The sequence below is a fragment of the Amycolatopsis dongchuanensis genome, assembly GCF_039542405.1.
GTDB classification, from domain to species: domain Bacteria; phylum Actinomycetota; class Actinomycetes; order Mycobacteriales; family Pseudonocardiaceae; genus Amycolatopsis_E; species Amycolatopsis_E sacchari.
Genome location: NZ_BAABIB010000045.1, coordinates 279,663 through 336,017, shown reverse-complemented (window position 1 = coordinate 336,017; position 56,355 = coordinate 279,663). Strand labels below are relative to the sequence as shown.

53 protein-coding genes and 1 tRNA gene (2 of these 54 running past the window's edge) are annotated in these 56,355 nt (G+C 71.4%); 23 read left to right on the top strand and 31 right to left on the bottom strand.

The features are described from left to right. Window positions 1–1,282, top strand: partial view of a carboxylesterase/lipase family protein gene (locus tag ABFX51_RS09915; protein WP_346053549.1) — the 3' portion only. It extends 92 nt beyond the left edge of the window; the window shows 1,282 of its 1,374 coding nt (coding positions 93–1,374); its start codon lies beyond the left edge, outside the window; it ends in the stop codon at window positions 1,280–1,282. 63 nt (window positions 1,283–1,345) lie between these two features. After that, window positions 1,346–1,972, top strand: a complete 627-nt coding sequence (locus ABFX51_RS09910; protein ID WP_091506973.1) for a response regulator — start codon at window positions 1,346–1,348, stop codon at window positions 1,970–1,972. On the opposite strand, the gene ABFX51_RS09905 is transcribed toward ABFX51_RS09910, so the two are convergent. Beyond that, window positions 1,973–3,037: an FUSC family protein gene (locus ABFX51_RS09905; RefSeq protein ID WP_346053547.1), complete on the bottom strand. Its 1,065-nt coding sequence runs from the start codon at window positions 3,035–3,037 to the stop codon at window positions 1,973–1,975. Window positions 3,038–3,080: 43 nt separating this feature from the next. Between ABFX51_RS09905 and ABFX51_RS09900 the strand changes: the two genes are divergently transcribed. Beyond that, on the top strand, window positions 3,081–3,569 hold the full coding sequence (locus tag ABFX51_RS09900; RefSeq protein WP_245783037.1) for a MarR family winged helix-turn-helix transcriptional regulator: 489 nt from the start codon (window positions 3,081–3,083) through the stop codon (window positions 3,567–3,569). On the opposite strand, the gene ABFX51_RS09895 is transcribed toward ABFX51_RS09900, so the two are convergent. Beyond that, window positions 3,566–3,985: a MarR family winged helix-turn-helix transcriptional regulator gene (locus ABFX51_RS09895; protein ID WP_346053545.1), complete on the bottom strand. Its 420-nt coding sequence runs from the start codon at window positions 3,983–3,985 to the stop codon at window positions 3,566–3,568. The two genes, ABFX51_RS09900 and ABFX51_RS09895, sit on opposite strands and share 4 nt — an antisense overlap. A gap of 85 nt (window positions 3,986–4,070) precedes the next feature. Between ABFX51_RS09895 and ABFX51_RS09890 the strand changes: the two genes are divergently transcribed. Then, entirely contained in the window at window positions 4,071–4,856 is a 786-nt protein-coding gene (locus ABFX51_RS09890; RefSeq protein ID WP_346053543.1) for an SDR family NAD(P)-dependent oxidoreductase, read from the top strand. A gap of 2 nt (window positions 4,857–4,858) precedes the next feature. Here the strand turns inward: ABFX51_RS09890 and ABFX51_RS09885 are convergent, their stop codons facing one another. Next, window positions 4,859–5,503, bottom strand: coding sequence for a GntR family transcriptional regulator (locus tag ABFX51_RS09885; protein WP_091506964.1), 645 nt, complete (start codon window positions 5,501–5,503; stop codon window positions 4,859–4,861). 92 nt (window positions 5,504–5,595) lie between these two features. Here ABFX51_RS09885 and ABFX51_RS09880 point away from each other — a divergent pair, with 92 nt between their 5' ends. After that, window positions 5,596–6,411 carry an NAD(P)-dependent oxidoreductase gene (locus ABFX51_RS09880; RefSeq protein ID WP_346053541.1) on the top strand — a complete coding sequence of 272 codons (816 nt, stop codon included), beginning with the start codon at window positions 5,596–5,598 and terminating at the stop codon, window positions 6,409–6,411. Here the strand turns inward: ABFX51_RS09880 and ABFX51_RS09875 are convergent. From ABFX51_RS09875 to ABFX51_RS09860, 4 genes are all read right to left on the bottom strand, one after another. Beyond that, the gene (locus ABFX51_RS09875) at window positions 6,333–7,487 is read right to left on the bottom strand and encodes a GAF domain-containing sensor histidine kinase (RefSeq protein ID WP_346053539.1); all 1,155 of its coding nucleotides are present in this window, start codon (window positions 7,485–7,487) and stop codon (window positions 6,333–6,335) included. The genes ABFX51_RS09880 and ABFX51_RS09875 overlap by 79 nt on opposite strands. 8 nt (window positions 7,488–7,495) lie before the next feature. Then, window positions 7,496–10,984 (bottom strand): thiol reductant ABC exporter subunit CydD, encoded by a 3,489-nt coding sequence (gene cydD / locus ABFX51_RS09870; protein ID WP_346053537.1) that lies wholly within the window; start codon window positions 10,982–10,984, stop codon window positions 7,496–7,498. A 41-nt stretch (window positions 10,985–11,025) separates the two neighbouring features. Beyond that, window positions 11,026–12,033 (bottom strand): cytochrome d ubiquinol oxidase subunit II, encoded by a 1,008-nt coding sequence (gene cydB / locus ABFX51_RS09865; RefSeq protein ID WP_346053535.1) that lies wholly within the window; start codon window positions 12,031–12,033, stop codon window positions 11,026–11,028. Between the two features lie 62 nt (window positions 12,034–12,095). Further along, on the bottom strand, window positions 12,096–13,571 hold the full coding sequence (locus ABFX51_RS09860) for a cytochrome ubiquinol oxidase subunit I (protein ID WP_346053533.1): 1,476 nt from the start codon (window positions 13,569–13,571) through the stop codon (window positions 12,096–12,098). Between the two features lie 224 nt (window positions 13,572–13,795). Here ABFX51_RS09860 and ABFX51_RS09855 point away from each other — a divergent pair, with 224 nt between their 5' ends. Continuing rightward, window positions 13,796–14,395 carry a TMEM165/GDT1 family protein gene (locus ABFX51_RS09855; protein ID WP_346053531.1) on the top strand — a complete coding sequence of 200 codons (600 nt, stop codon included), beginning with the start codon at window positions 13,796–13,798 and terminating at the stop codon, window positions 14,393–14,395. Here ABFX51_RS09855 and ABFX51_RS09850 read toward each other — a convergent pair. Both ABFX51_RS09850 and ABFX51_RS09845 read right to left on the bottom strand, forming a co-directional pair. Beyond that, window positions 14,392–15,021 (bottom strand): IclR family transcriptional regulator, encoded by a 630-nt coding sequence (locus ABFX51_RS09850; RefSeq protein ID WP_091506950.1) that lies wholly within the window; start codon window positions 15,019–15,021, stop codon window positions 14,392–14,394. The genes ABFX51_RS09855 and ABFX51_RS09850 overlap by 4 nt on opposite strands. Beyond that, entirely contained in the window at window positions 15,018–15,872 is an 855-nt protein-coding gene (locus ABFX51_RS09845) for a hypothetical protein (RefSeq protein WP_281245170.1), read from the bottom strand. Before ABFX51_RS09845 ends, ABFX51_RS09850 begins: the two co-directional genes overlap by 4 nt. 184 nt (window positions 15,873–16,056) lie before the next feature. On the opposite strand from ABFX51_RS09845, the gene ABFX51_RS09840 reads away from it, so the two are divergent. Next, the gene (locus tag ABFX51_RS09840) at window positions 16,057–16,830 is read left to right on the top strand and encodes a DUF2470 domain-containing protein (protein WP_346053529.1); all 774 of its coding nucleotides are present in this window, start codon (window positions 16,057–16,059) and stop codon (window positions 16,828–16,830) included. 49 nt (window positions 16,831–16,879) lie between these two features. On the opposite strand, the gene ABFX51_RS09835 is transcribed toward ABFX51_RS09840, so the two are convergent. Further along, window positions 16,880–17,341, bottom strand: a complete 462-nt coding sequence (locus tag ABFX51_RS09835; RefSeq protein WP_346053527.1) for a PPOX class F420-dependent oxidoreductase — start codon at window positions 17,339–17,341, stop codon at window positions 16,880–16,882. Here ABFX51_RS09835 and ABFX51_RS09830 point away from each other — a divergent pair. From ABFX51_RS09830 to ABFX51_RS09820, 3 genes are all read left to right on the top strand, one after another. After that, complete coding sequence (locus ABFX51_RS09830; protein ID WP_346053525.1) at window positions 17,340–18,155, top strand: CPBP family intramembrane glutamic endopeptidase; 816 nt, start codon at window positions 17,340–17,342, stop codon at window positions 18,153–18,155. The two genes, ABFX51_RS09835 and ABFX51_RS09830, sit on opposite strands and share 2 nt — an antisense overlap. Before the next feature lie 10 nt (window positions 18,156–18,165). Then, window positions 18,166–19,368 (top strand): arginine deiminase, encoded by a 1,203-nt coding sequence (locus tag ABFX51_RS09825; protein WP_346053523.1) that lies wholly within the window; start codon window positions 18,166–18,168, stop codon window positions 19,366–19,368. 93 nt (window positions 19,369–19,461) lie between these two features. Continuing rightward, window positions 19,462–20,010 carry a ferritin gene (locus tag ABFX51_RS09820; RefSeq protein ID WP_091506937.1) on the top strand — a complete coding sequence of 183 codons (549 nt, stop codon included), beginning with the start codon at window positions 19,462–19,464 and terminating at the stop codon, window positions 20,008–20,010. Window positions 20,011–20,016: 6 nt separating this feature from the next. Here the strand turns inward: ABFX51_RS09820 and ABFX51_RS09815 are convergent, their stop codons facing one another. The 4 genes from ABFX51_RS09815 to ABFX51_RS09800 are packed head-to-tail and all read right to left on the bottom strand — an operon-like array spanning window position 20,017 to window position 22,585. After that, window positions 20,017–20,844, bottom strand: a complete 828-nt coding sequence (locus tag ABFX51_RS09815) for a hypothetical protein (RefSeq protein WP_346053521.1) — start codon at window positions 20,842–20,844, stop codon at window positions 20,017–20,019. Then, the gene (locus ABFX51_RS09810) at window positions 20,841–21,335 is read right to left on the bottom strand and encodes a SigE family RNA polymerase sigma factor (protein ID WP_091506931.1); all 495 of its coding nucleotides are present in this window, start codon (window positions 21,333–21,335) and stop codon (window positions 20,841–20,843) included. The genes ABFX51_RS09815 and ABFX51_RS09810 overlap by 4 nt, the downstream gene beginning before the upstream one ends. Window positions 21,336–21,386: 51 nt before the next feature. Next, window positions 21,387–21,728, bottom strand: coding sequence for a DUF952 domain-containing protein (locus ABFX51_RS09805; protein WP_091506929.1), 342 nt, complete (start codon window positions 21,726–21,728; stop codon window positions 21,387–21,389). Then, window positions 21,725–22,585, bottom strand: coding sequence for a DUF5926 family protein (locus ABFX51_RS09800; protein WP_091506927.1), 861 nt, complete (start codon window positions 22,583–22,585; stop codon window positions 21,725–21,727). The genes ABFX51_RS09805 and ABFX51_RS09800 overlap by 4 nt, the downstream gene beginning before the upstream one ends. A gap of 65 nt (window positions 22,586–22,650) precedes the next feature. On the opposite strand from ABFX51_RS09800, the gene ABFX51_RS09795 reads away from it, so the two are divergent. After that, entirely contained in the window at window positions 22,651–23,805 is a 1,155-nt protein-coding gene (locus ABFX51_RS09795; RefSeq protein ID WP_346053518.1) for a cytochrome P450, read from the top strand. On the opposite strand, the gene ABFX51_RS09790 is transcribed toward ABFX51_RS09795, so the two are convergent. From ABFX51_RS09790 to ABFX51_RS09735, 12 genes are all read right to left on the bottom strand, one after another. Further along, window positions 23,797–24,708, bottom strand: coding sequence for a DUF4328 domain-containing protein (locus tag ABFX51_RS09790; RefSeq protein ID WP_346053516.1), 912 nt, complete (start codon window positions 24,706–24,708; stop codon window positions 23,797–23,799). The genes ABFX51_RS09795 and ABFX51_RS09790 overlap by 9 nt on opposite strands. A gap of 7 nt (window positions 24,709–24,715) precedes the next feature. After that, a complete protein-coding gene (locus ABFX51_RS09785; protein ID WP_091506919.1) occupies window positions 24,716–25,063 on the bottom strand; it encodes a rhodanese-like domain-containing protein in 348 nt (115 codons plus the stop codon). 59 nt (window positions 25,064–25,122) lie between these two features. Next, complete coding sequence (locus tag ABFX51_RS09780; RefSeq protein ID WP_346053514.1) at window positions 25,123–26,739, bottom strand: solute symporter family protein; 1,617 nt, start codon at window positions 26,737–26,739, stop codon at window positions 25,123–25,125. Further along, window positions 26,736–27,110 (bottom strand): DUF485 domain-containing protein, encoded by a 375-nt coding sequence (locus ABFX51_RS09775; RefSeq protein WP_346053512.1) that lies wholly within the window; start codon window positions 27,108–27,110, stop codon window positions 26,736–26,738. Before ABFX51_RS09775 ends, ABFX51_RS09780 begins: the two co-directional genes overlap by 4 nt. A gap of 250 nt (window positions 27,111–27,360) precedes the next feature. Further along, window positions 27,361–29,142, bottom strand: coding sequence for a sodium/solute symporter (locus tag ABFX51_RS09770; RefSeq protein ID WP_091506912.1), 1,782 nt, complete (start codon window positions 29,140–29,142; stop codon window positions 27,361–27,363). A 19-nt stretch (window positions 29,143–29,161) separates the two neighbouring features. Further along, a complete protein-coding gene (locus ABFX51_RS09765) occupies window positions 29,162–29,668 on the bottom strand; it encodes a hypothetical protein (protein WP_091506910.1) in 507 nt (168 codons plus the stop codon). After that, entirely contained in the window at window positions 29,665–30,492 is an 828-nt protein-coding gene (locus ABFX51_RS09760; protein WP_091506907.1) for a LytR/AlgR family response regulator transcription factor, read from the bottom strand. Before ABFX51_RS09760 ends, ABFX51_RS09765 begins: the two co-directional genes overlap by 4 nt. Window positions 30,493–30,540: 48 nt before the next feature. After that, the gene (locus ABFX51_RS09755) at window positions 30,541–31,380 is read right to left on the bottom strand and encodes a S49 family peptidase (RefSeq protein WP_091507096.1); all 840 of its coding nucleotides are present in this window, start codon (window positions 31,378–31,380) and stop codon (window positions 30,541–30,543) included. A 66-nt stretch (window positions 31,381–31,446) separates the two neighbouring features. Further along, on the bottom strand, window positions 31,447–32,721 hold the full coding sequence (locus ABFX51_RS09750; protein WP_091506906.1) for a GAF domain-containing sensor histidine kinase: 1,275 nt from the start codon (window positions 32,719–32,721) through the stop codon (window positions 31,447–31,449). 165 nt (window positions 32,722–32,886) lie between these two features. Beyond that, the gene (locus ABFX51_RS09745; protein WP_346053509.1) at window positions 32,887–33,792 is read right to left on the bottom strand and encodes an Fpg/Nei family DNA glycosylase; all 906 of its coding nucleotides are present in this window, start codon (window positions 33,790–33,792) and stop codon (window positions 32,887–32,889) included. A 3-nt stretch (window positions 33,793–33,795) separates the two neighbouring features. Then, complete coding sequence (locus tag ABFX51_RS09740) at window positions 33,796–34,236, bottom strand: DUF983 domain-containing protein (RefSeq protein ID WP_091506900.1); 441 nt, start codon at window positions 34,234–34,236, stop codon at window positions 33,796–33,798. Window positions 34,237–34,320: 84 nt separating this feature from the next. Continuing rightward, complete coding sequence (locus tag ABFX51_RS09735; RefSeq protein WP_346053507.1) at window positions 34,321–35,826, bottom strand: sigma-70 family RNA polymerase sigma factor; 1,506 nt, start codon at window positions 35,824–35,826, stop codon at window positions 34,321–34,323. Between the two features lie 184 nt (window positions 35,827–36,010). Between ABFX51_RS09735 and ABFX51_RS09730 the strand changes: the two genes are divergently transcribed. Next, a tRNA-Gly gene (locus tag ABFX51_RS09730) sits at window positions 36,011–36,083 on the top strand. Window positions 36,084–36,258: 175 nt separating this feature from the next. Here ABFX51_RS09730 and ABFX51_RS09725 read toward each other — a convergent pair. Then, the gene (locus tag ABFX51_RS09725; RefSeq protein ID WP_346053505.1) at window positions 36,259–38,595 is read right to left on the bottom strand and encodes a translocation/assembly module TamB domain-containing protein; all 2,337 of its coding nucleotides are present in this window, start codon (window positions 38,593–38,595) and stop codon (window positions 36,259–36,261) included. A gap of 102 nt (window positions 38,596–38,697) precedes the next feature. Here ABFX51_RS09725 and ABFX51_RS09720 point away from each other — a divergent pair, with 102 nt between their 5' ends. Continuing rightward, on the top strand, window positions 38,698–39,705 hold the full coding sequence (locus ABFX51_RS09720; RefSeq protein WP_346053503.1) for a hypothetical protein: 1,008 nt from the start codon (window positions 38,698–38,700) through the stop codon (window positions 39,703–39,705). On the opposite strand, the gene ABFX51_RS09715 is transcribed toward ABFX51_RS09720, so the two are convergent. The 4 genes from ABFX51_RS09715 to ABFX51_RS09700 form a co-directional block, all read right to left on the bottom strand. Beyond that, window positions 39,689–40,462 carry an amino acid ABC transporter ATP-binding protein gene (locus ABFX51_RS09715; RefSeq protein ID WP_091506895.1) on the bottom strand — a complete coding sequence of 258 codons (774 nt, stop codon included), beginning with the start codon at window positions 40,460–40,462 and terminating at the stop codon, window positions 39,689–39,691. The two genes, ABFX51_RS09720 and ABFX51_RS09715, sit on opposite strands and share 17 nt — an antisense overlap. Then, window positions 40,459–41,391 carry an amino acid ABC transporter permease gene (locus ABFX51_RS09710; protein WP_091506892.1) on the bottom strand — a complete coding sequence of 311 codons (933 nt, stop codon included), beginning with the start codon at window positions 41,389–41,391 and terminating at the stop codon, window positions 40,459–40,461. Before ABFX51_RS09710 ends, ABFX51_RS09715 begins: the two co-directional genes overlap by 4 nt. A gap of 4 nt (window positions 41,392–41,395) precedes the next feature. Next, a complete protein-coding gene (locus ABFX51_RS09705) occupies window positions 41,396–42,325 on the bottom strand; it encodes an ABC transporter substrate-binding protein (RefSeq protein ID WP_245783036.1) in 930 nt (309 codons plus the stop codon). Window positions 42,326–42,467: 142 nt separating this feature from the next. Then, window positions 42,468–43,886 (bottom strand): M20/M25/M40 family metallo-hydrolase, encoded by a 1,419-nt coding sequence (locus ABFX51_RS09700; RefSeq protein ID WP_177228674.1) that lies wholly within the window; start codon window positions 43,884–43,886, stop codon window positions 42,468–42,470. A 367-nt stretch (window positions 43,887–44,253) separates the two neighbouring features. On the opposite strand from ABFX51_RS09700, the gene pdhA reads away from it, so the two are divergent. The 10 genes from pdhA to ABFX51_RS09650 all read left to right on the top strand — a co-directional run. Then, on the top strand, window positions 44,254–45,462 hold the full coding sequence (gene pdhA, locus ABFX51_RS09695) for a pyruvate dehydrogenase (acetyl-transferring) E1 component subunit alpha (protein WP_091506884.1): 1,209 nt from the start codon (window positions 44,254–44,256) through the stop codon (window positions 45,460–45,462). Next, entirely contained in the window at window positions 45,462–46,490 is a 1,029-nt protein-coding gene (locus ABFX51_RS09690) for an alpha-ketoacid dehydrogenase subunit beta (RefSeq protein ID WP_346053499.1), read from the top strand. The genes pdhA and ABFX51_RS09690 overlap by 1 nt, the downstream gene beginning before the upstream one ends. 3 nt (window positions 46,491–46,493) lie before the next feature. Beyond that, window positions 46,494–47,750 (top strand): dihydrolipoamide acetyltransferase family protein, encoded by a 1,257-nt coding sequence (locus tag ABFX51_RS09685; protein ID WP_091506879.1) that lies wholly within the window; start codon window positions 46,494–46,496, stop codon window positions 47,748–47,750. A 110-nt stretch (window positions 47,751–47,860) separates the two neighbouring features. Continuing rightward, window positions 47,861–48,409: a TetR/AcrR family transcriptional regulator gene (locus ABFX51_RS09680; RefSeq protein WP_091507092.1), complete on the top strand. Its 549-nt coding sequence runs from the start codon at window positions 47,861–47,863 to the stop codon at window positions 48,407–48,409. Next, window positions 48,409–50,367, top strand: coding sequence for an ABC transporter ATP-binding protein (locus ABFX51_RS09675; RefSeq protein WP_177228673.1), 1,959 nt, complete (start codon window positions 48,409–48,411; stop codon window positions 50,365–50,367). The genes ABFX51_RS09680 and ABFX51_RS09675 overlap by 1 nt, the downstream gene beginning before the upstream one ends. A gap of 34 nt (window positions 50,368–50,401) precedes the next feature. Beyond that, window positions 50,402–51,199, top strand: a complete 798-nt coding sequence (locus ABFX51_RS09670) for a DUF72 domain-containing protein (RefSeq protein WP_428832463.1) — start codon at window positions 50,402–50,404, stop codon at window positions 51,197–51,199. A gap of 66 nt (window positions 51,200–51,265) precedes the next feature. Then, window positions 51,266–52,303 carry a flagellar basal body-associated FliL family protein gene (locus ABFX51_RS09665; RefSeq protein ID WP_346053495.1) on the top strand — a complete coding sequence of 346 codons (1,038 nt, stop codon included), beginning with the start codon at window positions 51,266–51,268 and terminating at the stop codon, window positions 52,301–52,303. Window positions 52,304–52,410: 107 nt separating this feature from the next. Beyond that, a complete protein-coding gene (locus ABFX51_RS09660; RefSeq protein WP_346053493.1) occupies window positions 52,411–53,601 on the top strand; it encodes a flagellar basal body protein FliL in 1,191 nt (396 codons plus the stop codon). Further along, window positions 53,594–56,020, top strand: coding sequence for a glycosyltransferase family 4 protein (locus tag ABFX51_RS09655; RefSeq protein ID WP_346053491.1), 2,427 nt, complete (start codon window positions 53,594–53,596; stop codon window positions 56,018–56,020). Before ABFX51_RS09660 ends, ABFX51_RS09655 begins: the two co-directional genes overlap by 8 nt. After that, window positions 56,017–56,355 carry the beginning of an alginate O-acetyltransferase AlgX-related protein gene (locus tag ABFX51_RS09650; RefSeq protein ID WP_346053489.1) on the top strand. 930 nt of this gene lie beyond the right edge of the window, so only the first 339 of its 1,269 coding nucleotides appear in the window; the start codon lies at window positions 56,017–56,019; the stop codon falls past the right edge of the window. Before ABFX51_RS09655 ends, ABFX51_RS09650 begins: the two co-directional genes overlap by 4 nt.

Sequence of the window (56,355 nt, the reverse complement as noted above, 5' to 3'; positions counted from 1 at the left end):
CCGGCGGTTCCTGCCGCCGCAACCACCGGAGCGGTGGGAAGGCACCCGCGACGCCACGCGCTACAGCGCCGACGTCCCGCAGAGCACGCTGCTGCCGGGGGTGCCGTCGAGCTGGACGCCCGGCGACGACCCGGAGTGCCTGACCGTCAACGTCTGGACCCCGGATCCCGGCGCGAGCGGCCTGCCGGTCATGGTGTGGCTCTACGGCGGCGCGTACATCGTGGGCACGTCGCGGCAGCCGGAGTACGACGGCGCGAACCTCGCCCGCGGCGGCGTGGTCGTCGTGTCGCTGAACTACCGGGTGGGGTTCGAGGGGTTCGGCTGGCTGCCGGATTCGGCGGGCAACCGGGCGTTCCTCGACCAGCTCGCGGCACTGCGCTGGGTGCAGGACAACATCCGCGCCTTCGGGGGCGACCCGGACAACGTGACGCTCTTCGGGGAGTCCGCCGGTGGCACCGCCGTGGCCGCCCTGACCGCCGCCGAGGCCGGGCGCGGGTTGTTCCACCGGGCGATCGGGCAGAGCGTCGCCGGCGGGTTCCAGTCCGAGGACACCGCCCGCGCGACCGCGGAACGGATCGCCGCCGCGCTCGGCGCGGAGCTGACCGCGGAGGCGTTCGGCGCGCTGCCGTCCGAGGCGATCCACGGCGTGCAGGCCGTGCCGGGCACGATCACGCCCTTCGGCCCCGTCATCGACGGGGACGTCGTCGCGGGGCTGCCGTGGGAGCGGCTGCGGGGTGAGGTCGATCTGGTCGTGGGGTTCAACCGGGACGAGTACCGCCTGTTCTCCGTGAACGAGGACGTGACCGCGAAGGACCCGGCGGCGACGGCCGCCGCGGTGGGCGCGTCGATCGAGGGCTACCGCGCGGCGTACCCGCAGCTGTCCGACCCGGACCTCTACGTGCTGATCATGTCCGACGCGATCTTCCGCATGCCGACGACGTGGTGCGCGCAGAACCACCCCGGCCGCACGTTCCTGTACGAGCTGACCTGGCCCAGCCCGGCGTTCGGCGGTCTGCTGGGCTGCTGCCACGGGCTCGACCTGCCGCTGACGTTCGGCAACTTCGACGGGCAGCTCGGCGCGATGCTGCTCGGCAGCCCGGTGCCGCCCGAGGCACCGGCGCTGTCCGAGGCGTTCCGCAAGGCGTGGACGTCCTTCGCCGCGACCGGCGACCCCGGCTGGCCCGAGTACGAACCGGGTGAACGGCTGGCGCGGATCTGGGACACGGAGGTCACCGTGGAGTCCGATCCGGAAGGCGCGTCACGGCGGATCTGGTCCCATTAGGCCAGCCCCTCGCCCGACCACCGCCCCCCTCGGACACGCTGCGCGTGGCTCTACTCTTCAGGTATGGCCATCGAGGTGCTGCTCGTCGACGATCACGAGGTGGTCCGGCGCGGGCTGCGGGAGCTGCTGAGCGACGAGCCGGACATCGAGGTGGTCGCGGAGGCCAGCAGCGCCGACGAGGCGCTCGCGGTGGCGATGCACGTCGAGCCCGACGTGGCGGTGGTGGACGTGCGGCTCGGCGACGGGGACGGCGTGGCGCTGTGCCGCGAGCTGCGCTCCAAGCCGAACCCCCCGCAGTGCCTCGTGCTCACCGCGTTCGACGACGAGGAGGCCATGGTCGGCGCGATCATGGCCGGGGCCTCGGGCTACCTGCTCAAGCAGGTGCGCGGGCAGGACGTCGTGAACGCCGTGCGCGAGGTGGCCGCCGGGCGCTCACTGCTGGACCCGCTCACCACCGCCCGCGTGCTGGACAAGCTGCGCCACCCGCGGGAGGACGAGCTCGACCAGCTCACCGAACGCGAGCGCAGCGTGCTGGAGCTGATCGGCGACGGGCTGTCCAACCGGGAGATCGCCGAACGGCTGTTCCTGGCGGAGAAGACCGTCAAGAACTACGTGACGTCGGTGCTCGCGAAGCTCGGCATGCAGCGGCGCACGCAGGCCGCGGCGTGGGTCGCGCGCCGCGGGAAGTAGTCACGCGGCCGCCAGCGAGTAGCCGCGGCCGGGCCGGACGAGCGCCGCGGCGAGCCCGACTAGCGCGCCGAGGACGGTGTCGAGCAGCCGGTCCGACGCGAGGCCGAACGCGTCCGGCGGGGTGAGCAGCGAGCTGAGCAGCAGCGTGAGCGGGGTGATGAAGACCATCGCGAGCGCGTAGTTGCGGATGACCGTCAGCTCCCCGCACAACAGCGCGACGACGATGCACGCGAGCTTCGCGGGCGTCGGCAGGTCGGCGGCGAGCAGCAGACCGCCGAGCACCACCCCGACGAGCGTGCCGAGCACGCGCTGGACCGTGCGGTGCACCGTGTGGTTGAGGTGGGTGGACTGCAGCACGGCGGCGGCCGCGATCATCGTCCAGTACGGGTGGCCGAGGTGCAGGAAGTGCGCGAGCAGCCCGGCGGCGAGCACCCCGAGGCCGACCTTCGCCGCCCGCGGCAGTTCGTGCGACGGCAGGCGCACGGCGGCCAGCAGGCTTTCCCGCCAGGAAGGCGCTTTCTCGTGCGGCTTGCGGAAGAACAACCAGCCCGCCATGCCCACGCACCACGCGACGACGGCGGCGAGCGCGGCGACACCCGTCTGCACCGCCGCCTGCGACCACGAGACCGGCAGCACGGCGGTCGTCGCGACGGCGAACACGAAGATCAGCCCGCCGGGCGGGCCGGCGGCGACCGCGTCCGTGAGCAGTTTCGCCACGGCCGCGACGACGGCGACCAGCACCGCCACCGGCACGGGTCCCCAGCCCGCGGCCGCGACCACGCTGCCGAGCGCCACGCACAGCACGAGCCCGGCGCCGACGGCGGCGAGCAGCCGCGCGCGCACGGGGTAGGGCGCGAACCTCGCGTGCACCGCCGTCATCCCGCCGAACGCGGCGGCGGGCGCCAAGGCGGTGTGCCCTGCGAGCACCACCGCGACGAGGACTATGTTCGCCCCGGTCATGGCCCGCAGTGCCGAGGTCCCGGCGGGCCCCGCCACCGGGCGCAGCCGCCACCAGCCGTGGAGGGCGAGCGCTCGGCGGAGGTCGTGACGGTCCACATATTTCACGGGTAAAATACTATCGAAGTAACCGGCCCGAAGGAGCGTTCCGGTGAGCGATCTCATCGACAGAGTCCGGCGCCAGTGGGGTGAGGTGCGGCCCGAGCTGGACACCTCCGGCATGGCGGTGATCGGCCGCGTGCTGCGGCTCGCGTCCCTGATCCGCCGCGACACCGACGACCTGCTCGCCGGGCACGAGCTGACGCGGGCCGAGTTCGACGTGCTGTGTGCGTTGCGGCGCAACGAAGTGCTCAACCCCGGGCAGATCAGCCGCGAAATGCTGTCCTCGGGCGCGGCGATCACCAAGCGGCTCGACCGGCTCGCCCGCATGGGCCTGGTCTCCCGCACGGCGAGCGAGCGCGACCGGCGCGTCGTCCAGGTGCGGCTGACCGACAAGGGCGTCGAGCTGATCGACGAGCTGCTGCCCCAGCAGCTCGCGGCCGAGCGGACGGCGCTGGCGAACCTGTCCGAAGAGGACCGCCGGACGCTGGCCGCGCTGCTCGGCACGGTGCTGGAAACCGTGGAGGGCGTGGCGCGCTAGGACTGCTCCAGCGCCCGGTCCAAAAGCGACACCAGCGTCTTCAGCTCGTCCGCGTCCAGCCGGGAGAACGGGCTGCGCCGCAGCGTTTCCCGCTCGACTTCGGCGCGCACCCGCCGTCCTTCGCCCGTGAGGACCAGCGCCCGGGACCGCCGGTCGCGCGTGTCCGCCACGCGTTCGACCAGGCCACGCGTGACGAGCTGGTTGGTGACGAAGCTGAGGTTGGGCGCGTTGCAGTGGAGCCGCTCGGCCATGGTCTTCATCGACGGGGGCGTCTCGTCGGGATCGATCATCAGCAGGGCCTGCGCGGTGGCTTCGGTCAGCCCGTGGGCCGCCAGCACCGGGCCGATGCGGTCCGCGGTGCGCAGGAAGACCTCGTGGTTGGCCCGCACGGCCGCCGCCAGCTCCCGCTCACCCACGGCGGCAGCCTAGCATTTCCTTCGAGCCTCGAAGCTGTTACGGTGCCCGCTAGAAGTTCGAGCCTCGAACTACCAGGGAGGGCACGTGTACGAGTTCCGCGGCACGACGGCGATGGTCACCGGGGCGTCGAGGGGGCTGGGCCGGGCGTACGCCCTCGAACTGGCCGCGCGCGGCGCGAACCTCGTGCTCGTCGCCCGGTCCGGCGCGGCACTGCGCGAACTCGCCACGACGATCCGCGACCGGCACGGCGTCCAGGCCGAGGCGATCCCGGCCGATCTCGCCGTCCCTTCCGCGGTCGATGCGCTGGCCATGCCGGTCGACCTGCTGCTCAACAACGCGGCCTACGGTCCGGTCGGCCCGTTCTTCGGCCGCCCGTTCGAGCAGAACCTGCGTGCGGTGGCGCTCAACGTCACGGGCTTGATGACGCTGACCCACCGCATCGGGCGGGAGATGCTGACGCGGGGCTCGGGCGGCATCATCAACGTCGCCTCCACCGCGGCCTTCCAGCCGATGCCCTACCAGGCCGGTTACGCCGCGACGAAGGCCTTCGTCCTGTCCTTCACCGAAGCGCTCGCCGAGGAGACGCGGGGCAGCGGGGTGCGGATCATGGCGGCCCACCCGGGAGCGGTGGACACCGGGTTCTTCGACGGCACCACCGCCACGATCGACCCGCGCTTCGCCGATTCCCCCGAATCCGTCGCGGCGAAGACGCTCGACGACTTCGCCCGCGGCAGGACCGTTTCCTACCCCGGCCGTCTCGTCCACCGGGTGGCGACGTGGGCGCCGCGGGCGTTGCCGCGCCGCACGGTCACCCGCATCACGGGAGGACTCAACCGGCACAACGGGTTGCACGAAGCCGCGGACGTGTGACGTCAGGGGCGGATGACGTCGCCGTCGGCCTCGCGGAGCGCCTTGATCACGCTCTCCAGGTGCGCCCGCGCGGCGGCCTGGGCGCGCTCGGGGTCGTGTGCGCAGATGCCGTCGATGATCGCGAGGTGCTCGGGCAGCGAGACCGACGGGCGACCGGGGCGCATCGCGAGGCGGAACTGGTGCCGCACGCTCTGGCCGCGCAGCCGTTCCAGCACCTGCGCGGCCGTGCGCTGCCCGCTGATCTCCCGCACCCGCAGGTGCAGCCGCTGGTTGAGCGCCGAGTAGCCGACCACGTCACCGCCCGCGACCGCCTGGCGCATGTCCTCGCCCAGCTGCCGCAGCTCCGCGATCTCCTCGTCGCTGATCCGCTCCGCCGCCTTCGCCGCGCACAGCGCTTCGAGCATCATCCGCACTTCGGAGATCTCGACCGCTTCCTCGATGGACACCGCCCGCACGCGCGCGCCCCGGTTCTGCACGCGCTCGACGAGCCCCTCGTTCGCCAGCTCGATCAGCGCGGCCCGCACGTTGGCGCGGCTCGCGGAGAACTGGGCGGACAGGTCGGCCTCGACCAGCCGCTGATTGGGCACGAACTCGCCGCGCACGATCGCGTCGCGGATCGCGACCACCACCGGCTGGTCCTCGCTCACTGTTCCCCACTCCTCGCCGACGATTGTTGACAATATTGTCGCAGCTCTCGTCTAATCGGATCGTAGTGCCTGACCACCCCGAGGAGCCCGCTATGTCCGGAACGCCAGTCACGATCGCCGTCCTCGGGCTCGGGGAGGCCGGCGGCGCGCTGGCACGGGACCTCGTCGCCGCGGGTGCGGTCGTCCGAGGGTACGACCCGGCCGTCGCGGCCACCGACGGCGTCGTCGGCACGTCGTCCGAGGCCGAAGCCGCCGAGGGCGCCGACCTGGTGCTCAGCGTGAACAGCGCCTCCGCCGCCGTCGACGCCCTGCGTGCCGGACTGCCGAGGACGACCGGGATCTGGGCCGACCTCAACACCAGCTCCCCCGGGCTCAAGCGGCAGCTGGCCGGGATCGCCGGGGAGGTGCCGTTCACCGACATCGCGATCATGGCGCCCGTGCCCGGTCGCGGGCTGAAGGTGCCGATGCTCGCCAGTGGCCCGGCGGCGGAGCGGACCGCGGAGATCCTCACCTCGCTGGGTGCGTCGGTCGACGTGCTGCCGGGCGAAGCGGGGCTGGCCGCGGAACGGAAACTGTTGCGCAGCGTGTTCTTCAAGGGCATGTCGGCGGCCGTGGTCGAGGCGCTCGAAGCGGCACGGGCGGCGGGCCTGGAGGACTGGCTGCGGGAGATCATCGTCACCGAGCTGACCAATGCCGACAAGTCCACTGTGGACCGCCTGGTGACCGGTTCGTACAAGCACGCCAAACGCCGCACCGACGAAATGGCGGCCGCGGCCGACATGCTCGGCGAACTGGGTGTGCCCGCGAACGTCGCCGCGGCGGCCCGCGATCAGCTCGCGCGCTTGTCCGGCTCCAGCGGCAGGTCGAACGCCACCAGCGTGCCCAGGCTCGGCGAGGAGTTGAGGTAGAACTTCCCGCCCGCGCTCTCCGCTCGCTCGGCGAGGTGCCGCAGCCCGCGCGTCGCGACACCCTGCGGCACGCCGGAACCGTTGTCCCGCACGCGCAGCCGCACCTCGTGCGCGTCACGGTGCAGGGTCACGCGCGTTTCGCTCGCACCGGAATGCCGGACCACATTGGACAGTGCCTCACGCAGCGCGGCGCGGATGTGGTCGGCCCGCTCGGCGGGGATGTCGGCGAACTCGCCGGACAGCTCCAGCGTGGGCGGGTAGCCGAGCAGCTCCTCGGCGATGCGCACCTCGTCGCGGGCGGACTCGGCGAGGTCCGTGCGCGGCGACTGCTCGGGTTCCGGCGCGGGCGAGCGCAGGCTGCGCACCGTCCCCCGGATCTCCTCGATGGTCTGGTCCAGCTGGTCGATCGCCTCGCCCAGCCGCGCGGCGTCCGTGCCCGCGAACCGCTTCCGCATCCGGCGCCGCACGCGGTCCAGCTGCATGCCCGCGGCGTACAACCGTTGCACGATGACGTCGTGCAGCTCGCGCGCGATCCGCTCGCGTTCCTGGTACAGCGTCACGCGGTGCCGCGCCGTCGCGCCCTCCGCGAGCGCCAGTACCACGCCGACCTGGCCCGCGAACGCCGTCAGCACCTCGACTGTGCCGGGTGAAAAGGCCTCGCTGCCACGCTTCCGGTACACCACGAGCGAACCGAGCACCCGGCCGCCGGCACCGAACGGCGCCGCCGCGAACGGGCCGTAGTCCCGCAGCTCACCGGGCACGTGCGGAGCGGTGCGCGGGTCGACGGTGAAGTCCTCGGTCACCACCGTCTCGCCGCCGCGCGCGACCTGGCCCGCCACGGAATCGGCGGGCAGCAGCAGGCCGCGCAGGTCCTTCGGGTGCGAGCCGTACGCGGCCTCGACAGACACGCTGCCGTCCTCCGCGCGCACCATGACGAGCCCGAGGTCGGCCTTGGCCAGCTCCGCGGCCTTCTGCACGACGGAGGCGAGCACGGTGTCCGGCTCGTCGCCGGACAACGCGGCGGTGGTGATCTCGGTGGCCGCGGACAGCGCGTGGGCGGCAAGCGTCGGTTCCATGAGCGAGGTCAAGAGTAGACGCCTTCCGGTACCCGTGCCGTCACGTGACCGTCCCGCACCTCCAGCACGAGGTCGGCGTCGGCGGCTTCCCCGGGGTGGTGCGTGACCTGGACGACGGTGCGGCCGGCGAGTGCCTCGCGCAGGTTCGCGCGCAGCTCGCGTGCGGTCGCCTCGTCCAGGTGGGCGGTCGGTTCGTCGAGCAGCACCAGGCGTGCGGTGGGAGCCGCCACGAGGGCGCGGGCGAGCGCTAGCCGCTGCGCCTGCCCACCGGAGAGGCCGCTGCCCCCGCTGGTGAGCACCGTGTCGAGGGCCAGCTCGGGCAGGCACGCCACGCGCAGGGCTTCGGTGAGGCGCGCGTCGTCGGCGTGGGGGTCGGCGAGGCGCAGGTTCTCCGCGACCGTGGTCGACACCAGTTGCGGGTCCTGCGGTGCCCACGCGACCTCGGCGGGGACGACCGCGCTGCCCCGCACCGGCCGCAGGAAGCCGAGCAGCGCCGCCAGCAGCGTCGACTTCCCCGCGCCCGACTCGCCGATCACCGCGATGCGCGTGCCCGCCGGGATCTCCAGGTCCACGCCCCGCAGGACGGGAGCGCCGCCGGGCCAGGCGAAGTCGGCATCGCGCAGGACGACGTGGTCGCCGTGCTCGGGCGTTTCAGCGGGCGGGACGTCGAGGTCCAGCCGCGCGCGGGCGTCCCGCAGCGTGTCCCAGTGCTGGGCGACGGGCGGCAGCAGCGCGAGCACCTCGCCGAGGGCGAGCGGCACGAGCGCGACGACCGGAACCAGCGCGGCGTCGATGCGGCCGACCGCGAGACCGGTGCTGACGATCGCCGCCAGGCCGGTGAGCAGCACGATGAGCCCGTCCGCGGCCCCGGCGCCGAACGCCTGCCGCCGCGCCTGGCGGACCAGTTCGGCGTCGGTGGCGGCGAGGTCCTCGCGCCGGGCACGGTAGCGGTCGAAGGCGAGCAGTTCGGCCGCGCTTTCGAAGAGCGCCAGCACTTTCGCAGCGACCGCGCGCCGCCCGTCGGCGAGTGCCGCGGTGGCGCGGCGGGCGAGGTGCAGTGCCAGCAGCGGTGCCCCGACGGCGCCCAGCAGCACGGCGACGGCGAGCACCAGCCCGGCCGCGGGCAGGACGGCGGTCTGCACCACGACGGCGGCGATCAGCACGGTCCCCGCGACCAGGGGCGGCGTGAGCACCCGGGGCAGGAGGTCGCGGACGGTGTCGACGTCGGCGACCAGGCGCCGCTGGCTTTCGCCGTGCCGCAGGCTGTGGGCCGGGCCGAGCCGCACGAGCTTTCGCCACAGGTCCACGCGCAACCGCCCGGCGATCCGGAACGCGGCGTCGTGCGTGGTCAGGCGTTCCGCGTAGCGCAGCCCCGCACGCGCGAGCCCGAACGCCCGAACCCCCACGACGGCGACGGTCAGTGTCAGGATCGGCGGCTGCTCCGCGGCCTTCGCGATGAGCCAGCCCGAGGTGGCGGTCAGGGCGAGCCCCGCGAGGAGCGCCAGCGCGCCGAGCCCGGCACCGCCCGCGAACCGCCGGTCGACGAGGCCGCGCAGGCTTCGGCGCGGGGTGCCGTGTGCCGATCGCCTGCCGATGGGCGCGTGCGAGCTCCGGCTCCCGCCCGCCAGCCCACTCCCGGCGAAACCGCGCAGGCTCCAGCTCTCGGCACCGCCCGCCGACCGCCTGTCGACCGGCGCGCGCAGGCTCCGGCCACCGCCCGGCAGCCGACTCCCGGAGAGGCCGCGGCCGCTTCGGCTCTCGCCATCGTCCGCCAGCCGACTCCCGACGGGCGCGTGCACGCTCCCGGGTGCCTCCGCCGCGGGCACGACCACGTTCCCTTGTGCTGCAACAGCTTCCGGTCGCTCGTGGGCGGCGATGACGATCGCGGCGCCACGGCTGCGCGCGGTCTCGATCGCGGACAGGACGCGGGCGGCGTTGGCGGCGTCGAGGTGTGCGGTGGGTTCGTCGAACAGCAGCAGCCAGGCGTCCCGCCGGGCGAGCGCCCGCGCGACCGCGACCCGCTGCCGCTGGCCGAGGGAGAGCTGGTCCAGCCGGGCCGACTCCAGCCCTGCGAGGTTCAGCTCGTCGAGCAGTTCGGCCAGCAGCTCCTCGGGCTCCCCGGCCGACTTCCCGAGCGCCCCGGTCAGCTCCTCGGGCGCCTCGCTCAGCGGCTCCTCCGGCAACCCGGGAAGCCGCTCGGGTGCTCCGGCCCACTTCCCAAGCGCTCCGGCCAGCTCCTCGCCCACGGTTTCGCTCGTGAACACCGGGTTCTGGGGCACCCACGCCACCCGTTGTCTGAATGTTGACATCTGGATGTTCGGGAGGTCGACATCCGAGATGGTGACATGACCTGCCGCGGGCCGGACGAAGCCGAGGAGTACGGCCAGCGTCGTCGACTTCCCGGCACCGCTTGGCGAGCGCAGCCACGTGATCTCGCCGGGGCGGACGGTGAACGACTCGCCGTCCGGCGCGAAGCCGTTGCGCCGCAGAACCTTCAGCCCTTCGACGCGGATCTCGCCGGGCTCCGGCACGACGGTGCCCTCGGGGAGCACCGGCTGCGCGAGCACGTCCGCCACCCGGCGCACCGCCTCGACGCCGTCCTCGCTGGCGTGGAACGCGGCACCGACTGTGCGCAGCGGCTGGTAGCACTCGGGCGCGAGGATCAGCACGCCCAGCCCGATCGTCAGCGAGAGGTCCCCGCCCACGAGCCGGACCCCGATGAGCACCGCGACGAGCGCGACCGACAGCGTCGCCGCGAGTTCCAGCACGAAGGCCGACGAGAACGCGACCCGCAGCGTGCCCACCGTGGCGCGGCGGTGCCGGTCGGAGACCAGGCGGACCGTCTCCGCCTGCGCCTCCGCACGGCGGAAGGCCGCCAGCACCGGCAACGCACGCACGAGTTCCAGCAGCTGCCCCGAAAGGCGGTGCAGGGCGTCGGTCGCGGCGGCCGAGCGCTCGGCGGTGTACTTGCCGACGAGGATCGCGAACACCGGCAGCAGCGGCACGGTCAGCGCGATGATCACGGCGGAGGGCCAGTCGGCGAACAGGATCGCCGCGCCCGCGCCGAGCGGGACCACCGCCGCCGTCACGAGCGCGGGCAGGTATTCGGTGAAGTACGCGTCGAGCGCATCCAGCCCACGGGTGGCCAGTGCGGTCAGCTCGGCGGGGCCGCGGCCCGCGATCTCCTCCGGGCCGAGGCGCACCGCGTGGTCGACGACCTTCGCACGCAGCTCCTCCTTCGCTCCGGCGGCCGCCCGCGCGGCGACCACGCGCAGCCCCCACGCGACCAGCGCACGCGCGGCGACCACACCCAACAGCACGAACAGCACGCCGACGTGCCGCCCGGCGACGACCGACGCGAGCAGGAACGCCTGCGCCACCAGTGCGGCGGCGTTGAGCAGGGAGAGCACGGCGGCAAGGGCGAGCGCCCGGCGCGCGGCCGCGGACAAGGCCGGCAGCGCGCCGAGCGGTCCCTTTCCCCGTCGCACTGCGTCCATTGTGGACGCTTTGGCGGGAAGGGTGGTGCGACCGGGAAAGCTCATGGGGTGTGCACCGGCGGGATGTGCGCTGTGCTGATCCGCTTGCGGAACACCCAGTACGTCCAGCCCTGGTAGACGAGCACCGCGGGCGCGCCGAACGCCCCGATCCACGTCATCACCTCCAGTGTGTACGGGCTCGACGAGGCGTTGTGGATGGTGAGCGAGTTCGCCGCGTCCACTGTGGACGGAAGGACGTCCGGGTACAGCGCCCCGAACAACGTCACCACGGCGGCCGCGATCGTCACTCCGAGCGCCGCGAACGCCTGCCCGTCACGGTCGACGACCAGCCTCCGCCACGCCGTCACCGCGCCGGCCACGGCGATCACCAACGGCACCAGCGTCCACAGCGCGCCCTCGCGGAGTTGCACGACCACCAGCAGCAGCACCAGCGGCGCGAGCGCGACCGGCAGCATCCGCACGGCCAGCAGCCGCGCGCGTTCCCGCAGCTCACCGCTCGTCTTGAGGGCCAGGAACGCGGCCCCGTGCACGAGCGAGAACCCGACCACGGCCAGCGCGCCGAGCAGCGTGTCCCACCGGACCGCCTCGAACGCCGAGCCCACGCGGTTGCCGTGCGCGTCGAGCGGCAGCCCGAGCACCGTCGTGGTGAGCAGCAGGCCCACGCCGAGCGGCGGGATCCACGAGCCGAGCACGATCACGCGGTCCCAGTTGCGCCGCCAGCGCTCCGAGTCGACCTTGCCCCGGTACTCGAACGCCACCCCGCGCCCGATGAGCGCGAGCAGCACGAGCAGCAGCGGCAGGTAGGCGCCGGAGAACAGCGACGCGTACCAGCCGGGGAAGGCGGCGAACGTCGCACCGGCGGCGACGATCAGCCACACCTCGTTGCCGTCCCACACCGGGCCGATCGTGTTGATCAGCACGCGCCGCTCGGTGTTGTCGCGGCCGAGCACCGGCAGGAGCATCCCCACGCCGAAGTCGAACCCTTCGAGGAACAGGTAGCCCAGCCAGAAGAGCACGATGACGCAGAACCACAGGGTCTCCAGGCTCATCGCGACTCCTCCTCACAGTTGTCCACAGGCTTGTGCACAGATATCCCTAGTTGTCCACAGGTTCAGTAGGCGAAGGACAGCGACTCGGTCTTCGGTTGGCCGTCCTTCGGCGGCAGGACGCCCTCGACCCCGCCCCGCACGTACTTGCGCATCAGGAACAGCTCGACCACCCCGAGCACGGCGTACAACGAGGTCAGCGCGAGGAGCGACGTCCACACCTCGCCGGTGGACAGGTTCGACACGGCCTGCGCGGTGAACATCCACACCCCGTCCACCCCCGACGGGTTCGGCACCACGACGAACGGCTGGCGGCCCATCTCGGTGAAGATCCAGCCGGCGCTGTTGCCGATGAACGGGGTCGCGATGCCCAGCAGCGCGAGCCGCGGGAACCACTTCGAATCGGGTATGTGCCCCTTCCGCGTCAGCCACAGGGCCAGCACGCCGATTCCCGCCGAGATCGCCCCGAAACCGATCATGATCCGGAAGCCCCAGTACGTGACCGGCAGGCTCGGCGTGTAGTCGATCGGCTTGCCCGCCAGCTCGCCCAGCGCCGGGTCGTCGGGGTAGTTCGTCCCGTACTTCGCCTGGTACTGCCCGACCAGGTCCTCCACGCCCTTGACCTCGGTCTTGAAGTCGCTGTGCGCGAGGAACGACAGCAGCGCGGGCACGTTGAACGTCTTGACGTCCTCGCAGTTCTGCTTCGACACGTCGCCGATCGCGATGATCGAGAAGCTCGCCGGCTGCTCGGTGTGGCACAGCGCCTCGGCCGAGGCCATCTTCATCGGCTGCTGCTCGAACATGAGCTTGCCCTGCGTGTCGCCGGTGATCGCCAGCGCGGCGAAGGCCACCACGCCGACCCACCCGCCGAGCCGCAGCGACGTCCGCCACACCGAGCGGTGCTCGTCGTCGCCGTTCCGCTTGCGCCACAGGTGCCAGGCCGCGACGCCCACGATGAACGCGGCGGCCACCGAGAACGCCCCGGCGATCGTGTGCGGGATCGCGGCGAGCGCCGTGTTGTTCGTCAGCACCGCCCAGATCGAGTTCATCCTCGGCCTGCCGTCGACGAAGTCCACGCCGACCGGGTGCTGCATCCAGGAGTTCGCGGCGAGGATGAAGTACGCCGACGCGATGGTGGCCAGCGAGAACGCCCACGCGCAGGCCAGGTGGACCCGCTTCGACAGCCGGTCCCAGCCGAAGATCCACAACCCGAGGAACGTCGACTCGACGAAGAACGCGACCAGGCCCTCCATCGCCAGCGGCGCGCCGAACACGTCCCCGACGAAGCGCGAGTACGCGTTCCAGTTCATCCCGAACTGGAACTCCTGCACGATGCCGGTCACGACGCCCATCGCGAAGTTGACCAGCAGGAGCTTCCCCCAGAACTTGGTCATCTTGTAGTACCGCTCGTGCCCGGTCCTGACCCAGGCCGTCTGCATGCCTGCGACGAGCACCGAGAGCCCGATCGTCAGCGGAACCATGAGGAAGTGGTAGACGGTCGTGATCCCGAACTGCCACCTCGCCAGCTGGAGCACATCCACGCTGTCCAGCCTGCCCGCGCGCGGGGGCCGCCATCAGGTCCCGGGGTCCTGATCTTGGCGGGACCTAGGTCCCGGTCGGGCGGCGCGGCACGGGACAAAATTGATTTCGGCACACCGAAGAAAAAGTTTGGCGGACGCTTCCCGGGCAATTCGCGATTCCGATCTGCTGGCCTTTTCCCCGCTTTCCCCTTTATCGTTGCAGTGAAAGGGGTGCAGTAACCGACATGAGTACCGCGCTGCTGGCGCTCGTCAGCACGTTCGCACTGGTCCTGGCCGTGGAGCTACCCGACAAAACGCTGGTGGCGACCCTCGTGCTGACCACCCGGTTCCGGGCGTGGCCCGTGTTCGCCGGGGTTTCCGTCGCATTCGCGGTGCAGTGCGTCATCGCCGTGTTGTTCGGGCACGTGCTGACCCTGCTGCCGGAAAACGCGGTGGCGGGGGTGGTGGCCGCGTTGTTCGGTCTCGGCGCGTTCATGTTGCTGCGCGAAGGGTTCTCCCGGCGCGGGGAAGGCGACGAGGACGCCGTCCGCTCGGGCCCCGCCCCCGCGACGTTCCTCCGGTCGGCCATGACCTCGTTCGGCGTGCTGTTCGCGGCCGAATGGGGCGACGCCTCCCAGCTCGCCACCGCCGGCCTGACCGCTCGCTACGGGCAGCCCGTCGCGGTCGCCATCGGTGCCTTCGCCGCACTGGTCGCGGTGGCCGGGCTCGCCGTGCTCCTCGGCAGCAAGATCCGCAGCCGCATCCGCCCGCACCTGCTGCAGCGGGGCGCCGGGTTCGTGTTCGCCGCCCTCGCGCTCGTCGCGCTCTGGCAGACGGTGGCCTAACGCAACGCGGCGGCCAGTCCGGCGGCCGCCTCGACCACCTGCGGCCCCACGGTGTCCGCCTTCACCGGCCCCAGTGCCAGCACACCCACGCTCGCCCGCAGGCCCGGCACCCCGCGCACGGGGGCCGCCAGCCCGGTCACCCCGCGCTGGACGTCGCCGCTGGACACGGCCCAGCCCCGGCCGCCCTGCCGCAACCCCAGCGCCTTGCCGGCCGCACCCGCGCCCACGGGGTGGCGGGTGCCCACCCGGTAGGCGACGTGCACGGTGGTCGAGGACGGCTCCGCGACGGCGACCACCTCCATCTGGTCGCCCTCCGCGAGCGACACGTGTGCCGTCGCGCCGGTCCGTTCGGCCAGCGCCCGCAGCACCGGCCGCGCCACCTCGCGCAGCTGCGGCACCACCTGCTCGGCCAGCCGCAGCACGGCGACCCCCAGCCGCACCTTGTTGCCGTCCCGCCGCACGAGGCCGCGGTCACCGAGCGGCACCAGCAGCCGGTACACGGCCGCCCGGCTCGCGCCGATGGTGTCCGCCAGCTCGGAGATGGTCGCCGCCTCGTCACCGGCGTCGGCGACCGCCTGCAGCAGGGCGAGGCCGCGCTCCAGGGTCAGCGACCCTTCGGCCGTCACAGCAGCCCGAGCGCCTCGAGGTCGGCGATCGGCTCGACGAACGTCGCGGAGGCGTACGACGCGAACAGCGCCCGCACCGCCTTCGCGGCCGGTTCGGACAACCCGCGGGCCTCGTCGGCCAGCTGCTGCCCGTCGGTCGAGGACAGCGCGCCCCGGACGTCCCCGCCGGACAGGCTGCGCGCGACCGCCACCAGCAGGTTGAGGAAGCCGTGGTGCGCGATGCCCGTCTCCGGGTCCTCGTGCCGCACCGCGCGGTGCAGGCTGTTGGTGGCCTTGAACGACGCGCCGGGCGCGCCGCTCAGCACGGCCAGGAAGTCGGCCACCTCGTCCACGCTGGGGAAGTTCTCGCTCGACACGCCACCGCAGCGGATCTTCGGCCAGCTGCCGTGCTCGATCACCTTGCGCACGCCGTCGAGCCAGCCCACGCCCCGGCGCGGCTCGACCACGCGGATCACGTCCTCCGGCACGAACTCCGACACCCGCTCCAGCCACACCTCGTCCACATCGGACGGTGCGGGCATCTCGACCATGCGCAGGGACAGCAGCTCGCTGCGGGACTCGACGATGGAGATCGCCTTCGGCACGCCGCCGAGCCCGGTGTCGATGATCAGCGACAGCGGCAGCGGCTCCTTCGGCTTCACCTTGATCAGCTCGGTGATCAGCTCCGGCAGGCGCGAGGCCTGGCACAGGAACACGCCGAGCATGCCCGCGCGCTCACCCGCCCTCGCGTCGAAGTGCGCCCGCAGCGCTTCCGGCATGGTCGCGGTCCCCGGGGGGAACAGCGCCGAGTCGTCGACGAGCCGCGCGAACAGGGGAGGGATTCCGCGAGGGCCGGGGGGCGTGAGTTCCACAGCGCTTGACACAAGGGACACGCTAGTAGCGTACGACAGCCGGACAAACGGGTCCGCAGGGCGGACATCGCCCTGACCGCGCCGTGCTCCGCGCGCGACATCCCCGTTACCCCGGATGGGCCAACGAGATCACTTCCCCTTTTCCCCAAGGCAGGTTAGGCTCACCTAACTAGGAGGTGGCCTCGTGACCCAGACTTCCCTTCGCCGTCCGCCCGCACCGGCGCCCGCCGAGCGGGCCAAGACGATCGCGACCCGCGACTGCCCCGGCACCCTGGTGCCGACCGCGCAGAGCGGCGAGCGGGTCGTGCCCGTGCTGCACCACGTGCACGCAGGCGGCAGCGTCAGCATCGTGCTGCCCGACGAGCACCCGCTGCTCGCCCGCAGCGCCGACGCCGAGGTCGCGGTGATGTTCGAGCTGGCCGACCACGCCCCCGTCGACCTGCGGGAACCGGTCCGCGGCCTGGTGTGGATCACCGGCTGGCTGCGGCCGCTCGGGGACGCCGCGGCCCGTGCCCGGGTGGTGGCCATCGCCGAGACGCGCCCGGACCCGCGGCTGCTGGACGTCGGGCACGGCGCGAGCCTCCTGCGGCTGACCCCGGCGTCGATCGTGCTCGCCGACGCCGAGGGCACCCACTCGCTGCGGCCGCACATGTTCAGCGCGGCCTCGCCGGACCCCTTCGCGCACTACGAGACCCAGTGGCTGCGGCACCTGGAGACCGAGCACGCGGACGTGGTCGAGCAGCTCGCCCGGCACGTGCCGGAGGAGCTGCGGGGCGGCCGCATCCGGCCGCTGGGGCTGGACCGGTTCGGCCTGCGGTTGCGCGTCGAAGCGGACTCCGGCGACCACGACGTCCGCCTCGCGTTCTCGCGCCCCGTCACCGACCCGGCCCAGCTCTCCGGTGAGATCCGCCGCCTGCTCGGTTGCCCGTTCCTCGCGGGGCAGCGTCAGAGCGACTGAGGCCAGCCGCTTCCCCACCACCACCCTTGAACGGACACGCTTCGCGTGGCTAAACCAATCCTGCGGGAAATCCGCCCGTCGCGATCGGGCCCCAGCGTTCGATCGTCACGCGGATCAGGCTCTTGCCCTGCTTCCGCATGGCCTCGCGGTACTCGTCCCAGTCCGGGTGCTCACCGGAGATGCAGCGGAAGTACTCGACGAGCGGTTCCACCGCGTCCGGCATGTCGATCACCTCGGCGGTGCCGTCGAACTGCACCCACGCGCCGTTCCAGTCGTCGGACAGCACGCACGCCGAAACGGCCGGGTTGCGCCGGATGTTCACCGTCTTCGCGCGCTTCGGGTAGGTCGACACGACGAAGCGGCCTTCCGTGTCGATGCCCGCGGTGACGGGCGAGAGCTGGGGCGTGCCGTCCGCCCGGGTGGTCATGAGGATCGCGCGGTGCCGCGGGCGCAGGAACTCCAGGAGCTCTTCACGCCCCACGCGGTCCGCCGTCGCTATTTTCGGTGCCATGAGCACCGAAGGTAGCGTCGCCCGCGACTGGCTGCGCCCGGAGCGCCCGGACCGGCCCGCGATCGTGGACGACGCGGCCGAGCGCCGCCGCATCAAGGCCGAACTGCTGATCGTCTTCGGCATCACGCTCGGCCTGTCCGGCGCCCGCAGCCTGTTGTCGCTGCTGGACTCGCTGCTGCAGCCGACCCCCCTGAACCAACAGCACGTCGCGCTCAACGCACCCCAGGCCGCGCTCAACCTCATCGACCTGCTGGCGCAGCTGCTGGGCGTCGTGCAGCTCGTCGGCTGGGGCGCGCTGGGCGGCTACCTCCTCGTGCGCGCGGGGCTCCGGCTCACGTCGGTGGGCCTCGGCTGGCGCGGGCGGGACGCGCTGTGGGGCGCCGGGCTCGCGGCGCTGATCGGCATCCCCGGCCTGGCGCTGTACTTCGTCGGCTGGAAGCTCGGCTTCAACCTCGCCGTCGCCCCGTCCACCCTCGGCGACACCTGGTGGCGGCCGATCGTGCTCGTGCTCTCGGCGTTCGGCAACGCCTTCGCCGAGGAGATGCTGGTGATCGGCTACCTGCTGACCCGGCTGCGGCAGCTGGGGTTCCGGGAGAACAGCGCGGTGCTGGCGGCCGCCGTGCTGCGCGGTTCCTACCACCTCTACCAGGGCTTCGGCGGGTTCGTCGGCAACCTCGTGATGGGACTGGTGTTCGGGCGCGTGTGGCAGCGGACGAACCGGCTGTGGCCGTTGATCGTCGCGCACACGCTGCTCGACGTGGTGTCGTTCGTGGGTTACTCGTTGCTGAAGGGGCACGTGTCCTTCCTGCCGTAGGGTGCGGAGCATGACTGAACCCAGGGTGGACAGCGAGGTCGGGCCACTGCGCACCGTTCTCCTGCACCGGCCGGGCAACGAGCTCAAAAGGCTCACCCCCCGCAACAACGACCAGCTGCTGTTCGACTCGATCCCGTGGGTGGACCGCGCGCAGCAGGAGCACGACGCCTTCGCCGAGGTCCTGCGCGGCCGCGGGGTCGAGGTGCTGCTGCTGGTGGAGGTGCTGAAGGAGGCGCTGGAGGACGACCGCGCCCACGCGGCCGGGGTCGGCGCCGCCGTCGACGAGCTGCGCCTGGGCCGCACCCTGGCCGACTCCCTGCGCTCGTACCTGTCCGGTGTGGACGCCACCACGCTCGCCGAAGTGCTCACGAGCGGGCTGACGTTCGAGGAGCTGCCCGCCGCCGAGGGCGCGTCGCTGGTGCGGAAGATGCACCACCCGCACGACTTCGCGGTCGACCCGCTGCCGAACCTGCTGTTCACGCGGGACTCGTCGGTGTGGATCGCCGACCGCGTCGCGATCTCGTCGCTGGCCATGCCTGCCCGGCGCCGCGAGACGATGCTGCTGGACCTCGTCTACGCCTACCACCCGCGGTTCCGGCACGCCGCCCGCGCGTACGGCGCCCACTCCGCCCCCGTCGAGGGTGGTGACGTCATGCTGCTCGCTCCCGGCGTGCTGGCCGTCGGCGTCGGCGAACGCACCACCGCGGCCGGTGCCGAGTCGCTGGCGCGGTCGGTGTTCGCCGACGACCTCGCGCACACCGTGCTCGCGGTGCCCATCCAGCAGGAACGCGCGACCATGCACCTGGACACCGTGTGCACGATGGTCGACCGGGACGCGGTGGTGATGTACCCGCTGGCCCGTGACTCCCTCGTCGCGTTCACGATGCGACCCGGCGACGACGGCTCCCTGTCGGTCAGCGGGCCGGAACCGTTCCTGCACGCCGCCGCCGAGGCCATGGGCATCGAGAAGCTGCGGGTGATCGACACCGGCCTCGACCCCGTGACGGCGGAGCGCGAGCAGTGGGACGACGGGAACAACACGCTGGCGCTCGCGCCCGGCGTCGTGGTCGGCTACGAGCGCAACGTCGAGACCAACGCCCGCCTGGAGGAGGCCGGGATCGAGGTGCTGGCGATCGCCGGCTCGGAGCTGGGTTCCGGCCGGGGCGGGCCGCGCTGCATGTCCTGCCCAGTGGTGCGCGAGCCCCTGGGATAAGGAAAGCCTCACCTGAAACAATTGAGGAAAGGCTAACCCAAAATAGGTTCGCCTTTGTCGGAGAAGTGTTTTTCCGGCCCTTATTATGGGTGCATGGCCATCCTCAGGAAAGAACCGCGTTCGAAGTTCTACGAACTGCTCCAGCAGCAGGTGCGGCACGAGTTCACCGCGTCGCAGCAGTACGTCGCGCTCGCGGTGTGGTTCGACAACGCCGACCTGCCCCAGCTGGCGAAGTTCTTCTACCGCCAGTCGCTCGAGGAGCGCAACCACGCGCTCGCCATCACGCAGTACCTGATGGACACCGATTCCTACGCCGGAATTCCGGGCACCGGCGAGATCCGCAACGACTTCACCGAAGCGGTGGAGCTGGTGGAACTCGCACTCGAGCAGGAGAAGAGCGTCACCGCCGATTTCCGCGCGCTGATGAAGGCGGCCCGCGACGAGGACGACTACCAGGGCGAGCAGTTCCTGCAGTGGTTCCTCAAGGAGCAGGTCGAGGAGGAGGCGACGATGAGCACGCTGCTCAACGTCGTGCGCCGCGCGAACGGCAACCTGTTCGAGGTCGAGACCTACCTCGCCCGCGAAGGTCTGGGCGACGGCGGCTCCGCCGATCTGCCCCCGGTGGCCGGCGGGGCGCTGTAGCCCGTATCAGCAGGTCGCGGGACCGACGAGGAGCAGAGCCGCCACGCGGTCCCGGTCGTCCAGGAGGAACACGTAGTTGCTCGACGGGCCGGCCGGGACCGTGTACCCGTTCGCCGTCTCGACCAGCTTCGGGTACGCGGCCTCCAGGTCGTCCTTGTCCGAGCCGAGCCCGATCCTCTCGGGGGTGCGCGCGCCGCTCGCCTCGAAGCCCACGATGCCGCGGGTGTCGGAGATGGTCACCGTGCGGATGCCCGCGGCGCCCTCGGCGAGCGCGTACGTGCCGCACGGCTCCGGCGGAGCGGCCGTCCTCTCCAGCATCCCCGTCCGGACGGCCACGTCGAACGGCATGCCGAGCGCGAGCTTGCCGTAGCCCTCGGGGCCCAGCACGGGCGCGGTGAGCGTCTGCACGGACTGGCTGCGCGGGACGGACGTGCTCGCGGGCGAGGACACCGACGAGGTCCGGCCGGGCGACTCGAGCGCCGTCGAGCCGGACGCCGTGCCCGGCTCCCGCCCCGCGACGGAGCTGCCGGGCTCCACGACACTGGGCGACGGCGAGTCCGCGGACGGGAACGTCGAACCGCTCGACGTCGGCTGCCGCACCGGGGCCGCGGTGTCGGTGTGGGGTGCGCGCACCTGGCCCAGCACCAGGCCGAGTGCGACCAGCACCACGGCCGTGAGCGCCCCGCCGGTCGCGGTCAGCGCCCGGCGCCGGGCCCGGACGCGGCGGGCGCCGGCGAGGATCGTGGCCGGCGCGTCGTCCCGCGGGCGCACGTCGAGCCGCTCGTCGGCGAACAGGCGGCGCAGCTCGGCGTCCAGCCCGTCCTCGTCGGTCAACGCACTTCCCTCCCGCCTGCGATCCGACCGCGCAGGTTCGCGATCGCCTTGCTGGCCTGGCTCTTCACCGTGCCCTGGCTGATCCCGAGCGTCTGCGCGATCTCCACCTCGGACAGTCCTTCGTAGTAACGCAGCACGATGACGGCACGTTGCCTCGGCGGCAACTCGCGCAGCGCCTGCCACAGCGGTTCGTGCTCGAACGGGTCGGCCGGGGGCTCCACGCGCCCGTCGGGCACGTCCGCGACCAGGTTCTCCTTCCTGGTCCGCCGCCAGCGGCTGACGTGCGCGTTCGCCATCGAACGGCGGACGTAGGCGAGCGGGTCGCCGGTCTTGCGCTGGACGTGGGTCCACCGCGAGCCGATCTTCTCCAGCACGGTCTGCACGAGGTCGGCCGCGTCGTGGGGGTTGCCGGTGAGGGCGTGCCCGTACCGCAGGAGCCCGGACAGGTGGGTGCGCACGAACTCCTCGAAGTCCGTGAGCTGACCCGTCATCGGCGGCTTCCTCCCCACCGGCGCTGGCGACCCGGGACAGTCACCGTAACGCTACCGCCGGGCGATCGCGTCGGGCAGCCGGAACGTGCCGTCGGGTCCGGGCGGGAAGGGGTGGACGGCGACGACGGCCTCGGGCCGGATCGGCCCGTAGACGTGCGGGAACCAGATGCCCGCCGGGTGCCGAGGGAGGCCTTCCTCCCAGCGCAGTGGCACGCCGAGCCGGGCCGGGTCGATCTCCAGCAGCACCAGGTCCGTGCGCCCGGCGTAGAGGGCGTTCGCGGGCAGGTGCGCGGTGCCGGGGTCGGAGCAGTGCACGAAGCCCACTTCGTCGAGGGAGGACGGGCGGTACTCCTCGCCCGTCCAGTCCGCTCGCGGGCAGATGTGCAGGATCACCGGATGGTGAGCTGGCGGCCGATCAGCCCGTCGCGCGCACGGCGCTCGGCGGCGTTGAGCGGCTCGGAGTCGAGCGAGGCGAGCGCCTCCTCCAGCCGGACGCCGAGCTGCTTCGCCGGCTCGGCCCACTCGCGGGCGTGCGCCTCGGGGTCGAGGTCCCACACCGGGACCAGCAGGCCGTGGGCGCGGAAGGAACCGGCGTAGCGGGAGCCGTCGCCGAGGTTCAGCTCACCGGCCGCCGACAGCCGCGCAAGCGCTTGCAGCAGGGCGTTCTCCGGCTCGGGGCGGACCCAGCGCAGGTGCGCCTTCTCGCCGGCGAGCACCCAGTACGAGCCGGCGCCGAGGCGCTCGGTGGGCATGATCGCCTCGTTCGCGCGGTCCAGCGAGAGCTTCACGTCGCCCTCGGCCTCGGTGTCCTCGGGCAGCCACCAGTCGAAGTTGTCGTGGAGGGTGACGTCCAGCTCGGCGTCGGTCACGAGGAGGTCCTGCAGCCGCTCTCCCTCGGCGGGGGCGGAGGTGGTGTCCGGCACGCTCAGCACGTCGCCGGGCTTGGCGTCCAGGGCCCACTTCAGCGAGCGGCCGAGGTCGCGGCTGATGTCGGAGGAGCGGGTCTGCACCTGCAGCCCGACGAACACGCGCTCGTCGGTGCGGACGAACGCGGCCGCGGCACCGGGCAGCACGGTGGCGAGGGTGACCTCGCGGTCCCCGTCCTTGAGGGGCAGCTTCGCGGTGGCCGACGGGACGAACTCCCGCAGCGCGATCAGTTCCGGTTCGAAGGCCAGCCCCTCGAACGGCTGCGCGACGAACACGTCGCGCACCTTCGGCGCCTTGTTCTTCTTCCGCGCGGCCTTGCCCATCGGTGCCTCCTCAGACAGCTCGGCCGCAGACGCTACCGAAGACACGGTCGGGCTAACGTTGGTGGGTGTTCGATCCCCGGGACCCCGACTTCCTCGCAGATCCGTACCCCGAGTTCGCCCGGCTGCGGGCCGACGGCGAGGTGCACCGGCACGAAGGGCTGGGGCTGGCCATCGCCGTGTCGCACGCCGCCGCGTCGGCCGTGCTGCGGCACCGCTCGCTCGGTCGGATCTGGACCGACGCGCAGCCCGCCGAGCAGTTCGTGTCGTTCAACCTGCTGCACCGCAACTCCCTGCTGGAGAACGAACCGCCCGTCCACACGCGACTGCGCCGCTCGATCTCCTCGGCGTTCGGGCGCGGGCACGTCGAACGCCTGCGGCCGACCGTGGGCAAGCTCGCCCGGCAGCTGGTCGGGGAGCTGGCCGAACGCGGCGAGGGTGACCTGCTCGAACACCTCGCGCAGCCGCTGCCGGTCGCGGTGATCGCGGAGCTGCTCGCGGTGCCCGAGGCGGACCGCCCGAAGCTCGTGCCGTGGTCGAACGCGATCGTGAAGATGTACGAGTACGGCCTGCCGCCGGAGGGACAGCGCGCCGCGGAGCAGGCCGCGGGCGAGTTCGTGGCCTACCTGCGGGCGCTCGCCGAGGAGCGACGCCGCGAGCCGGGGAACGACCTGGTGAGCGACCTCCTGCAGAGCGAACTCAGTGAGGACGAGGTCGTCGCGACCGCGGTGCTGCTGCTGATGGCCGGGCACGAGGCGACGGTGAACGTCATCGGCAACGGCGTGTGGGCCCTGCTGCGGAACCCCGACCAGTGGCGTCGCCTGCGTGAGGACCCGTCGCTGCTGGACACCGCGGTCGAGGAGCTCATCCGCTACGACTCGCCGCTGCAGCTGTTCGAGCGCACCGCCACCGAGGACGTCGAGATCGCCGGGTTCCGCGTCGCGAAGGGCGAGAAGATCGCCGCGTTGCTGGGCGCCGCCGCGCGTGACCCGGAGGTGTTCGCCGAACCCGACCGGCTCGACCTCGGCCGCACCCCGAACCAGCACCTCGGCTTCGGCGCGGGCATCCACTACTGCATCGGCGCGCCGCTCGCCCGCATCGAAATCGGGGCCGCACTCGCCGCGCTCACCGAACTGACGCCGGAACTCCAGCTGACGGCCGAACCGGAGCGGCGGCCGGAGTTCGTCATCCGCGGCCTGCGGACGCTGCCGGTCTCAGCGTGACGTCGTCGGGCGCACCGGCCGCAGTGCGGGCGCTGGTGCGCCCTTGACCTCCACGACGCGCCGCAGCCGCAGCTTGTCGACGGAGATGGGCGCGAGCAGGCTCGTCACCCGGTGCACGACGAGGGCCGTCAGCACCGCCAGCAACGCGGCCGACAGGTCGAGCAGCCCGCTGAGGAACACGCCATCGGCCTGCGCCTGCACGCCGTCGCGGAACCGCCAGACGATCACCAGCACCATCAGCACGGCGTCGAGCAGCCAGGCCGCCCACCACGCCAGCACGAGCCGGGACGGACGGGGCCGTTCGTCGACAGGGCGGCGCAGCACGGCGTGCTCCAGCTCGGCGAGCACCGAGCCGGCGAGCACGAGGTTGAGCCCCGGCACGAGCGTGCCGAGCAGCACCTGACGCGCCGAGCGGGGCGGCTCGTGGCCGTTCTCGTCGGCCGCCGCCTGCCGGGCGACGAGCAGCCACCACACCACCGACGCGATCGCCAGCAGTCCGAACACGACGGACAGCAGCGAGGAGATGATCTCCAGCGCGTCCGACATCGCCACCACGTCGCTGTGCAGCGCGGAGTCGCGGCTGATCACCAGCAGCGCGTACCGCCAGAACTCCGCGACCGCCCCGAGCAGGGTCAGGCCCGCGAGGAACCACAGGACGGTGATCGCGTTGCGGGACAAGACCCGCACGCGCTCCACGGGACGCGGGTAGCCGGACGGCGTGCCGGGCACGGCCGTCGGCTCACGCCACGTCAGGTTCGGGAAACCCCAGCGCGGCGGTACCGGGTACCGGGGCGGCCCGGTGTAGCGCTCGACCGGGCGGACGGGCCGCGGCGGCAGCGCACCGGGCGGCGGTGAGGCGACCCACCGCACGCGCGGCCGGAAGTGGTAGCGACCGGGCTGCATAGGGGTTTCAGAGGATCTCCGGCGGCACGTCGCCGTGCTCGCCGACGACGGGCCTGCCCTCGGCGTGCCAGGACTTCATGCCGCCGGCGACGTTCACCGCGTCCCAGCCGCTGGCGTTGAGCCACGCGGTCGCGCGGGCGGAGCGGCCACCGGAGCGACAGACGACGTAGAGCGGCTGGTCGTCGGGCAGCTTCGACAGCTCCTCGACGCGGGCGGGCAGCTCGCCCAGCGGGATGTGGATCGCGCCGGGCGCGTGCCCGGCGCGCCACTCGTCGTCCTCCCGCACGTCGATCAGGGTGATGCCCTCGGCGGGGAGTTCGGAGACGGAGGCGGTGGGAAGCTCAGCCGGATTCACCCGGCCAGTTTCCCACGCGCCTCCATCAGGTGCACGTGAGCTGTCCTGTCAGGACGGGCTCAGTGCGCGGACGCCTTCTCGGCGTGGGCGCCGGTGAGCGACCGCACCTCCATCTCGGCGTACTTGTCGTCGTTCGTCTCCTTCGACAGGACCGTGCCGAGCCAGCCGAGGAAGAACGACACCGGGATGGACACCAGGCCCGGGTTGGACAGCGGGAACCAGTCGAAGTCCGCGCCCTTGATCATGGACGTGGACGTGCCGGACACCGCGGGCGAGAAGACGATCAGCACGATGGTGACGATCAGGCCGCCGTACATGCTGAACAACGCGCCGCGCGTGTTGAACCGCTTCCAGAACAGCGAGTAGAGCAGCGTCGGCAGGTTCGCCGAGGCCGCCACCGCGAAGGCCAGCGCGACGAGGAACGCCACGTTCTGGCTCTTCGCGAGAATGCCGCCGACGATCGCGACCGCGCCGATCACCAGCGCGGTGATCCTCGCGACGCGCACCTCCGCGTTCTTGCTGTCCACCTTGCCCTTCTTGATCACGTTGGCGTACACGTCATGGGCGAACGACGCCGACGCGGTGATCGTGAGGCCGGCGACCACGGCGAGGATCGTCGCGAACGCCACCGCGGCGATGAACCCGAGCAGCACCGGCCCGCCCAGTTCGAGCGCGAGCAGCGGGGCGGCGGAGTTCGTCGTCCCGGGCGCCTTGCTGATCTTGTCTGCGCCCACCAGCGCACCGGCGCCGTAGCCCAGCACCAGGGTGAACAGGTAGAACACGCCGATCAGCACGATCGCCCACACCACGGACTTGCGGGCGTCCCTCGCGGTGGGCACCGTGTAGAAGCGCATCAGCACGTGCGGCAGACCCGCGGTGCCGAGCACGAGCGCGATGCCCAGTGACAGGAAGTCCAGCTTGGTCGTGCCGGTCTTGCCGTACTGCTTGCCCGGCCCGAGCAGCGCCTCACCCTTCGTGCCGCCGCCCGCGCGGTCGACCGCGTGCTGCAGCAGGCTGGAGAAGTTGAAGCCGTACTTGCCGAGCACCCACAGCGTCATCGCGAGCGCGCCGACGATCAGCAGCACGGCCTTGATGATCTGCACCCACGTGGTGCCCTTCATGCCGCCGATCAGCACGTACAGCACCATGATCACGCCGACGACGGCGATGACGATGTCCTGCCCCACGTCGCCGGACACACCCAGCAGCAGGTTCACCAGGCCACCGGCACCCGTCATCTGCGCCAGCAGGTAGAAGAACGACACGATCAGCGTCGACACCGCGGCCGCCGCGCGCACCGGGCGCTGCTTCATCCGGAACGCGAGCACGTCGCCCATCGTGAACTTGCCGGTGTTGCGGAGCAGCTCCGCGACCAGCAGCAGGGCGACCAGCCACGCGACGAGGAAGCCGATCGAGTACAGGAACCCGTCGTACCCGTTGACCGCGATCGCGCCGGCGATGCCGAGGAAGGACGCCGCCGACAGGTAGTCGCCGGAGATCGCGATGCCGTTCTGCGGGCCGGTGAAGGCGCGGCCCGCCGCGTAGTAGTCCGACGCCGTCTTCGTGTTGCGGCTGGCCCAGAACACGATGACCAGCGTGATCGCGACGAAGAGCGCGAAAATGATGATGTTGAGCGTCGGGTTGCTGCCCTCGACGCCCGCCGCCAGGATCTTCACTCGGCGTCTCCTTCGACCGTCTCGAGCTTCTCGCCCTCGACCTCGCCGCGGATCCTGTCCGCGATCGGGTCGAGCTTCCGGTTGGCGTACCGGACGTAAAGGGCGGTGATGACGAACGTGGACACGAACTGCAGAAGGCCGATCAGCAGGCCGACGTTGAAGTTCCCGGCGATCTTGGTCGCCATGAACTTCGGTGCGTAGTCAGCGAGCAGGACGTAAAGCAGGTACCACGCCAGAAAGAGGACCGTCATCGGGAAGACGAAGGTGCGGAGCCGGCGTCGCAGCTGCGCGAAGTCCGGGCTCTCCTGCACCTGCTTCCAGTCGCTGCCCGGGCCCGTCCCTTCGTCCAGGCCCTGGTCGGTGGTGCTCACGGGACAACCTCACTCTCCATGATCTCTACCTCTTCCGGTCGATGGCTGCGGTAGATCTTGCCCTTAATGGCCAGATAAGTTGTTAATCCTTTCGAGTGAATGAGATTACTAACAGTAGAGCAATCTTTGGCCTACTTCTGGCAAAGATGTCCGATTCGAAACCTGGTCAGGAGTACCTCGTTCCAAGGTCTCCCTTACGGAGAGCAAAGGAACCGCCAAAAGGGTGAACGTACGCGCAGTGGAATTACGCCTACTTGCGGTGTCGGCCCCGGCCGGCCCGGTGGCGGCTTTCGACCTGGCCGAACCGCGCCACCGCGCGGTCCCGCATGAAGCCCAGCGGATCGGGCGCGTGCAGCCGCAGCATCACGGCGTTGACGTCGGCGGGTCTGCCCGATCGGGTCGCCAGGCTGACGATGATCGTCACCGCGAACGCGAGCGGCACGGTGACGAGCGCGGGCTGGTTCGCCAGCCACGGCGCCCAGCCGCCGGTGTAGCGGCTCACGGTGTTGACCACCAGCAGGCCGAGCACGAGCCCGCCGCCGACGATCATCCCGGCCATCGCGCCGGGCCAGGTCAGCTTGCGCCACCAGATGCCGAGCACCAGTAGCGGTGAGAACGTCGACGCGGCGAGCGCGAAGGACATGCCGACGCTGAGCGACAGGTCGGTGGAGCGCATCATCAGCGCGAGCCCGGCGGGCGCGACGCTGACGAGCGCGGCGGCCCAGCGGAAGTCGCGCACGCGGCCCTTGAACAGGTCGGTCGAGACGACCCCGGCGATGCTCACCAGCAGCCCCGACGAGGTCGAGATGAAGGCCGCGAACGCCCCGGCCATCACCACGCCGGTGAGGAGGTCGCCGGTGAACCCGGGCACGACGGCGTTCGGCAGGCGCAGCACCGCCGCGTCGGTCTGCCCCGTCACCAGCAGCTGCGGCACGTACATCCGCGACATCGCGCCGAGCAGCGTCGGGAACAGGTAGAACAGCCCGAGCAGCAGCAGCACGTGCACCGCCGTGCGGCGGGCCGCCTTGCCGTCGGGGTTGGTGTAGAAGCGGACCAGCACGTGGGGCAGGCCCATCGTGCCGAGGAACGTCGCGAGCAGCAGCGAGTACGTCTGCAGCAGGTCCGACACCCCGTCGCCGCCGGGCCGCAGCCAGTCGGCGTTGCTCGCGACGGCGTCGGAAACCGTCGGCACGGGGGTCCCGGCGGCGAACCGCAGCTGGCTGCCCTTCGCGACCTGCTCGGTCGCGCCCTTGGCCCACACCACCATGCGTTCGTCGGTCTGCCCGGGCAGGCGCACCTGCACCGGGGTCACCGTGTTCACGCGGAGCCGGACGTCGGTCTCGATCTTGACCGTGGTGTCGGCGGCGAACGTCGGTGGCGCGGGCGAGCCGAGCGAACCGGCGGGACCGCTGTGGCCGCCGGCGACGAACACCGCGCACAGCACGAACGCGGGCACGGCGAGCGCGAAGAGCTTGAGCCAGTACTGGAAGGCCTGGACCACCGTGACGGCGCGCATGCCGCCGGCGAGCACGTTGACCAGCACCAGCACCATCACCGTCAGCGCGCCGACCCACCACGGCACCGGCAGCACGGTGCCCAGGGCGAGGCCGGCGCCCTGCAGCTGCGGCACGAGGTACAGGATGCCGATCACGACCACGAAAACCGTGGCACAGCGGCGAAGCACGACCGAACCGAGCCGCGCTTCGAGGAAGTCCGGGAGCGTGTACGCACCGGACCGGCGCAGCGGCGCGGCGACGAACAGCATCAGCGCGAGGTACCCGGCGGTGAAGCCGATGGGGTACCACAGCCCGTCGGCGCCGTCCTTGAGCACGATCCCCGCGACGCCGAGGAAGGACGCGGCGGACAGGTACTCGCCGGAGATCGCGGCGGCGTTGCGGCGCGAGCGCACGGTCCGCCGGGCGACGAGGAAGTCGTGGGTGGAACTGGCGAACCGCGACGAGCGATGACCGAGGTAGAAGGTCATCGCGGCGACCAGCACGATGCCGGCGATCGCCCAGAGGTTCAGCTCCACGGCGAACAGTTTGGCACTGTCAGTTTTCGATCATGTCGACGAAGTCGCGTTCGTGGCGTTCGGCGAGCCTGTTGTACGTCAGCCCGGCCAGCAGGAGCAGGGGAAACGGCAGGATCGCCAGCAGCAGCCACGCCAGCGGCACGCCGATCACGCGAAGGCCCGCGAAAGCCGGCGACAGGTAGAACGCCAGCGGCAACCCGCCGAGGACCAGCACCACGAGGGCGGTCAGCACGAGCCCGGCGCGCAGCTGGCGCTTCACCAGGTCGTCCACCAGGAGCGTGCCCCAGCTGGTCTGCTCCTCCAGCTCGACCCTGGCGCGCAGGGTCGGCGTCGAGCGCGAACGCGGGTCGGCGAGCACGACCCGTTGGCGCTTGGGCGGTTTCGCCGGGGGCTCGGGCTTCGGCTCGACCGGCGCGGGCGGGACGCGTTCCACCCTGGCGGGTTCGTGGTGGACGTAGTTCTTGCCGAGGGTGGGATCGGGTTCGCGCACCCCGTCCACCCGCCGGTAGAAGTCGTCGCCGCTCATCGCCCGGTCAGACGGTCCTTGAGCTCACGCGTGTGCCGCCGGGACACGGGCAGGAGCTTCTCCTCGTTGCCGATCACGACCTGGTACCCGCCCTGCCCCATGCGCAGCTCGGTGATCAGGTTCAGCGCGACCAGGAACGACCGGTGGATGCGGACGAACCCCGCCTTCTCCCAGCGTTCCTCCAGCTGCGTGAGCGGGATGCGCACGAGGTGGCTGTTGCCGTCGGTGGTGAACAGGCGCGCGTAGTCGCCCTGCGCCTCGACCCACCGCACCGTCGAGCGCGGCACCAGCTTCGTGGTGCCGGCCAGCTCGACCGGGATCACCTCGTCGTCGTCCGGTTTCGCGGGCGCCGCCGCGGCCGGGTGCCCGCCGGGGGCCGGCACGGCGCGGAGCTTCTCCAGCACCCGCTCCACCGCGCGGTCGAGCCGGTTCTGGTTGCACGGCTTGAGGAGGTAGTCCACCGCACCGAGGTCGAACGCGTTGACGGCCTCCGAGGCGTGCCCGGTGACGAACACCAGCACGGGCGCGGGGTTCAGCGCCGAGAACACGCGTGCCATCTCCATCCCGGACAGGCCGGGCATCTGCAGGTCGGCGAACACCGCGTCGATCGGGGGCAGGCCGCGCTCCTTGCGCTGCCGCAGCTCCTCGTCGTCGGAAGCCAGCAACCGCAGCGCCTCCGCCGCGTCGACGGCTGCGAACACGCGCCCGATGTGCGGATTCGCCTGCAGGCTCTCGACGAGGAGGCTCAGCCCGTGGGGTTCGTCGTCCACGGCGAGCACGACCAATCGCCGGGTTTCGTTATGCGCACTCACAGTGGTTCGCATCCTGCCCAGTGCGAGCGCCGCTGTCCATACCGCGCACGGGCGAACGCATTACAACCCGTAGCGGCTCCACAGCACTTTCTGTGTAACCGCTTCCAGCAGCGCGGCCGCCGGCGCGCCGACGCCGAGCCGCGCGAGCAACGGCTTCTTCGGCTCCGCGACCCGGATCTCCGCGCCGGGGAAGCGTTCCTCGACGACCTCACGCAGGTTGCCCACGCCGTCGACCAGACCCAGTTCCTTCGCCTTCTCGCCGAGCCAGACGTCGCCCGTGAACAGGTCCTCGTCGTCCGACAACCGCTTGCCGCGACGCTCCTTCACCCAGCCGACGAACAGCTCGTGCAGCTGGGAGTGCATCTTCTTCAGCCACTCGACGTCCTCGGGCTTCTCGGGGCTGAACGGGTCGAGCCTCGACTTGTTCTCCCCCGCCGTGTGCAGCCGCCGCTCGATGCCGAACCGCTCCAGCAGCCCCGTGAAGCCGAACCCGCCGCTGATCACGCCGATCGAGCCGACCAGCGAGGTGCGGTGCGCGTAGATCTCGTCGGCCGCGCACGCCAGCCAGTACCCGCCCGACGCGGCCACGTCCTCGCAGAACGCCAGCACCGGGACGTCCGGCTTCTTCGCGGCGAGCTGCCGGATGCGCTCGGCGACGAGGCCGGACTGCGTGGGCGCACCGCCGGGCGAGTTGATCAGCAGTGCGACGGCCTTGAGCCGGTCGTGGTCGAACGCCCTGGTGAGCGCGGACTCCACCGCGGCGAGGTTGATGCTGCCCCGCGCCAGCGGCGACGGGGTCGGCGTGATGACGCCGTGCAGCTTGACGACCGCGACCACGTCGGTGCGGTCGCCCCGGTCGATGCCGGGGATCCTGCTGGTCAGTTTCTCGGTCACGCTCACCATGCAATCCAACATAGCGGCGCGAAGCGCCTCCGTGGGGGGCGGTGGCCGGGCGACGGGTGGGGGTTACGTGCCTTTTCTCGCGTGTGCAGGTGACCCGTTGCGGGTGGTCTGCGGGGGCACGTTCGCGGTGTAGTCAGGCAGTTCCGTGCGGACACCGGGGGCGAACTTCGGCACGCGCAGCGTCACCTTCATGCCCGCGCCCGGCGCCGTCTCGACCATCAGCGCGTACTCGTCGCCGAACAGCTGCCGCATGCGTGCGTTGATGTTGCCCAGCCCCACGTGCGCCCCCGTGCGGTGCGAGTTGCGCAGGTCCGCCAGCCGCGCCGGGTCCATGCCGATGCCGTCGTCCTCGACGCTGATCAGCGCCTCGGTGCCGTAGTCCTGCGCGGTCACGGTGACCATGCCGCCGCTGGGCTTGTTCGCGAGCCCGTGCTGCACCGCGTTCTCCACGAGCGGCTGGATGATCAGGAACGGCACGACGACCGACAGCACCTCGGGCGCGATCTTGAGCCGCACCTCCAGCCTGCCGCCGAACCGCGCGCGCTCGATAGTGAGGTAGCGGTCGATGTTGCGCAGCTCGTCGGCCAGCGAGGTGAACATGCCGGACGTGCGGAACGAGTACCGCGTGAAGTCCGCGAACTCCTGCAGCAGCTCCCGCGCCTCCTCCGGATCGGTGCGGATCAGCGAGGAGATCGTGTTGAGCGCGTTGTAGATGAAGTGCGGCGAGATCTGCGCGCGCAGCGCCTTGATCTCGGCCTGCTGGAGCTGGATCTTCGACTCGTCGAGCCGCGCCAGCTCGAACTGCGTGCACACGAACTGGGCAACCGCGTCGGCCATCTGCACGAGCTTCTTGCCCTTGGTGCGCCCGACGACGATCAGCACCGCCTCGATCTCGCCGTCGACGATCAGCGGGACGATCACGGCGGTCTTCATCTTGCACGTGCCGCGGTGGTCGCACGGCACGTCGTCGTGGGACACGACCTCGCGCCGGTGCTTGCGGATGGCCATGCTGATCGCGCCGGTGAGGTCGACGTAGTGGTCGTTCGCCTCGCCGTCCCACGACGCCAGCGTGCCCTCCGGGTCCGTGATGCCGACGGCGACGCACTTGAGCAGTTCGAGCAGCTGGGAGGTGATCCGGTCGGCGGCCGCCTGGTCGAAGCCCTCGCGCAGGTCGGGCGTGGCCTTCGACATGTGGTAGACGGCCTCGAGCACCGCGTCGTCGACGAAACTGCCCGGCTTGCGGGAGCGGACCGCGAGGACGATGACGACGATCAGCAACAGGCCCGCGACGGTCCACGGGATGATCTGCGTGATCGGCAAGTCGGACACGGCGTCCATGCTCTGCGCTCGCTCGACCGGGTGCAAGGCTTCCAGCCCACTTTCTGTGTAGATACCAACACCCTGGGGTAACGGCGACCTTACCGCCAGCGAGAACGACGGCGTATCGGCCGACCGAGTGTCGCAATTAGACGTTGAACGGGTGAAAAGCTCACTTACTGTGCGCTACTTCAGCAGCCGCGACATCCGCCGGTCCGCGAGTGGCTTGCCGCCGGTCTGGCACGTCGGGCAGTACTGGAAAGCCTTGTCCGCGAACGAGATCTCCCGCACGGTGTCCCCGCACACCGGGCACGGCAGCCCGGCCCTCGCGTGCACCCGCAGCCCAGAACGCTTCTCGCCCTTCAGCCGCGCGGCATCCTGCCCGACCGAACGCCGCACGGCGTCCGTCAGAACCTCCTGCATCGCGTCGTACAGCCTGTCGAGCGATTCCTCGGACAGCTTGCCCGGCGTCGCGTACGGGGACAGCTTCGCCGCGTGCAGGATCTCGTCGGAGTACGCGTTGCCGATCCCGGCGATCAGCGACTGGTCGGTCAGCGCGTTCTTGAGCCGTTCCGTGCGCCCGGCGAGCAGCTCACCCAGCTTCTCCCGGGTCAGCTCCAGCGCGTCGGGCCCGAGCTTCGCGATGCTCGGCACGTCCTGCGGGTTCTCCACGACCCACACGGCGAGGCCCTTCTTCGTGCCCGCCTCGGTCAGGTCGAACCCCGGGCCTCCCACCCGTCGCCCACCACCACCCTCAACGGATGCGCTTCGCGCCGCTTCTTGACTCAAGTGGACCCTCAGCGCCAGCGGCCCGCGCCCGGGCTTCGGCGGGGCCGGGGACAGCGAGTCCGACCAGCGCAGCCAGCCCGCGCGGGCCAGGTGGACGATCAGGTGCAGGCCGTCGCAGTCGAGATCGAGGTGCTTGCCGTGCCTGCCCGCGCCGGTCACCGTGCGGCCGTGCAGGTCCGTCCACGGCGGGGTCACGGTCTTGAGGACGCCGAAGGACGCCACGTCGACCCGGGTCACCGTGCGGCCGACCGCGTGCTCACGCAGGTGGTACGCGAGCGCCTCGACCTCGGGTAACTCGGGCATCGCTCACTCCATCGGATGCAGGGGGCCGTCGAAGTCCGGCAGGCCTTCGCGCTGGATGGTCTTGGCGACCTTCGCGACCTCGCCCCGCACGCGGAACATCCCGGTCACCACGCCGACCCACCGCTCCGGCGGGTGCTCGCCCAGCGGGTCCCCGTCGGTCTCGGCGACCAGGCCCCACGGCCGGTTCAGCACCCACCGCAGCGGGAAGAACAACGCGATCAGCAACAGGCCCCAGACCACCCAAGCCGGAACCACGACCCCGTCGGGTAGCCAGGCCACCAGGATAACCGCGAGCAGGAGGGTGACGGACAACATCGCGACGCCGGAGGCGGGGCTGCCCGCGACGTCGTGCTCGAAGTCCTCCACGGTCACGGGGCGGCGCCACTCCATCTGCGCCCGGACGATCCACTCCCGGCCGTCCGCGCCCTGCACCCGCCGGTTCATGTGTGTGGCCTCCCGGGCACGCTCCGTCGTTCCTGAGCGGATCAACGGTAGCGTGCGGCGGCCCCGGTGCGCGAGGGACGCGACTCAAGATCCAGTGGTGGTACCCGACCCGGTGCTTTCCGGCGTGCCCGCGGTGTCCGACGTGTCCGACGTGGACGGGCCGTGCAGCCACCAGAAGAACAACCCCCGCGACCGGCCGTGCGGCGCGGGCCTGCCGTTCGACTCGGTGGACTTCACTTCGTTGTCCGGGGCGGTGTCCGCCCGGGAGTTGTAGGTCTGGTTCTTGTTCGGGTTGTTCGAGCCGTGGTTGCCCTTGCCCGGCTTGTCCTTGTCCTTGCCGTTGCCCTTGCCCTTGTCCGGGTCCGAGGACGGGAGGTCGTCACGCGCGTTCACCTGGTCCGGCGAGGACGACGTGCCGGTCTCGGCAGGGGGCTGCGCCTCCTGCACGGGCGGCTGCGTGGCCTGGCCGCCACCGGAGGTGCCGAGCACCGACCGGCCGGCGCCCACCACGGGCGGCGTCGCCGCCCCGGGCAGCCGCAGGGTGGCCTCGCCAGGGGGCACCGGCTCCTGCGGCGGCGAGCTGAGGAGCGAGGGCTCCGGCGCCGCGATCTTCAGCTCCACGCCGCTCGCCGGCAGGCTGATCGTCTGCGAGTGGTCCGGGTCGAGGATCGCCGGACCGACCGCGACGCCGACCACCCCGGCGGCGGCCGTGGAAGCCAGCGCCACCGTGATCTTCAGCTTCGACAGCACCAGGCCCTTGAGGGTCGCCAGCGCACCGCTGCCCGCCCCGGACGCGGCCACCGCGGCCACGGACGGCACCAGCAGCGCGATGACCCCGGCGTGCGCCCGCAGTGAAGAGCACACGTCCCGCAGTTCGGCGTGCATCGAGCGGCACGAGGCGCAGCCCAGCAGGTGGGTGCGGATCTTGGCCGCCTCGGACCCGGTGACGCTGCCCGCCGTGTACCCGCCCAGCTTCTCGATGACGCCGCGGCAGCCCACGTCGGACGTGCGGTTCATCGCCAGGTGCGCCTGCAGGTACGCCGCACGCAGCCCCTGGCGGGCGCGGCGGGCCAGCGCGGCCGTCGCGTTCGCGCTCAACCCGAAGTGCGGGGCGACGACCGCGGGCTGCTCACCCTCGACCTCCGTCTGCCACAGCACCGTGCGCCAGCGCTCCGGCAGGCTCGTGAACGCCGTCGCGATGAGGCTGTGCTCGGCCGTGCGGGCGTGCGCGTCCGCGCCCGCCCCCGCGCGGACCGTCAGCTCGTCGTCCGTGACCGGGACGTCCCGGCGGGCACCGTGCCACTCCCACGACACCCGGCGCGCCACCGTCAGCAGGTAGGCGCGGATGTGGTCCCGCGGCCCGGCCCCGCGGCGCAGCGCTTGCAGCACCCGGAAGAACGTTTCGGCGGTGATGTCCTCCGCCTCCGAGGCGTCGCTGGCGATACCCCTCGCCAGCCTCCTGACCGCCGGCGAGTGCAGCTCGAACAACTCGCTGAAGGCGCGGTCCTCGCCTGCCCGGAGCCGACGCAGAAGAGCCTGCTCATCGGCCGATACCGTGCGTTGCTCCGGTACCGTCGCTTCCTCCGTCATCCGGCCAGGCACCTCCTCCCCGGGCGGGACTAACCCGTTCGGTTGAATGGAGACACCATACGGAGCGAAACGCTTGGCGTCACCCCTTGTACTCCGGGAGTGACAGAGTTACCTCCGACCGGGTGCCTGCACCGCCCTCCGACGGCAGGGTATAGAGTGTGCACCGCACCGGTTAACGGGGCGTGCGGACGTAGCGCAGCTGGTAGCGCATCACCTTGCCAAGGTGAGGGTCGCGGGTTCGAATCCCGTCGTCCGCTCAGTGGATGGGGTCCTTGTGCTCACGGAAAACGTGAGCCGGGGCCCCTTCGCCATTTCGTCGGGGGTCGGACCCCCGAACCCCCGACAGGGAGGGCTTCGCCCCCCTGGACCCCCCGGGTTGTGGTTGCGTTGAGTGGGGTTGTGGCCGTTTGTGGGGGGCTGGGTGTGGGGGGCTCATTTGCTGGGGGTGTCGCGGCGGATCATGCGGCCGGCGCCTGCCGCGACGGTCGTCGCGAGGACCCAGCCCGCCGCGACGAAACCGCTGCTCACCCACTTGTCCATGCCGTGCATGTACCAGCGGCCCTTGTTGCCGAAGTCCACGATCGGCACCAGCAGGTCCGCCGTGTACAGCACCGGGTTCCACTGGAGCCCCGTCTCCTGCTGGTCGATCGCGCACCTCGGCCCCGCCACCATGTAGCGCCCCGGGTCCGCCACGCACGGGTCGTCGCCCAGCCAGAAGTACAGGCTGCCCGCCACGAGCAGCCCCACGAGCCACCCCAGCGCCCGCACGGGCCGGTAGCCGTAGCCCACCATCCACCGCTGCAGCCAGCTCCACAGCCGCACCCCGGGCCCGAACACGCGGTAGCCCTGCGCGAGCGCCTCGTACCGGTACTGCTGCTTGCGGAACAACACCGTGTCCGCGTGCTCCTCGTTGCCGCTGCTGCGCAGCATGGCGGCGAGCTGGTCGTACGGGCCGGGGCGGTAGCCGTTCATCGCCGTGCGCAGCTGGTCGATGCGCTTCGCGACGGCACGGTCGTTCTTCATCCCGATCGGGCGGCGGAGCACGTCGTACCGGAAGTCCTCCAGCTCGATCCCGCCCTCGGCCGCCCAGAACAGGTCGTTGTCGTCGAGCGTGCGGCAGTGCGCGTGCCGCAGCAGCAACCTGCCACGGGGACGGGTGCCGGGGCTGAGCAACAGCTCGTCCGACGTCAGGTCGCTCGCGTCGAGCGCGATGTCGTGCCCCGGCAGCGACTCCAGCTCCGCGCCGGTCAGGTCGATGCGTCGGGCGGCGCTCGCGCCGTCCATGTTCACCCCGCCCGTCGCGCGGAAGTGCCGATCGCGGGAGCGGGTGAGGCTGATGTTGCGGCCGACGCGGACCGTGCGCAGGTCCACCGAGTAACTGGTCTGCGGGCGCACCGTCGGGGCGGTGACGTGCGTGCCGTACAGCTCGATGCTGCCGCCGACCTCGGTGCCCTGCAGCCGCACCGTGCCCTCGACCGTCGCGTCCGTCAGGAGCAGGTTCCCCGCCACCTTCATGCGCCGCGCGGAGAACACGTCGCGGTCCGCGTGCTCCAGGTGCACGTTCGAGGCCAGCACGTTCCCGCCGACCCGCACGTCCGCCATCCGCAGCTGCCCGGACGGCACGCGCAGCGCCGTCGCCTCCAGGTCGCCTTCGATCTCGCTGCCGTCGAGGTGCAACGCCCTGTCGTAGAACGGTTCGACCGCCCCGCGGGGCACCTTCAGCCGGGCGCGGGCGAGCCGCAACGTACCGCCGATCCGGGTGTTGATCATGCGCACGGTGCCCGTCGCCGACAACCCGTCGGACAGCTCGACGTTGCCCTCGACGCGCATCCGGTCGGCGACCAGCGCCGGCCACGGGTCCACGTACGGATCGCTGGAGTCCCACGCCTCCACGGCGATCGCCCCGCGCTGCGGGCTCGCGAGGTCCGCCGAGCGGAACACGATGTCCCCGTCCACGCGGGCACCGGGCAGCTGCAGCACCCCGCGCGCGGTGAACGGCTGGCGCTTGTCGGCCGCGCCGAAATTGTCCACCTCGCACAGCAGGCTGCCGCCGATGTGCACGCCGTTCGCGTCGAGCGCGAAACCACCGGGGTTCCGGAGCGTGGCGCCGGAGAAGTTGACGTTACCGCCGGTGCGCATGCCCGGTACCCGCACTTCGCCGTCGGCGCGGAGCCGGTACGCCAGCAGCGCGCCGCTGATCTGCAGCCGGTCGGCCTGCAGCGCGCGGCCGTGCGAGGCGATGCGCGTGCGCGTCAGCACCAGCGAGCCCTCGATCACCGCGTCGGTCAGGTTGATCGCCGCGTCCGGCACGCCGCGTTCCCTCGTGTCCCCGCGCTGCACGGCCGTCTCGCCGTCCTCGGTACCGCCGGGAAATGGTTGCACCACACTGCGGATGAGCCGGACGTCGTTGCGGCTGCGCAGGTTCCGCGCCTTCAGCCCCGGCAGCCAGCAGCGGCGGAACACCAGGCCCAGCAGCTTCGCCTCACGCACGTCCGGCGCGTGCTCGAACCGGCAGTTCTCGAAGCGGAACAGGCAGTCGAGGTCGGCACCCCGCAGGTCCAGCCTGCCGGTGATGTAAGCGTTTTCCACGGGCACGATCGGCGCGTTGCTGGTCTGCTTGCGCCACCGCAGCAGGCTGCCGCTGCCCGGCTCGACGAGCGGCCGCAGCAGGTCCGCCGCGGCCACGTGGTAGCGGGTGTCGGGGACGCCCGCGAACGGGTCGAGCGGGGGTAGCTCGCGGTCCACCGGTCCCGGCTGCCCGTTCGCCATCCGCCCTCCCACTTCGCTCGGCGCACCGAAACCTTAGCCGCCCCGTTACTCCGGTAGGGCAGTTTCGCTGAGGTAGCAGCGTGACGCGGCTATCGTCGAGGGATGGAGGCCCTCGCGGAGCTCAGAGCGGTCACCGACGGGGTGACCTACGGCGAGCTGGCCGCCCTGCGACGTCGCCTGTGGGCCGACGAGGACGACGCGTACCGCTGGTTCGGCCAGTACCTGCCCGCGCCGGAACGGCGCAACGCGATCGAAGCCGGGTTCGAGGAACGCATCCGCGCCGCCCTCGCACGTGAGGGAGCGCTGCGGCGCTGGGCGCAGGAGCTGCGGGCCGAGATCGCGCCCGTGCTGCCGCTGGCCAGGCTGCTCGACCGGCAGCCGGCGCTGGACTACCCGGTCATCGCGCCGAACGTCTCGGCCTGGCGCGTGCTGGCCCGGTTCGGCGGCGTCTTCCAGGTCGACCACGGCTGGGCCGCGGTACCCGACCTCCCCACCGCCGTGGCCACCACCAGGGACGCGATCGCCGCGCTGGGCGAGGCGCTGCGGGCCGAGGCCCCGGCCGAGGTGTTCGCCCGGCGCGGGTTCTCGCTGACCGACGAGGAGCTGGTGGGCTGGCTCGCGCACTGCGGCTACCGCGTGACCGAGCACGAGCTGCACCAACCGCGGCGGACGCTGCACAGGGCGGTCGAACGGATCTCCCCCGGCAGGCGCACGACGCGCGGTCCCACCGCCACCGACCTCGTGGCCGAGCTGCTGGCCCAGGCGGGCAAGCCGCTGCACCTCGACGAGCTGCTGCGGCGCATGGACCGGTCGTACAGCCGGGGCCCGCTGTACAACCGCCTGAACGCCGACAGCCGCTTCGTCCGCGTCGCACCGAGCACGTTCGCACTGGAGTCCTGGCACATCGAGCCCTACGCCGAGCGGGGCGGGTCGAGCACCGAGAACGCGGTCCGGCTCATCGAGACCGAGGGCAGGCCGCTGCACCTCGACGAAATCCGCGCCAGGCTGACCCGCCCCATCACGCGCGAAGGTCTGCGCAACGCCCTCAACGCCACCGACCGGCTGGTCCGCGTGGCGCCGTCCACCTACGACGTCAGGCGTTCGGGCTGAGCACCCGCGACAGGAAGCCACGCGTCCGCTCGTGCTGCGGGTTCGCGATGACCTGCTCCGGCACGCCCTGCTCGACGACCACGCCGTCGTCCATGAACACGACCTTGTCCGCGACCTCGCGGGCGAACTGCATCTCGTGCGTCACCACGATCATCGTCATGCCGTCCGCCGCGAGCTGGCGCATCACGCCGAGCACGTCGCCGACGAGTTCCGGGTCCAGCGCCGAGGTCGGCTCGTCGAACAGCATCAGCTTCGGCCGCATCGCCAGCGCACGGGCGATCGCTACGCGCTGCTGCTGCCCACCGGACAACTGAGCCGGGTAGGCGCTTTCCTTGTCTCCCAGGCCCACCCGGTCCAGCAGTTCGCGGCCGCGCTCGCGGGCCTGCGCCTTGCTCTCGCCCCGGACCTGCACGGGCGCCTCGATGATGTTCTCCAGCGCCGTCATGTGCGGGAACAGGTTGAACCGCTGGAACACCATGCCGATGTCCCTGCGCTGCTCGGCGACCTCCTTGTCGCGCAGCTCGTACAGCTTCCCGCCGCGCTCGCGGTAGCCGACGAGCTGCCCGTTCACGTACAGCCGCCCGGCGTTGATCTTCTCCAGGTGGTTGATGCACCGCAGCAGCGTCGACTTGCCCGAGCCGGACGGGCCGATCAGGCAGGCCACCTCGCCCTGGCCGACCTCGAAGTCGATGCCCTTGAGCACCTCCAGGCGGCCGAACCGCTTGTGGATGCCCTGCGCCTGCACGACGGGCGTCACCGCTGCCCTCCCTGGTCCCGGTTGCCGAACCTGAAGCCGAGCATGCGGTTCGTCCACGTCTGGCGCTGGGCGTTCGCCCGGGTCGTGCCGCGCGCGAAGTACTTCTCGATCTGCATCTGGATCAACGTCAGCACCGAGGTCATGAACAGGTACCACAACGCGGCCACGATGAGCAGCGGCGGAATCTTGAAGTTCTGCGAGTAGATCTGCTGCGTCGCCACCATCAGCTCGAAGTAGCCGATGGTCACCACCAGCGACGTCGTCTTGAGCATCGCGATGGTCTCGTTGCCGGTCGGCGGGATGATCACGCGCATCGCCTGCGGCAGGATGATCCGCCGCAGGGTCTTCACGCGCGACAGGCCGAGCGCGGCCGCGGCTTCGAGCTGCCCCGCGTCCACGGACAGGATGCCGCCACGCACGATCTCCGCCATGTACGCCGCTTCGTTCAGGCCGAGCCCGAGCAGTGAGGCGGAGAACTGCGAGATGAGCGAGTTCGTGTCGGCGCTGACGAACTCGGGCCCGAACGGGATGCCGATCCCCAGCCGCGGGTAGAACAACGCGAGGTAGTTCCAGATGATCAGCTGGGTGATCAGCGGAGTGCCGCGGAACAGCCAGATGAAGGTGCCCGCAGCCCCTGCCGACAGCGGGTTCGGTGACATCCGCATCACCGCGAGCAGGATGCCGCCGACCACGCCGATGAGCATCGAGATCACCGTCAGGATCAGGGTGTTCTGCAGGCCCCGGAGCACCCGGTCGTTGAACAGGTAGTCCCCGACGACGTCCCACTGCATGTGCGCGTTGGTGACGACGCTGCGGATGACGATGAACGCCAGGAAGGCGATGATCACCCCGGCGATCCAGCGCCCGTAGTGGCGCACCGGGACCGCCCGGATCTCCTCCGGGCGGGTCGTCTCTTCGGTTGAGCTCATGGGATCAGCTGACGGCCGGGTTCAGTTCCGCCTTCTGGACCGCACCGGCGGTGTTGAGGCCCCACTTGGCGAGGATCTTGGCGTAGGTGCCGTCGTCGATGATGGCCTGCACGGCGCTCTGGACGGCCTTCGCGTAGTCGCCCTGGTCCTTCTTCAGCGCGATGCCGTAGGGCGCGCTGTCGTAGGGCTGGCCGACGACCTCGACGTTGCCGTCGGTCTGCTTGATCGCGTAGTCGACCACCGGCGAGTCGGCGAGCATGCCCTGGCTGCGCTTGGTCTGGACCTGCAGGTTCACGTCGGTCTGCGCCTGGAACTGCTGCATGTTGATGGCGGGCTTGCCCGCCTTCGTGCAGTCCTCGGAGCGCTTGGTCAGGTCGTCCACCTGCACGGTGCCCTGCTGGACGGCGATGTTCTTGCCGCACAGGTCGTCGAGGCTGATCTTGTCCGGGTTGCCCTTCGGCACCGCCAGCGAGGTGCCCGCGCTGTAGTAGGACACCATGTCGACGGTCTGCAGGCGCTCGGCGTTGATGGTGAACGACGACATCGCCATCTCGTACTGCCCCGAGCCGACGCCGGCGATGATGCCGGAGAACGCGGCGTTCTGGAACTCGGCGGTCAGGCCCAGCTTCTGGGCGATCGCGTTGCCGAGGTCGACGTCGAAACCGACGACCTTGCCGTTGTCGACGAACTCGTTGGGCGCGTAGCTCTGGTCCTGGCCGACGACGATCTTGCCGTCCGCGGCGATCGCGGCGGGCACCATCGCGGCGAGGGCGGCGTCCTTGGTCTCCGCTGGGATCTCCTGCGGGGCCGGCGCGCCGGCGCTGGGGGCGGTGCCGCCGGACCCGTTGCCACCCGCGCCGCACGCCAACGTCAGTCCCGCCAGCGCGAAGGCCGGCAGCAGGGCAAGTGCCTTGAAGGATGTTGCACGCGCCACGTTCGTCACTCCTAGTAGGTCATACCGTGCGAGTCCACGCATCCTGCCATCCGAATGGTCCCCTCCGCAGCACCAGGGAGGTCACGGCGTGATGTCGGCGACCTGGGCAATCGGGTAGTAACACGCGCTTAACGCGTGCCGGTCAGCCCCGGGCGTGGGCGGCCAGGGTGTGCGCGACCGTCTCCGTGATCCGGCGGGCCTGGCCGAGGTGCAGCCACTCGTCCGGGACGTGGGCGTTGGAGTCGGGGCCGAGCGCGCCCGTGACGAGGAACTGCGCCTCCGGGTACTTCTCCGCGAGCAGGCCCATGAACGGGATCGACCCGCCGAGGCCGACCGCGCGCCACGGGGCGCCGAAGACCTCCGTGCTCACCTTCTCCAGCGTCTCCGCCAGCCACGGCGCCGGGTCGGGCGCGTTCCAGCCGTCCGCGTGCTCCACGCCCGCGAGCTCGACCTGTGCGCCGTAGGGCACGTCCGTCGTCAGCGCCTTCTCGATCGCGTTCAGCGCGGCCGCCGAGTCGGCCGTCGGTGGCAGGCGGAAGCTCAGCGCGAGGGTCGTCGCGTCACGCAGGACGTTGCCCGCGTTCGCCGGCTCCGGGAAGCCGGAGGCGCCGATGACGGACAGCGTGGGGCGCCAGCTGTTGTTCAGCAGCAGCTCGGCCTCGTCGTCCGAGACCGGGCGCATGCCCTCGACCAGGGGGAACGCCTTGCTCATCGCGTCGGGCGCCACCGACGCCGTCGCCCGCGTCTCCTCAAGGCGGTTCGCGGGGATGCGCACGTTCAGCTCGGGCAGCTTGATCTCGCCGGTCCCGGCGTCCTCGATGCGGTCCAGCAGCTGCCGCAGGATGCGGAACGAGCTGGGCACGATCCCGCTCGCGAGCCCGGAGTGCTGCGCGGACTTGAGCACCCGCACCGTCACGTGCACCTGCGCGAGCCCGCGCAGGCTCGTCGTCAGCCACAGGCGCTCGTAGTCGTTGCCGCCCGAGTCGAGGCAGACGACCAGCGAAACCGCGCCGAGCCGCGCCGACAGGTGGTCCAGGTACGCCGGCAGGTCCGGGCTGCCGGACTCCTCACCGGTCTCCAGCAGGATCACCGACCTGGCGTGCTGCCCGCCTGCCGCGTGCACGGCTTCGAGCGCCGTCGTGGCCGCGTACGCCGCGTACCCGTCGTCCGCCGAACCGCGGCCGAACAGCTTCTCGCCCCGCACGACCGGCTGCCACGGGCCCAGCCCCTCCGACCAGCCGCCGACTGGGGGCTGCTTGTCGAGGTGGCCGTACAGCAGCACCGTGCCGCGGTCCTCCGCTCCCGGCGTCGCGGGCACGTCGACGAACAGGAGCGGGCTGCGTCCCTCCAGCCGCACGACGTCCAGCGTGGCACCGGGCAGCCCGCGCCCCGCGATCCAGCCGCGCACGTGCTCGACGGCCGCCTGGAGGTGGCCGTTGGCCGCCCAGTCGGCATCGAACGCCTGGGACAGCGCCGGGATCCGCACCAGCCCGGACAGGCTCGGCACGACCTCGCTCTCCCACAGCCGGGACACGGTCTCACGCACGGTTGTCTGCTCCACGCGGCCATTCTGCCAGCGGAGATCGCTTGTGGCGCAGCTCACAACCGCTTCCGGTACCGCAGCACCCCGCGTCGGCGACGCCGGGCACCCGTGGTCAACAAGCTGCTCACAGCCGGTCCGCAAGACCGACTTTCGGCGCCCCCATCGTCGGTAGTCCTAGCGTTTCCCCAGCTCACTCCCGGTTTTCCGGCAACGAATCAGTCGCCGGGACTGAACTTTCACCCCACGTTCGTGTCAGGATGACCGCGTAAGCCGTCACGGCCGACGGCTGCCCGAGCGCTTCGGACCCGAATGCGCAGGTGGTCGCCGGCGCCGCCGACGAGGCCGCCAAAAGTGGCTTCCCGGCACGACACGGAGGAGAACGCGCATGCCGTCCCCTGAGCAGTGGACGCACCCGGAGCCCGGCGAAGGACCGGCCGCACAGGCCGCCCAACCGTCCCCGGAGCAGGTGATCGCGGGTTTGCGAGCAACGAGTGAAGGTGGCGCTGAGCTGACGCAGCTGCTCACGCCCGAAGGTGAACGGGTCGCCTCGCCCCAGTTCGACCGCTATGTCGAGGACGTCGACGGCGAAGCACTGCGCGGGCTCTACCGCGACATGGTGCTGGTGCGCCGCGCCGACCGCGAGGCCAACGCCATGCAGCGCCAGGGCCAGCTGGGCATCTGGGTCCCGCTGCTGGGCCAGGAGGCGGCGCAGGTCGGCTCCGGCAGAGCGCTGAAGCCGCAGGACATGGCGTTCCCCAGCTACCGCGAGCACGGGGTCGCGTACGCGCGCGGCGTCGACTTCCGCGAGCTGATGGGCATCTTCCGCTGCACCGACCACGGCGGCTGGGACTTCCAGGCCAAGCGCTTCCACCCCTACACGATCGTCATCGGCAACCAGGTGCTGAACGCGACCGGGTACGCGATGGGCCAGAAGTTCGAGGGCAAGGTCGGCGATGACGACGGCGAGGCCACTATCGTCTACTTCGGTGACGGCGCCACCTCGCAGGGCGACGTGCACGAGGGCTTCGTGTGGTCCGCGGTGTACGACGCGCCGCTGGTGTTCTTCTGCCAGAACAACCAGTGGGCCATCTCCGAGCCGACGGAACGCCAGTCGCGCCTGCCGCTGTACCAGCGCGCCCGCGGCTACGGCTTCCCCGGCATCCGCGTCGACGGCAACGACGTGCTGGCCTGCCTCGCGGTCACGCGCTGGGCGCTCGACGAGTGCCGCCACGGCAACGGCCCGGTGCTGATCGAGGCCTTCACCTACCGCATGGACGCGCACACCACGACCGACGACCCGACGCGCTACCGGCTCTCCGACGAGCTGGAGGCGTGGAAGCTCAAGGACCCGATCGAGCGCGTGCGCGCGCACCTCGCCCGCAACGGGCACGCCGACCAGTCGTTCTTCGACTCGATCCAGGCCGAGGCCGACGCGTTCGCCGCGGACCTGCGCGAGTTCACGTTCAACATGCCGGAACCGCCGCCGGAGCGGGTGTTCGCGAACGTCTACGCCGAACCCTCCCCCGTGCTGGACGCCCAGCGCGAGGAGTACCTGTCCTACCTCGACGGTTTCGCGACGGCGGGTGAGCGCTGATGACCGCCCCAGCGAGGTCCACAGTGGACGGGACGCCCGACGCCATGCAGAAGCTGACGATCGGCAAGGCGCTGAACCTCGGTCTCCGCGCCGCGATGGAGAAAGACGACAAGGTCATCATCCTCGGGGAGGACGTCGGCAAGCTCGGCGGCGTCTTCCGGATCACCGACGGGCTGCAGAAGGACTTCGGGGAGCAGCGCGTGCTCGACACGCCGCTCGCGGAGTCCGGCATCATCGGCACCGCGGTCGGGCTCGCCGTGCGCGGGTTCCGGCCGGTGTGCGAGATCCAGTTCGAGGGGTTCATCTTCCCCGGGTTCGACCAGATCTCCAGCCAGCTCGCCAAACTGCACTACCGCTCGCAGGGCCGGATCAAGGTGCCGGTCGTCGTGCGCGTGCCGTTCGGCGGCGGGATCGGTGCCGTCGAGCACCACTCGGAGTCGCCGGAGTCGCTGTTCGCGCACATCGCGGGGCTCAAGGTGGTCTCGTGCTCGAACCCGGCCGACGCGTACTGGATGATCCAGCAGGCGATCGCGTGTGACGACCCGGTGCTGTTCTTCGAGCCGAAGCGCCTGTACCACAACGGCCAGGTGAAGTCCGAAGTGGACACTGCCACGCCGCCGGGGCCGCTGTTCGCCTCGCGCGTGCTGCGGCAGGGCACCGACGCGACGCTCGTCTCGTACGGCCCGTCGGTGAAGGTGTGCCTGGACGCGGCGGCCGCCGCCGAGGACGAGGGCCGTTCCCTGGAGGTCATCGACCTGCGCACGCTCTCGCCGCTGGACCTCGGTCCGGTGTTCGAGTCCGTGCGGCGGACGGGGCGGCTCGTCGTCGTCAGCGAGGCGCCGTCGGAGTCCTCGATCGCCTCGGAGATCGCCGCGCGCGTGCAGCAGGAGTGCTTCTACTCGCTGGAGTCGCCGGTGCTGCGGGCGACCGGGTTCGACACCCCGTACCCACCGTCCAAACTGGAGGAACACTACCTCCCGGACCTGGACAGGGTGCTGCACACCGTCGACCGCGCGATGGGGTGGTGAGGGGTGCCGGAGTTCAAGCAGTTCCTGCTCGCCGACACCGCCGAAGGCCTCACCGAAGCCGAGATCCTCAGCGTCCGCGTCCAGCCGGGCGACGAGGTGACGGTGAACCAGGTCGTGTGCGAGGTGGAGACCGCGAAGGCCGCCGTCGAGCTGCCGATCCCGTGGGCGGGCAAGGTCACCGAGATCCTGGTCGAACCCGGGCAGACCGTGGAGGTCGGCGCGCCGATCCTCACCGTGGACGTCGATCCCGCGGGGGGTGCGTCCGTCAACGGCTCCGCGCCCGCGGCCGAGGAGGAGATGAAGCCCCTCGTCGGGTACGGCTCGAAGACGGTCACGACCAAACGGCGCGCTCGTCGTGAAGTCACCCCGGAGGCCCCTGTGACCAAGGGGGGCTATGTGCCACTGGCGAAACCGCCGGTGCGCAAGCTCGCCAAGGAGCTGGGTGTCGACCTGAGGGCACTGGCCACCTCGGTGGACGGCGTGATCACGCGGGAGGACGTCCAGCGAGCGGCCGCACCCGCTGCGCCCACGGCGCCCGCCGCGGCTCCGGTGTCCTCCGGTGCCCGTGAACGGCGAGTGCCGATCAAGGGCGTCCGCAAGGCCACCGCGCAGGCGATGGTCAGCAGCGCGTTCACCGCGCCGCACGTCACGGAGTTCCTGACCGTCGACGTCACGCCGATGATGGAGCTGCGGGAGAAGCTGAAGAAGCACCCGTCGTTCGCGGGCGTGAAGCTGACCCCGCTGGCGTTCGCGGCGAAGGCGGTCTGCCTCGCGGTGAAGCGGACGCCGGACGTCAACGCGTCGTGGGACGAGGCGGCCGGCGAGATCGTCTACAAGGACTACGTGCACCTCGGGATCGCCGCGGCGACTCCGCGCGGGCTCGTGGTCCCGAAGATCCGCGACGCCGACGCGATGTCGCTGGCGGAGCTGGCGGCCGCGCTCGAACAGCTGACCACGACCGCCCGTGAGGGCAAGACGCCGCCGGCGGACATGCTCGGCGGCACCATCACGATCACCAACGTGGGCGTGTTCGGCGTGGACACCGGGACGCCGATCATCAACCCCGGCGAGTCCGCGATCCTGGCCTTCGGCGCGATCAAGGACATGCCGTGGGTCGTGGACGGGCAGCTCGCCGTCCGGAAGGTGCTGCAGCTCGCGCTGAGCTTCGACCACCGGCTGGTCGACGGGCAGCAGGGTTCGCAGTTCCTCGCCGACGTCGGCGCGATACTGGCCGACCCGGCGATGGCCATCACGTACTGACGCGGAAACCGGCCCTGCCCTGGGCCGGTTTCCGTTTGTCCAGTTGACGGAGTGAGCACTCACTCCGCACACTGGGTCGCATGACCGAGGCCAAACGACGGGCGCCGGGGATGCGCCCCGAAGAGCGCCGGAAGATGATCGTGCAGGCCGTGCTCCCGTTGATCGCGGAACACGGCGCCGCCGTCACCACGGCGCAGATCGCGCGTGCGGCCGGGATCGGCGAGGGCACCATCTTCCGCGCGTTCAAGGACAAGGACGAACTGGTCGACGCGTGCCTGCAGGAGGCGCTCCGGCCGGACGGGATGCTGGAGCTGATCGCGGAGATCCCGCTCGACCAGCCGCTGGCGCAACGGCTCGCCGAAGCCGCCGACGTGCTCTCCGCGCACCTCGAGCGGATGGGGGCGATCTCGGGGGCACTGCACGGATCCGGCAGGCACCACCGGGGGCGCCGGGGCGACCGGCAGGAGTCGTTCGCCAGGATGCGCGAGGCGATCGCGGAGCTGTTCGAACCCGAGCGCGGGCAGCTGCGGCTGCCACCGGAGCAGCTCGGCCGCCTCTTCCTGTCGCTGCTGTTCATCCGCGCTCGCGACGAGCAGCACGCCGTGGGTGTCGACGAACTGGTCGACGTGTTCCTGCACGGGGCGGTGACCGCCAAGTGATGCACGGTGGCGGGCCGCCGATCGGGCTGAGACGGCGGCTGCGGCGGGCCGCCAGCATGGTGCCGGACAGCGGGCTGACCGGCCCGATCGAGATCCCCGACCCCGAACCGAGCGACGAGCCGAAGGACCTCCGCGCGCGGCTGCACCGCCTGCGGACCTCCGCGTCGGGCACCGTGCGCGGGCTGCCGAAGGTGCTCCGGCTGACGTGGCAGGCCAGCCCGGTGCTGACGGTGCTCATCGCACTGTCCACAGTGGTCAGCGGCGTGCTGCCGACGCTGACCGCGTACGTGGCGAAGCTGTTGTTGGACGCAGTGGTCGCCGCGGTGCAGGGCCACGGCTCGACCGCCCGCATCGTCGAAATCGCGGTGTTCGAGCTGGGCATCTTCACGTTCACGGCGGTCAGCACGGCGCTGACGAACGTCGCGCAGCAACTGCTGCAGGAACGCATGACGCTGACGATCCGGCACCAGGTGATGTCGCACGCGGCGAAGCTGGACCTGGCGTTCTTCGAGGGCTCGGAGTCCTACGACCTGCTGCGCCAGGCCTCGCAGGAGGCTCCGTCGCGGCCGCTGTCGATGCTGACCTCCGCACTGGGCCTGGTCCGCACGGCGATCACGTTCGCCAGCATGATCGCGTTGCTGGTGTCGGTGAGCCCGCTGCTGGCGCTCGTCGCGCTGCTGGCACCGATCCCGGCGTTCATCTCGCAGTCGAAGTACGGCTCGCGGGCGTTCCTGCTGGCGCTGTACGTGTCCCCGATCCGGCGGCGGATGGACTACCTGAACTCGCTGGTCACCACGGACACCTACGCCAAGGAGACGAAGCTCTTCGGGCTCGGGCCGTACCTGGTCGACCGCTTCCGGCGGCTCGGGCAGGCGTACTACGCCCGCGAGCGGAAGCTGACGACGAAGCGGAACCTCGTCGGGACCGCGTGGAGCCTGCTGTCGACGGCGGCGGGTTCGGGCATCGCGTTGTACATCGCGCTGGAGGCGGTGCACGGGCGGCTCACGATCGGCGACCTGGCGCTGTACACGAGCGCGGCGACGGCGGTCCAGACCGCGGTGTCGGGGCTGTTCACCGGGTTCGCCGGGATGTACGAGAACAACCTGTACCTCGACACGCTCTACCAGATCCTCGGCACGACGCCGAGGATCACCGCACCCCCGAAACCGCGGCCGCTGCCGGAAACCGTGCGTGGGCACGTCGAGTTCCAGGACGTCTCGTTCACCTACCCCGGTGCGGAGGAACCGGCGCTGGACGGCGTGACCTTCGAGATCCGGCCGGGTGAGACCGTCGCGGTGGTGGGGCGCAACGGGGCCGGGAAGTCGACGCTGATCAAGCTGCTGTGCCGGCTGTACGACCCGACGGGCGGGCGGATCCTGCTCGACGGCGTGGACATCCGGGAGTTCGACCCCGACGAGCTGCGGACGCGGATCAGCGCGATGTTCCAGGACTACGTGACCTACCAGGGCACGGCGGCGGAGAACATCGGACTGGGCGAACTGTCCGCTTTGGACGATCGGACGCGCGTGGCCGTCGCCGCGGACCGCGCCGGGGTGGCGGAGCGGATCGAACGCCTGCCGAAGGGGTACGACAGCCCGCTGGGCCGGTGGTTCGACCAGGGCGTGAGCCTGTCCGGCGGCGAGTGGCAGAAGGTCGCGCTGGCGCGGGCGTTCCTGCGGGACGCCCCGATCCTGATCCTCGACGAGCCGACGTCGGCGCTGGACGCCCAGGCCGAGCACGACCTGTTCGCGCGCCTGCGGGCGCTCGCCGCGGGGCGCACGACGCTGTACATCTCGCACCGGTTCTCGACGGTCCGGCAGGCGGAGAAGATCGTCCTGCTCGACCACGGGAAGCTCGCGGAACAGGGCACGCACGAGGAACTGATGCGCCTCGGCGGGGACTACGCGGACCTGTTCACGCTGCAGGCGGCGGCGTATCTGGCGGACGCGGTCGAGTAGCCTCGCGGCCATGGAGGTGCGCGTCGGCTGCGCGATGTGGACCCATCCGGCGTGGCCCGGGCGAGGGCTCCGCGCGTACGCCGACCACTGCAACGCGGTGGAGGGCAACACGACGTTCTACGCGACGCCGTCCGCGAGCACCGTGGCGTCCTGGGCCGGGCAGACGCCGCCGGACTTCCGTTTCCTGTTGAAACTGCCGAAACAGGTCACGCACGAACGGCGGCTGCACGACGTCGCGGTGCCGGTCCGGACGTTCCTGGACGCGGTCGAGCCGCTCGGGGAGCGGGTGCACGCGCTGTGGGTGCAGCTGCCGGCGTCGTTCGGCCCGACGGAACTCAACGCGCTGGGCGCGTTCCTGCGGCGGATGCCGCGCAGCCCGGGGACGGCCGTCGAGGTCCGCCACCCCGCGTTCTTCGAGGACCCGCGCTGGGCGGCGCGGCTGGCGGAGGTGCTCGGTTCGGTCGGCGCCGAGCAGGTGCTGTTCGACACGAGCGTGTTGTTCGCCGCGCCGCCGACCAGCGCTATGGAAGAGGAGGCGTGGCAGCGGAAACCACGGCTGCCGCGCCGGTCGCACGCGCTCACCGCGAACCCCGTCGTGCGCTACATCGGCCGCGACGACGACGCGGAGACCGTGGCGGGCTGGGGGTACTGGGTGGACACGGTCGTCGGCTGGTTGCGGGAGGGCCGCTCCCCGACGGTTTTCGTGCACACGCCCGACAACGCGCACGCGCTGACGCTGGCCCGCCGCTTCCACGAAGAGGTGCGGGCCCGCGTCCCGGAGGTCGAACCACTGCCGGAGCCGCAGCCCACGGAACCGCCGACGCTGTTTTGACCGGTGAGGGCCAAGATTCACCCGGTGGCGCTAACGTTAGGCCAAAGACTGAACCTAGGAGCCCGGATGAGTTGGCAGGACGAGCTGCGCCGTCTGGACGCGGACCTGGCCGCGGGCAAGATCAGCCTGCGGGAGCACCGCAAGCAGCGCGAGGAGCTGCTCGCGGCCGCGTCCGGCGGGTTCGCGCCGTCGCCCGTCGCGTCGCCGCGCGCGCAGGAGCCGCCCCCGGCGTGGCCGACCGCCGAACCGCAGCCCGAACCGCCCGCTCCCGCCGCGCCGCCGCAGCCGGGCCGCTCGGCCGCACTGCTCGCCTCCACGGTGCCCACGAGCGCCCCCAGCCCGGCCGACTCCAGGCCGACGGACTCCATGCCGTACCCGAGGATCCACGAGGCCCCGACGGTCGTCACGCCCGCGATCCCGCACGGCACGCTGCCCGGCCTCGTGCCGCCGCACCAGCCGGGCAGGCAGGTCCCGCCGCTGCCCACCCGCCCGGAACGCACGACCGGCCGCAAGCCGACGTGGCTGTTCCTGGCGCTGGGAGTCCTACTGGTAGCGGCGATGATCGCAGGCGCGACCTGGTTCCTCGGCGAACGGAACACCAGCACGACGACGCAGACCTCGGCGCCTACCGCGGTCCCCGCGGCATCGCTGGAGGACCGGCTACCCGCCTTGCCGGGCACTCCGAACGCCGCCAACGGCGCGATGTCGATCGCCCGTGGGCAGGAGCTCGGCATCTATTCGCCGCAGAGCGCCCAGGTGTTCACGGAGAACGGGGCGAACGAAGTGGTCCTCCGGGGCGCAGCGCAGGAGCCCACCTACTACCTCCTGCTCGTGATCCCGGCGCGCGACGGCGGCGGCGCGAACGCGATCGCGGACTACCTGCTGCAGAACGCCGTGTCGGCCGGGTTCACGCGGGTGGCGGGAGACGTGCGCGCGACCACCGGTTCGAACGGCACCGACCGTGCGGCGGGAACGTGGTACGTGTCGGGCAGTACTGTCGTCGCGATCTGGCTCTGGCAGGCACCGGCCGCGGACCAGTCGCTGCTGGCGACGCGGATGGACCAGACTGTCGAGGCGATGCGACGGGCGCTGCCGCCGAGCTGAGCCGGCAAGGTCACGACTTGACCCTCGCCCGTACTGGAAAAGGCGTCCAGTGCACAATGTACGCCGAGTGGGGTTCGGGCGTTCGACGCAGGGAAGGGGACCAGCGTTTGACCTGGCAGGAGGACCTCCGCCGGCTGGACGAAGAGTTGGCCGCGGGTCAGATTTCAGCCGACGACTACCGGGTCCGGCGGGACCGCGTGCTGTCGTCGGCGGTCAACAGCGCCGGGCCAGAGCAGGCGGCCGACGACGGGACCCAGATCGTGCCGCCGTTCGGTGGCGCGGCACCGGCACCCCCGCCGGGGCCGCCGCCCGCCGTCGAGCCGCCACCGGCCGGCGGTGAGAACGTCGACGCCACGCAGGCCATCAAGACGAACTGGCAGCAGCCGCACCAACAGCAGCCCTCGGGCAGCGACGCCGAAAGCACGCAGATCGTCCCGCCGGTCGCGCCTCCACACCCGCAGACCCCGCCACCCGGCGTCCCGCAGTACCGGCCGCAAGGCCCCACTTCCGGTGGTTTCCCCGCTCAGCAGCCCCCTGCCCAGCCGGATTGGAACGCCCCCGGTTTCGACGCGCAGCCCCCGTGGGGCGGTTCGGAGTTCCCTCCCCTGGCTTCGCAGGGCAATCGCGAATGGACCACCCAGGGCGCGGAAGGCTTCGACACCGGTTCCCCTTCTTCCTCGCGGAAGAAGCTGATCGGCATCATCGCGGCTGTCGTGGTCGTCGTGGGGCTCGGTGTGGGTGCCTACTTCGTCTTCTCGGGCTCGGACAGCTCCGGCGGCGGCACGCAGGCGCAGACCACCGCTCCCGCGACCAGCCCCGCCCCGCCCGATGACCTGGCCATCGCAGCGCTGCCGGGCACACCGCGCCCCGTCGGCGACATCGCCACGTTCCAGGACGTCGTCAACCGCGGTGTCCTGACCGACAAGGAGAACCAGGTCTACCAGCAGGCGGACGCGGGCAAGGTGCGGATCAGCGCGGCAACGCTCCCGTCCGGGGTGAACGCGCTGGTGCTCACGGTGGAGACCGCGTCCGCGCAGGGCGCTGCCACCGCGAGGGACGACCTGGTCTCGCTGCAGTCCACGTTCGGCATGCAGTCCTACACGGGCACGCTGCCGGGAGGCGTCGCGGCCGACCAGATCGCCAAGTCCGACAACAACCCGGCTGCCATCCGCGCGCACTACGCGCACGGCAACACGGTGGTCAGGGTCGAGGTCTCCGGCGCCGACCTCAGCTCACTGAACAAGGTCTTCGACGAGATACTCGCGACGCAGCTGCAGACCCTTCCGGCCGATGCCTGACCGGACGGTCGCGTGCACGGTCGTCTCCGGCGGCCGGCTACCGACCGCCCGGGTGCTCGCCCGGTCCTACCTGGACCGGCATCCGGGGCACGGGTTCGTCACTTTCGTGCTCGACGAGGCGAGCCCCGCGGACGACCACGAGGACTGGCTCGTCGCCGGTTACGACTGGCTCGACGCGGGGCAGGACGAGTACCTGCGGCTGGCCACGTTCCTCTCCGAGGAGGAACTCACCGCCGCGGTAGTGCCGCTGGTGCTGCGGCAGCTGCTTTCCGAGGCCGAGGTGGCGGTCCACCTCGCACCCGAAACGGATGTGCTCGCCCCGTTCGCCGATATCACGAACGCGGCTGCCGCCCAGGGGATCGTGCTGGTCCCCCGGCTGCTCGCCCCGCTGCCCGCGGACGGGAACCAGCCCGCGGTGGAACGGGAACTGTTCGACCCGGGATTCGTCGCCGTCGGTCGTTCGGCGACGGCGTTCCTCGACTTCTGGGCCGACCGGGCCCGTCGCGAACCGGGCACGCACCAGCGCTGGCTGGACCTCGTGCCCGCCCTCTTCCCGCACACGGTCGCGCGTGACGCGGGACTGGGTGTCGCGCACTGGAACCTGCACGAAGACCGGTCGGGTGCACCGGTCAAGTTCCTGCACCTCAGCGGCTACGACCCCGAAACACCCTGGTTGCTCACGGAAGGGCTGGACGGGCGCGGCCGGGTGCGGTTGTCCGCCGACGGCGCGAAGCTGTTGCGCCACGAGCCAGAACCGCTCACCCTGCGACAGGCCTGCGAAGACTACGGCCGACGACTCCTCGCCGCGGGGTACCGGAAGGACGCCCGTTACCGGTTCGACCGCCTGCCCGACGGGTCTCCGCTGACCGGGCAGATGCGGCAGCTGGCGCACCAGGCCTGGCTCGCCGCGCACCAGCCGCGGCGCACCCCCTCGGACCTGCCCGCCGTGGAGCCGCCACCGCCGGCGTTCGGGCCGGACGGAGGTGCCGGTTTTCAGCGGTGGTTGTCCTCGCCCGCGTTCCCGGCGGAACGGAAAGCGGGGCTCAACCGACTGGTGAAGCAGGTGTGGAAGAGCAGGGTCGACCTGCAGGCCGTGTTCCCCCGGCCAGAGGGTGCCAGCGCCGAGGCCTTCCGGAACTGGTGCCGCATACACGGTGCCGACGAAGGACTGGTGCCGGACTGGGCGCTGCCCGTGGAACCGGATCCCGTGCCCGTCGACGCGCCCGCCGACGAGTTCGGCGTCAACGTGGCCGGCTACCTCACCGGTGAGCTGGGCCTCGGCGAGATGGGGCGCATCGTGCACCGGACGGTCGTCGCCGCGGGAGTGCCGGTGGTCGCGGTCGTCGAGGAGGACTCCCTCGCCCTGGCCTGCCGCACCGGCCTCGCCGCCCCCGAAACGGTGGGGCGGCCGAGGTTCCCGGTGAGCGTCCTCGCCGTCAACGCCGACTACGCCGCGCTGCTCCTCGAGTCCCACCCGGAGGTGGGGCACGAGCGGTACCGGATCGGGCTGTGGGCTTGGGAACTCGAGGAGTTCCCCGAACAACTGCACGGCGGTTTCGCGCTCGTCGACGAGGTGTGGACGATCAGCGAGTTCTGCCGTCGCGCGATCGCTCCGCACTCGCCGGTCCCGGTCAAGGTCCTCCCGGTTCCCGTCGAAGACCCGGGTGAGCCGAGGCGTCAGCGCACGGCGGGCGAACCGGTGCGGTTCCTCTTCGTCTTCGACTACAACAGCACCGGCGGCCGGAAGAACCCGTGGGGAGTGGTCGAAGCGTTCCGGCGGGCCTTCCCCGACCGGCCGGACGTGCACCTCACGATCAAGACCACCAACGCCCGGCTGCACCCCGTCGCCGACGAGCGGCTGCGCCACCTCGTCGGCGACGACCCGCGCATCGAGCTGATCGACCGCTACCTGACCTCCGGGGAATTCGACGCGCTCTACGCACGCAGCGACTGCTACGTCTCCCTGCACCGGAGTGAGGGATTCGGCCTGACCGTGGCGGAGGCGATGGTGCGTGGTCTCGCCGTGATCGCGACGGACTACTCGAGCACCACCGAGTTCCTAGACGCCGAGACCGGTTGGCCCGTGCCCCACGGGATGACCGAAGTGGGCCCGGGATGGGTGCCCTACCCGGAGGACGGTCGTTGGGCCGACCCCGACCTCGACGAGGCAGCAGCGGCGATGCGCCAGGTGGCCGACGACCCGGCCGAGGCGTACCGGCGCGGTAAGGCCGCGCGCGAGCGCATCCTGCGGACACGCTCAACGGCGGTCGCCGCGGACTGGGTGCGTGAGCAGCTCACGGCCGCCCACGCCACCTGGCGGACGCGCACTTCGGCCCCGACCGCGGACACTCCGACGCCCGGCATCCTGCACAGGGGCAAGCGGAAACTGCTGTCGCTCGTGCCCGGGCGGTCGCGATGACGACCCACGACGACCGGCAGTCACCGTTGCCGGTGCACGAGGCCTGGCTGCCCCGCGAGCACCCGCTCTACCGGCCACGGCACGGGCGCAAGCAGGTGATCGCCCTCGTGTGTGCGGGTCTGTTCTTCCTCAGTCCGCTGCTCACCTTCGCGGCGGGAGCGCGGGTGACGGAATTCGAGAACCGCGCACTCACCGCCTTTCCCTCACTCGCCCAGGGCTGGGGGTTCTTCACCCAGCTCAACCCGTGGGCCACCGATCACCTCGTGTTCCGCGAGGACGCCATCCACGCCGCGGACGGCATCAGCCGTTCGGTGTTCGGTGAGCCCCCGCCCCAG

What these genes read in the sequence shown, in the direction of transcription:
- ABFX51_RS09720 (WP_346053503.1), top strand. Translation starts at nt 38,698, where the DNA reads ATGGAGGCCCTCGCGGAGCTCAGAGCGGTCACCGACGGGGTGACCTAC.
- ABFX51_RS09765 (WP_091506910.1), bottom strand. Translation starts at nt 29,668, where the DNA reads ATGAGCGGCGACGACTTCTACCGGCGGGTGGACGGGGTGCGCGAACCC.
- ABFX51_RS09745 (WP_346053509.1), bottom strand. Translation starts at nt 33,792, where the DNA reads ATGCCCGAGTTACCCGAGGTCGAGGCGCTCGCGTACCACCTGCGTGAG.
- ABFX51_RS09680 (WP_091507092.1), top strand. Translation starts at nt 47,861, where the DNA reads ATGCGCCCCGAAGAGCGCCGGAAGATGATCGTGCAGGCCGTGCTCCCG.
- ABFX51_RS09835 (WP_346053527.1), bottom strand. Translation starts at nt 17,341, where the DNA reads ATGGCACCGAAAATAGCGACGGCGGACCGCGTGGGGCGTGAAGAGCTC.
- ABFX51_RS09910 (WP_091506973.1), top strand. Translation starts at nt 1,346, where the DNA reads ATGGCCATCGAGGTGCTGCTCGTCGACGATCACGAGGTGGTCCGGCGC.
- ABFX51_RS09740 (WP_091506900.1), bottom strand. Translation starts at nt 34,236, where the DNA reads ATGAACCGGCGGGTGCAGGGCGCGGACGGCCGGGAGTGGATCGTCCGG.
- ABFX51_RS09790 (WP_346053516.1), bottom strand. Translation starts at nt 24,708, where the DNA reads ATGCAGCCCGGTCGCTACCACTTCCGGCCGCGCGTGCGGTGGGTCGCC.
- ABFX51_RS09735 (WP_346053507.1), bottom strand. Translation starts at nt 35,826, where the DNA reads ATGACGGAGGAAGCGACGGTACCGGAGCAACGCACGGTATCGGCCGAT.
- ABFX51_RS09750 (WP_091506906.1), bottom strand. Translation starts at nt 32,721, where the DNA reads ATGGACGCCGTGTCCGACTTGCCGATCACGCAGATCATCCCGTGGACC.
- ABFX51_RS09670 (WP_428832463.1), top strand. Translation starts at nt 50,402, where the DNA reads ATGTGGACCCATCCGGCGTGGCCCGGGCGAGGGCTCCGCGCGTACGCC.
- ABFX51_RS09690 (WP_346053499.1), top strand. Translation starts at nt 45,462, where the DNA reads ATGACCGCCCCAGCGAGGTCCACAGTGGACGGGACGCCCGACGCCATG.
- cydD (WP_346053537.1), bottom strand. Translation starts at nt 10,984, where the DNA reads ATGGACGCAGTGCGACGGGGAAAGGGACCGCTCGGCGCGCTGCCGGCC.
- ABFX51_RS09675 (WP_177228673.1), top strand. Translation starts at nt 48,409, where the DNA reads ATGCACGGTGGCGGGCCGCCGATCGGGCTGAGACGGCGGCTGCGGCGG.
- ABFX51_RS09810 (WP_091506931.1), bottom strand. Translation starts at nt 21,335, where the DNA reads ATGACGGGTCAGCTCACGGACTTCGAGGAGTTCGTGCGCACCCACCTG.
- ABFX51_RS09825 (WP_346053523.1), top strand. Translation starts at nt 18,166, where the DNA reads ATGACTGAACCCAGGGTGGACAGCGAGGTCGGGCCACTGCGCACCGTT.
- ABFX51_RS09725 (WP_346053505.1), bottom strand. Translation starts at nt 38,595, where the DNA reads ATGGCGAACGGGCAGCCGGGACCGGTGGACCGCGAGCTACCCCCGCTC.
- ABFX51_RS09855 (WP_346053531.1), top strand. Translation starts at nt 13,796, where the DNA reads ATGAGTACCGCGCTGCTGGCGCTCGTCAGCACGTTCGCACTGGTCCTG.
- ABFX51_RS09710 (WP_091506892.1), bottom strand. Translation starts at nt 41,391, where the DNA reads ATGAGCTCAACCGAAGAGACGACCCGCCCGGAGGAGATCCGGGCGGTC.
- ABFX51_RS09760 (WP_091506907.1), bottom strand. Translation starts at nt 30,492, where the DNA reads ATGCGAACCACTGTGAGTGCGCATAACGAAACCCGGCGATTGGTCGTG.
- ABFX51_RS09820 (WP_091506937.1), top strand. Translation starts at nt 19,462, where the DNA reads ATGGCCATCCTCAGGAAAGAACCGCGTTCGAAGTTCTACGAACTGCTC.
- ABFX51_RS09655 (WP_346053491.1), top strand. Translation starts at nt 53,594, where the DNA reads ATGCCTGACCGGACGGTCGCGTGCACGGTCGTCTCCGGCGGCCGGCTA.
- ABFX51_RS09875 (WP_346053539.1), bottom strand. Translation starts at nt 7,487, where the DNA reads ATGGAACCGACGCTTGCCGCCCACGCGCTGTCCGCGGCCACCGAGATC.
- pdhA (WP_091506884.1), top strand. Translation starts at nt 44,254, where the DNA reads ATGCCGTCCCCTGAGCAGTGGACGCACCCGGAGCCCGGCGAAGGACCG.
- ABFX51_RS09880 (WP_346053541.1), top strand. Translation starts at nt 5,596, where the DNA reads ATGTCCGGAACGCCAGTCACGATCGCCGTCCTCGGGCTCGGGGAGGCC.
- ABFX51_RS09830 (WP_346053525.1), top strand. Translation starts at nt 17,340, where the DNA reads ATGAGCACCGAAGGTAGCGTCGCCCGCGACTGGCTGCGCCCGGAGCGC.
- ABFX51_RS09665 (WP_346053495.1), top strand. Translation starts at nt 51,266, where the DNA reads ATGAGTTGGCAGGACGAGCTGCGCCGTCTGGACGCGGACCTGGCCGCG.
- cydB (WP_346053535.1), bottom strand. Translation starts at nt 12,033, where the DNA reads ATGAGCCTGGAGACCCTGTGGTTCTGCGTCATCGTGCTCTTCTGGCTG.
- ABFX51_RS09800 (WP_091506927.1), bottom strand. Translation starts at nt 22,585, where the DNA reads ATGGGCAAGGCCGCGCGGAAGAAGAACAAGGCGCCGAAGGTGCGCGAC.